This is a genomic window from Exiguobacterium sp. s89, from assembly GCF_018617735.1.
In the GTDB taxonomy this organism is placed as follows: Bacteria; Bacillota; Bacilli; order Exiguobacteriales; family Exiguobacteriaceae; genus Exiguobacterium; species Exiguobacterium marinum.
On record NZ_JACSKS010000005.1, the window covers coordinates 1 to 57535 of the forward strand.

At 47.0% G+C, this 57535-nt stretch carries 60 protein-coding genes and 2 riboswitches (1 of these 62 cut by a window edge); of the genes, 21 read left to right on the top strand and 39 right to left on the bottom strand.

Annotation, left to right across the window (positions count from 1 at the left end):
* The first annotated feature begins 381 nt into the window (after positions 1-381).
* Positions 382-1224, top strand: coding sequence for a VanW family protein (locus tag KNO96_RS12040; protein ID WP_214703998.1), 843 nt, complete (start codon positions 382-384; stop codon positions 1222-1224).
* A gap of 26 nt (positions 1225-1250) precedes the next feature.
* Here KNO96_RS12040 and KNO96_RS12045 read toward each other — a convergent pair whose 3' ends face one another.
* The 6 genes from KNO96_RS12045 to KNO96_RS12070 form a co-directional block, all read right to left on the bottom strand.
* Positions 1251-2612, bottom strand: coding sequence for an NCS2 family permease (locus KNO96_RS12045; RefSeq protein ID WP_251125202.1), 1362 nt, complete (start codon positions 2610-2612; stop codon positions 1251-1253).
* 88 nt (positions 2613-2700) lie between these two features.
* Positions 2701-2802, bottom strand: a riboswitch (purine riboswitch).
* Positions 2803-2937: 135 nt separating this feature from the next.
* Positions 2938-4461 carry a glutamine-hydrolyzing GMP synthase gene (gene guaA, locus KNO96_RS12050; protein WP_251125205.1) on the bottom strand — a complete coding sequence of 508 codons (1524 nt, stop codon included), beginning with the start codon at positions 4459-4461 and terminating at the stop codon, positions 2938-2940.
* Between the two features lie 110 nt (positions 4462-4571).
* Positions 4572-4672, bottom strand: a riboswitch (purine riboswitch).
* Positions 4673-4713: 41 nt separating this feature from the next.
* Positions 4714-6813 (bottom strand): transglutaminase domain-containing protein, encoded by a 2100-nt coding sequence (locus KNO96_RS12055; protein ID WP_214704000.1) that lies wholly within the window; start codon positions 6811-6813, stop codon positions 4714-4716.
* Positions 6810-7880, bottom strand: a complete 1071-nt coding sequence (locus tag KNO96_RS12060; protein ID WP_214701340.1) for a DUF58 domain-containing protein — start codon at positions 7878-7880, stop codon at positions 6810-6812. The genes KNO96_RS12055 and KNO96_RS12060 overlap by 4 nt, the downstream gene beginning before the upstream one ends.
* On the bottom strand, positions 7877-8827 hold the full coding sequence (locus tag KNO96_RS12065; protein ID WP_026824353.1) for an AAA family ATPase: 951 nt from the start codon (positions 8825-8827) through the stop codon (positions 7877-7879). Before KNO96_RS12065 ends, KNO96_RS12060 begins: the two co-directional genes overlap by 4 nt.
* A gap of 172 nt (positions 8828-8999) precedes the next feature.
* On the bottom strand, positions 9000-9605 hold the full coding sequence (locus KNO96_RS12070; RefSeq protein WP_214704001.1) for a flavin reductase family protein: 606 nt from the start codon (positions 9603-9605) through the stop codon (positions 9000-9002).
* 250 nt (positions 9606-9855) lie between these two features.
* On the opposite strand from KNO96_RS12070, the gene KNO96_RS12075 reads away from it, so the two are divergent.
* Together KNO96_RS12075 and KNO96_RS12080 are read left to right on the top strand one after the other, a co-directional pair.
* Positions 9856-11697, top strand: a complete 1842-nt coding sequence (locus tag KNO96_RS12075; protein WP_214704002.1) for an ATP-binding protein — start codon at positions 9856-9858, stop codon at positions 11695-11697.
* 197 nt (positions 11698-11894) lie between these two features.
* Positions 11895-12212 carry a hypothetical protein gene (locus tag KNO96_RS12080; RefSeq protein WP_214704004.1) on the top strand — a complete coding sequence of 106 codons (318 nt, stop codon included), beginning with the start codon at positions 11895-11897 and terminating at the stop codon, positions 12210-12212.
* Between the two features lie 47 nt (positions 12213-12259).
* Here the strand turns inward: KNO96_RS12080 and KNO96_RS12085 are convergent, their stop codons facing one another.
* Positions 12260-13525, bottom strand: coding sequence for a helix-turn-helix transcriptional regulator (locus tag KNO96_RS12085; RefSeq protein ID WP_214704006.1), 1266 nt, complete (start codon positions 13523-13525; stop codon positions 12260-12262).
* Between the two features lie 271 nt (positions 13526-13796).
* On the opposite strand from KNO96_RS12085, the gene KNO96_RS12090 reads away from it, so the two are divergent.
* The 3 genes from KNO96_RS12090 (at position 13797) to KNO96_RS12100 (ending at position 16467) form a co-directional block, all read left to right on the top strand.
* A complete protein-coding gene (locus KNO96_RS12090; protein WP_214704008.1) occupies positions 13797-14474 on the top strand; it encodes a hypothetical protein in 678 nt (225 codons plus the stop codon).
* 66 nt (positions 14475-14540) lie between these two features.
* On the top strand, positions 14541-14792 hold the full coding sequence (locus tag KNO96_RS12095) for a hypothetical protein (protein WP_214704010.1): 252 nt from the start codon (positions 14541-14543) through the stop codon (positions 14790-14792).
* Between the two features lie 172 nt (positions 14793-14964).
* On the top strand, positions 14965-16467 hold the full coding sequence (locus tag KNO96_RS12100) for an N-acetylmuramoyl-L-alanine amidase family protein (RefSeq protein WP_214704011.1): 1503 nt from the start codon (positions 14965-14967) through the stop codon (positions 16465-16467).
* A gap of 21 nt (positions 16468-16488) precedes the next feature.
* Here KNO96_RS12100 and KNO96_RS12105 read toward each other — a convergent pair whose 3' ends face one another.
* A complete protein-coding gene (locus KNO96_RS12105) occupies positions 16489-17010 on the bottom strand; it encodes a GNAT family N-acetyltransferase (RefSeq protein WP_214704012.1) in 522 nt (173 codons plus the stop codon).
* A gap of 28 nt (positions 17011-17038) precedes the next feature.
* Positions 17039-17866 carry a type II CAAX endopeptidase family protein gene (locus KNO96_RS12110; protein WP_214704013.1) on the bottom strand — a complete coding sequence of 276 codons (828 nt, stop codon included), beginning with the start codon at positions 17864-17866 and terminating at the stop codon, positions 17039-17041.
* A 124-nt stretch (positions 17867-17990) separates the two neighbouring features.
* Between KNO96_RS12110 and KNO96_RS12115 the strand changes: the two genes are divergently transcribed.
* Positions 17991-20339, top strand: a complete 2349-nt coding sequence (locus KNO96_RS12115; RefSeq protein ID WP_214704014.1) for a bifunctional diguanylate cyclase/phosphodiesterase — start codon at positions 17991-17993, stop codon at positions 20337-20339.
* Between the two features lie 37 nt (positions 20340-20376).
* Here the strand turns inward: KNO96_RS12115 and KNO96_RS12120 are convergent, their stop codons facing one another.
* The 6 genes from KNO96_RS12120 to glmS form a co-directional block, all read right to left on the bottom strand.
* Positions 20377-21525 carry a mannitol-1-phosphate 5-dehydrogenase gene (locus KNO96_RS12120; protein ID WP_214704015.1) on the bottom strand — a complete coding sequence of 383 codons (1149 nt, stop codon included), beginning with the start codon at positions 21523-21525 and terminating at the stop codon, positions 20377-20379.
* The gene (locus tag KNO96_RS12125) at positions 21526-21957 is read right to left on the bottom strand and encodes a PTS mannitol transporter subunit IIA (protein ID WP_214704017.1); all 432 of its coding nucleotides are present in this window, start codon (positions 21955-21957) and stop codon (positions 21526-21528) included.
* Between the two features lie 47 nt (positions 21958-22004).
* Entirely contained in the window at positions 22005-23426 is a 1422-nt protein-coding gene (locus tag KNO96_RS12130; protein ID WP_214704023.1) for a PTS mannitol transporter subunit IIBC, read from the bottom strand.
* A 167-nt stretch (positions 23427-23593) separates the two neighbouring features.
* Positions 23594-25624, bottom strand: a complete 2031-nt coding sequence (locus tag KNO96_RS12135) for a BglG family transcription antiterminator (protein WP_214704026.1) — start codon at positions 25622-25624, stop codon at positions 23594-23596.
* The gene (locus KNO96_RS12140; RefSeq protein WP_214704028.1) at positions 25614-25883 is read right to left on the bottom strand and encodes a PTS sugar transporter subunit IIB; all 270 of its coding nucleotides are present in this window, start codon (positions 25881-25883) and stop codon (positions 25614-25616) included. The genes KNO96_RS12135 and KNO96_RS12140 overlap by 11 nt, the downstream gene beginning before the upstream one ends.
* Before the next feature lie 144 nt (positions 25884-26027).
* On the bottom strand, positions 26028-27824 hold the full coding sequence (gene glmS, locus KNO96_RS12145; RefSeq protein ID WP_214704032.1) for a glutamine--fructose-6-phosphate transaminase (isomerizing): 1797 nt from the start codon (positions 27822-27824) through the stop codon (positions 26028-26030).
* Positions 27825-28236: 412 nt separating this feature from the next.
* Here glmS and KNO96_RS12150 point away from each other — a divergent pair, with 412 nt between their 5' ends.
* On the top strand, positions 28237-28572 hold the full coding sequence (locus tag KNO96_RS12150) for a hypothetical protein (RefSeq protein ID WP_214704033.1): 336 nt from the start codon (positions 28237-28239) through the stop codon (positions 28570-28572).
* A gap of 14 nt (positions 28573-28586) precedes the next feature.
* Here KNO96_RS12150 and KNO96_RS12155 read toward each other — a convergent pair whose 3' ends face one another.
* Genes KNO96_RS12155 through KNO96_RS12180 form a run of 6 tightly spaced genes read right to left on the bottom strand, consistent with a single transcriptional unit; the run spans position 28587 to position 31304 of the window.
* Positions 28587-29057, bottom strand: a complete 471-nt coding sequence (locus KNO96_RS12155; RefSeq protein WP_026824370.1) for a hypothetical protein — start codon at positions 29055-29057, stop codon at positions 28587-28589.
* The gene (locus KNO96_RS12160; protein WP_214704034.1) at positions 29044-29562 is read right to left on the bottom strand and encodes a hypothetical protein; all 519 of its coding nucleotides are present in this window, start codon (positions 29560-29562) and stop codon (positions 29044-29046) included. The genes KNO96_RS12155 and KNO96_RS12160 overlap by 14 nt, the downstream gene beginning before the upstream one ends.
* Positions 29541-30011: a hypothetical protein gene (locus KNO96_RS12165; RefSeq protein WP_214704035.1), complete on the bottom strand. Its 471-nt coding sequence runs from the start codon at positions 30009-30011 to the stop codon at positions 29541-29543. The genes KNO96_RS12160 and KNO96_RS12165 overlap by 22 nt, the downstream gene beginning before the upstream one ends.
* Complete coding sequence (locus KNO96_RS12170; RefSeq protein ID WP_214704036.1) at positions 29995-30444, bottom strand: hypothetical protein; 450 nt, start codon at positions 30442-30444, stop codon at positions 29995-29997. The genes KNO96_RS12165 and KNO96_RS12170 overlap by 17 nt, the downstream gene beginning before the upstream one ends.
* Complete coding sequence (locus KNO96_RS12175) at positions 30445-30873, bottom strand: hypothetical protein (RefSeq protein WP_214704041.1); 429 nt, start codon at positions 30871-30873, stop codon at positions 30445-30447.
* Positions 30870-31304, bottom strand: a complete 435-nt coding sequence (locus tag KNO96_RS12180) for a hypothetical protein (RefSeq protein WP_214704043.1) — start codon at positions 31302-31304, stop codon at positions 30870-30872. Before KNO96_RS12180 ends, KNO96_RS12175 begins: the two co-directional genes overlap by 4 nt.
* A gap of 205 nt (positions 31305-31509) precedes the next feature.
* On the opposite strand from KNO96_RS12180, the gene KNO96_RS12185 reads away from it, so the two are divergent.
* From KNO96_RS12185 to KNO96_RS12215, 7 genes are all read left to right on the top strand, one after another.
* A complete protein-coding gene (locus KNO96_RS12185) occupies positions 31510-32220 on the top strand; it encodes a GntR family transcriptional regulator (RefSeq protein WP_015880673.1) in 711 nt (236 codons plus the stop codon).
* Between the two features lie 153 nt (positions 32221-32373).
* On the top strand, positions 32374-32721 hold the full coding sequence (locus KNO96_RS12190; protein WP_214704045.1) for a PTS lactose/cellobiose transporter subunit IIA: 348 nt from the start codon (positions 32374-32376) through the stop codon (positions 32719-32721).
* Positions 32718-33026, top strand: coding sequence for a PTS sugar transporter subunit IIB (locus tag KNO96_RS12195; RefSeq protein WP_015880671.1), 309 nt, complete (start codon positions 32718-32720; stop codon positions 33024-33026). The genes KNO96_RS12190 and KNO96_RS12195 overlap by 4 nt, the downstream gene beginning before the upstream one ends.
* A gap of 15 nt (positions 33027-33041) precedes the next feature.
* Positions 33042-34448: a GH1 family beta-glucosidase gene (locus tag KNO96_RS12200; protein WP_214704046.1), complete on the top strand. Its 1407-nt coding sequence runs from the start codon at positions 33042-33044 to the stop codon at positions 34446-34448.
* A gap of 12 nt (positions 34449-34460) precedes the next feature.
* On the top strand, positions 34461-35789 hold the full coding sequence (locus KNO96_RS12205; RefSeq protein WP_214704047.1) for a PTS sugar transporter subunit IIC: 1329 nt from the start codon (positions 34461-34463) through the stop codon (positions 35787-35789).
* Positions 35790-35863: 74 nt separating this feature from the next.
* On the top strand, positions 35864-36190 hold the full coding sequence (locus KNO96_RS12210; RefSeq protein WP_214704048.1) for a hypothetical protein: 327 nt from the start codon (positions 35864-35866) through the stop codon (positions 36188-36190).
* Positions 36187-36765, top strand: a complete 579-nt coding sequence (locus tag KNO96_RS12215; RefSeq protein ID WP_214704049.1) for a hypothetical protein — start codon at positions 36187-36189, stop codon at positions 36763-36765. The genes KNO96_RS12210 and KNO96_RS12215 overlap by 4 nt, the downstream gene beginning before the upstream one ends.
* A gap of 119 nt (positions 36766-36884) precedes the next feature.
* Here KNO96_RS12215 and KNO96_RS12220 read toward each other — a convergent pair whose 3' ends face one another.
* The 7 genes from KNO96_RS12220 to KNO96_RS12250 form a co-directional block, all read right to left on the bottom strand.
* The gene (locus KNO96_RS12220) at positions 36885-37130 is read right to left on the bottom strand and encodes a hypothetical protein (RefSeq protein WP_214704051.1); all 246 of its coding nucleotides are present in this window, start codon (positions 37128-37130) and stop codon (positions 36885-36887) included.
* An 87-nt stretch (positions 37131-37217) separates the two neighbouring features.
* Entirely contained in the window at positions 37218-38570 is a 1353-nt protein-coding gene (locus tag KNO96_RS12225; RefSeq protein WP_026824382.1) for a GH1 family beta-glucosidase, read from the bottom strand.
* Between the two features lie 24 nt (positions 38571-38594).
* Positions 38595-39524, bottom strand: coding sequence for a carbohydrate ABC transporter permease (locus KNO96_RS12230; protein ID WP_214704052.1), 930 nt, complete (start codon positions 39522-39524; stop codon positions 38595-38597).
* Positions 39525-39527: 3 nt separating this feature from the next.
* Positions 39528-40430 (bottom strand): carbohydrate ABC transporter permease, encoded by a 903-nt coding sequence (locus KNO96_RS12235; protein WP_026824384.1) that lies wholly within the window; start codon positions 40428-40430, stop codon positions 39528-39530.
* A 57-nt stretch (positions 40431-40487) separates the two neighbouring features.
* Positions 40488-41789 carry an ABC transporter substrate-binding protein gene (locus KNO96_RS12240; RefSeq protein WP_026824385.1) on the bottom strand — a complete coding sequence of 434 codons (1302 nt, stop codon included), beginning with the start codon at positions 41787-41789 and terminating at the stop codon, positions 40488-40490.
* Positions 41790-41993: 204 nt separating this feature from the next.
* Positions 41994-43007 (bottom strand): LacI family DNA-binding transcriptional regulator, encoded by a 1014-nt coding sequence (locus KNO96_RS12245; RefSeq protein ID WP_026824386.1) that lies wholly within the window; start codon positions 43005-43007, stop codon positions 41994-41996.
* A gap of 146 nt (positions 43008-43153) precedes the next feature.
* Positions 43154-44026, bottom strand: coding sequence for a TetR/AcrR family transcriptional regulator (locus KNO96_RS12250; protein ID WP_214704053.1), 873 nt, complete (start codon positions 44024-44026; stop codon positions 43154-43156).
* Between the two features lie 164 nt (positions 44027-44190).
* Here KNO96_RS12250 and KNO96_RS12255 point away from each other — a divergent pair, with 164 nt between their 5' ends.
* Both KNO96_RS12255 and KNO96_RS12260 read left to right on the top strand, forming a co-directional pair.
* Positions 44191-45687, top strand: coding sequence for a DHA2 family efflux MFS transporter permease subunit (locus KNO96_RS12255; RefSeq protein ID WP_214704055.1), 1497 nt, complete (start codon positions 44191-44193; stop codon positions 45685-45687).
* Positions 45688-45833: 146 nt separating this feature from the next.
* The gene (locus KNO96_RS12260) at positions 45834-46457 is read left to right on the top strand and encodes a glucosaminidase domain-containing protein (RefSeq protein WP_214704057.1); all 624 of its coding nucleotides are present in this window, start codon (positions 45834-45836) and stop codon (positions 46455-46457) included.
* A gap of 198 nt (positions 46458-46655) precedes the next feature.
* Here the strand turns inward: KNO96_RS12260 and KNO96_RS12265 are convergent, their stop codons facing one another.
* Together KNO96_RS12265 and KNO96_RS12270 are read right to left on the bottom strand one after the other, a co-directional pair.
* On the bottom strand, positions 46656-47669 hold the full coding sequence (locus KNO96_RS12265) for an ABC transporter permease (protein WP_214701293.1): 1014 nt from the start codon (positions 47667-47669) through the stop codon (positions 46656-46658).
* Entirely contained in the window at positions 47662-48390 is a 729-nt protein-coding gene (locus tag KNO96_RS12270) for an ABC transporter ATP-binding protein (protein ID WP_214704059.1), read from the bottom strand. Before KNO96_RS12270 ends, KNO96_RS12265 begins: the two co-directional genes overlap by 8 nt.
* A 171-nt stretch (positions 48391-48561) precedes the next feature.
* Between KNO96_RS12270 and KNO96_RS12275 the strand changes: the two genes are divergently transcribed.
* Entirely contained in the window at positions 48562-49170 is a 609-nt protein-coding gene (locus tag KNO96_RS12275; protein ID WP_214704066.1) for a TetR/AcrR family transcriptional regulator, read from the top strand.
* 31 nt (positions 49171-49201) lie between these two features.
* Here KNO96_RS12275 and KNO96_RS12280 read toward each other — a convergent pair whose 3' ends face one another.
* Complete coding sequence (locus tag KNO96_RS12280; RefSeq protein ID WP_214704068.1) at positions 49202-49585, bottom strand: hypothetical protein; 384 nt, start codon at positions 49583-49585, stop codon at positions 49202-49204.
* Between the two features lie 186 nt (positions 49586-49771).
* On the opposite strand from KNO96_RS12280, the gene KNO96_RS12285 reads away from it, so the two are divergent.
* From KNO96_RS12285 to KNO96_RS12295, 3 genes are all read left to right on the top strand, one after another.
* The gene (locus tag KNO96_RS12285) at positions 49772-51268 is read left to right on the top strand and encodes a phytoene desaturase family protein (protein ID WP_214704070.1); all 1497 of its coding nucleotides are present in this window, start codon (positions 49772-49774) and stop codon (positions 51266-51268) included.
* A gap of 113 nt (positions 51269-51381) precedes the next feature.
* Complete coding sequence (locus KNO96_RS12290; RefSeq protein WP_214704072.1) at positions 51382-52107, top strand: hypothetical protein; 726 nt, start codon at positions 51382-51384, stop codon at positions 52105-52107.
* 9 nt (positions 52108-52116) lie between these two features.
* Positions 52117-52845, top strand: a complete 729-nt coding sequence (locus KNO96_RS12295; RefSeq protein ID WP_214704074.1) for an AAA family ATPase — start codon at positions 52117-52119, stop codon at positions 52843-52845.
* Between the two features lie 121 nt (positions 52846-52966).
* Here KNO96_RS12295 and KNO96_RS12300 read toward each other — a convergent pair whose 3' ends face one another.
* The 8 genes from KNO96_RS12300 to KNO96_RS12335 form a co-directional block, all read right to left on the bottom strand.
* Positions 52967-53431: a hypothetical protein gene (locus KNO96_RS12300; RefSeq protein ID WP_214704077.1), complete on the bottom strand. Its 465-nt coding sequence runs from the start codon at positions 53429-53431 to the stop codon at positions 52967-52969.
* Positions 53424-53915: a hypothetical protein gene (locus KNO96_RS12305; RefSeq protein WP_214704079.1), complete on the bottom strand. Its 492-nt coding sequence runs from the start codon at positions 53913-53915 to the stop codon at positions 53424-53426. The genes KNO96_RS12300 and KNO96_RS12305 overlap by 8 nt, the downstream gene beginning before the upstream one ends.
* Before the next feature lie 57 nt (positions 53916-53972).
* Complete coding sequence (locus tag KNO96_RS12310; protein ID WP_214704080.1) at positions 53973-54443, bottom strand: hypothetical protein; 471 nt, start codon at positions 54441-54443, stop codon at positions 53973-53975.
* A 315-nt stretch (positions 54444-54758) separates the two neighbouring features.
* Entirely contained in the window at positions 54759-55232 is a 474-nt protein-coding gene (locus tag KNO96_RS12315; RefSeq protein ID WP_214704081.1) for a DMT family transporter, read from the bottom strand.
* Between the two features lie 12 nt (positions 55233-55244).
* Positions 55245-55904 carry a Crp/Fnr family transcriptional regulator gene (locus KNO96_RS12320; RefSeq protein ID WP_214704082.1) on the bottom strand — a complete coding sequence of 220 codons (660 nt, stop codon included), beginning with the start codon at positions 55902-55904 and terminating at the stop codon, positions 55245-55247.
* A 12-nt stretch (positions 55905-55916) separates the two neighbouring features.
* Positions 55917-56342 (bottom strand): DMT family transporter, encoded by a 426-nt coding sequence (locus tag KNO96_RS12325; RefSeq protein WP_214704084.1) that lies wholly within the window; start codon positions 56340-56342, stop codon positions 55917-55919.
* Positions 56343-56354: 12 nt separating this feature from the next.
* Positions 56355-57293: a DMT family transporter gene (locus KNO96_RS12330; RefSeq protein WP_251125200.1), complete on the bottom strand. Its 939-nt coding sequence runs from the start codon at positions 57291-57293 to the stop codon at positions 56355-56357.
* A 103-nt stretch (positions 57294-57396) separates the two neighbouring features.
* Positions 57397-57535, bottom strand: the final stretch of a protein-coding gene (locus KNO96_RS12335; RefSeq protein WP_214704087.1) for a hypothetical protein. 344 nt of this gene lie beyond the right edge of the window; only the last 139 of its 483 coding nucleotides appear in the window; its start codon lies beyond the right edge, outside the window — the gene reads right to left on this strand; its stop codon occupies positions 57397-57399.

The following is a 57535-nucleotide window of genomic DNA, read 5'->3' on the forward strand; positions in this document are numbered from 1 at the left end:
CTGAGCCAGGATCAAACTCTCCAAAGAATTTGATATAGCTCTTAAATTGACGAAGCTTGCGCTTCATTCAAAAATTGTAAAACTTTTTTGCCTCATCGTTCAGTTTTCAAAGTTCGTCTATCGCTCTTGGCGACTAAATGATAATAACATTTAATTCATTTCAATGTCAACAACTTTTTCGTTTGTTCAACGTTTGTCGTTGGCAACAGAGATAACTATATCACCTGCATTTTAATCTTGCAAGCATTATTCTAAAAAAACTTTTAAATATTTTTTCGTATCATTCAGAGTTCGAATCTCAACTCCTTAAATGAAGAAGAAATCACTTTAAAGAATACACTTATATCTCATAGCGACTATAAACCTATAAGGAGTCCACACATGATGCAATCCGATTTACAGCGACCTAAGAAACGTTCACCGCTCAGAATCTGGTCCGGTACCCTAGTCTATACATTAAAGAGAAGACTCAAATGGATTACGGACAAACGAAAATATGTTTCAAAACGAAACCTTGATCCGATGCCATATCTGATTCATACACACCGCACTCCTTTATATCGTCAACTCCGTGACATCGACATGGAAATTCAACATAACAAAGTAACCAATCTAAAGATTGCAATCGCCAAACTGAACGGCTCCATCCTGACTCCAAACGAGGTTCTCTCTTATTGGAAGATGATCGGCAAGCCGACGAAACGCAAAGGTTATGTAGAGGGAATGATTCTCCACTATGGAAAAGTGACCTCAGGAATCGGCGGTGGTCTCTGTCAACTGTCCAACCTCATCTATTGGATTACCTTACATAGTCCGTTGACGGTAACCGAACGCTATCGCCATAGTTATGATGTGTTCCCTGACTACCGACGAGATCAGCCTTTCGGTAGTGGCGCCACCTGTTCTTATAACTATCTGGATCTGCAAATCACCAATCAAACCGCACAAACGTATCAACTTCTTCTATATATAGAAGGAGATCATCTCGTCGGGGAATGGCGTTCGAACATCCCGAATAAAGAACAGTATCGTATATATGAAGAAAATCATCATTTCACCCGTGAATGGTGGGGCGGGACGATACGACATAACCAAATATTTAAAGAAGTCACTTCAATGAATGGCACACACCTTCGAAACGAATTCATCACAGAAAATCACGCGATCACCATGTACGACCCATTCCTTCCCGAGAATACTGCATACAAAAAAGCCGACTCTTAATAAAAGAGCCGGCTTTTCAAATGAACTTATGCGTGTGGCAAGAACATGAAGTATGCCAAGAAGATGACTAACATTCCATACATGATAGGATGAATCTCTTTCGTCTTCCCTTTCGCAATCATCATGAGTGGATAAAGGATAAATCCGAGTCCGATCCCTGTTGCGATTGATGACGTAAGTGGCATCATGATAATCGTCAAGAATGCAGGGACTGCAATCTCGATTTTCTTCCAATCAATATCAAGAAGAGCCGAAGCCATGAGCACTCCAACGATGATGAGCGCAGGAGCTGTGACCGGCGCCGTAACAACTGCCAAGAGAGGCGAGAAGAACAACGCCAAACCGAAGAACAATCCTGCAAAGACTGCAGTCAATCCTGTACGTCCACCTGCAGCGACACCTGCTGACGACTCAACGTATGAAGTCGCTGTAGACGTTCCGAAGATCGCACCGGCTACCGTTGCTGTCGAATCAGCCATTAACGCCTTACTCGCACGTGGTACTTTGTTTTCTTTCATGATTCCCGCTTGACGCGCTACCGCGACGAGCGTTCCAGCCGTATCAAAGAAGTCGATAAAGAAGAACGTCAAGATAACAACGAGCATTTGAAGCGTGAACACATCACCGAAGTTGATGAATGCTTGACCGAATGTAGATGACATACTCGGCGGCATCGATACAACGTCTGAAATCGCTGTCGGAGTCGGCACAAGACCGAAGATCATCCCGACGATCGCCGTTAACAACATCCCGATGAAAATACCACCTTTGATGTCGCGCGCCATGAGCAAGGCACTGACCACAAGACCGAATACCGCAAGTAATGTTGTACCTGTCCCAAGTGAACCAAGGCTGACGAGTGTTGCTTCATTCGCAACAACGATGCCTGCGTTTTTCAAACCGATGAACGCGATGAAGAAACCAATCCCTGCAGCAACCGCCATCTTGAGCGGAGCCGGAATCGCATTAACAATCGTTTCGCGAATCCCTGAGAGCGTCAATACGATAAAGAAGAGACCTGATACGAGTACACCTGACAAAGCCGTTTGCCATGGTACACCCATCCCGATGACGACACTATATGCGAAGAACGCGTTGAGGCCCATACCAGGCGCAATCGCAATTGGATAGTTCGCGAGAAGTCCCATTGTCAATGAACCGACTACTGCAACAAGCCCCGTCGCCACGAAGACAGCCCCTGTATCCATACCTGCTGCCCCGAGAACGTTTGGGTTAACGAAAAGAATGTACGCCATTGCGAGGAACGTTGTGAAGCCTGCGACAAGTTCCGTGCGAACACTCGTACCGAGTGCTGTGAGTTGGAAGTAACGATCGATCCGACTCGTTGTTGATGGTTGTTGCTGTTCTTGCTTGAGCTGTGTGCTCATTTGTTTTCCTCCTTGTACTCGCCGTAAAACGAGAAAAGGTCCCCGGCAAATGACCGAGGACCCCACGCGAAACATACGAGGGCATACACCCTCATCTATGTCTCGCCGTAGTGAAATCATTTAAGGTGATTTCGTAGAGACTCTCGGGCCATATCCCCGACATTATACGGCAAAATATTTTATAATTGTTCGGTTATAATAAGAACGTTCTTATCGTATCAGCGTGAAAATAGAATGTCAACTAAATTAACGGATTTTACATCGATAAAAAACGTTAATGTTCGGTTTTAAGACAAAACAGAGGGGGGATTCCCCTCTGCTCCGCTTATTCCCATTCGATTGTTGCAGGTGGCTTAGACGTAATGTCATACAGCACACGGTTAACGTGGCTGACTTCGTTTACAATCCGGACAGAGATCTTCTCAAGCACATCCCAAGGAATACGTGCCCAATCGGACGTCATGCCATCGATTGAAGTGACCGCACGAACACCGACAGCATAGTCGTACGTACGCTCGTCACCCATGACTCCGACCGAGCGGATTGGTGTGAGCACCGTGAAGTATTGCCAGATGTCTCGTTCAAGACCTGCTTTCTTCACTTCGTCACGCAAAATAGCATCCGATTCACGGACGATTTCTAACTTCTCTTCCGTGATCTCACCGAGGACACGGATTCCGAGGCCCGGACCCGGGAACGGTTGACGCCAAACGATATAGTCAGGAAGACCGAGCTCAGTACCGAGCGCACGGACTTCGTCTTTAAAGAGCGTGTTGAGTGGTTCGATCAACGTGAAATTCATGTCTTCCGGCAACCCACCGACGTTATGGTGTGATTTGATCGTTTGCGCTGTATCTGTTCCGCTCTCGATGATGTCTGTATAGAGCGTCCCTTGTGCGAGGAAGTCCATATCGACAAGTTTCGAAGCTTCTTCATCAAACACATAGATGAACTCGTTTCCGATGATCTTCCGTTTTTGCTCAGGGTCTGACACACCAGCCAATTTCGTCAAGAAACGTTCTTGCGCATCGATTTTAATGACTTTCATGTTGAAGCCGTCCGCGAACGTCTTCATGACGCTATCTGCTTCCCCTTTACGAAGAAGACCGTGGTCGACGAACATACATGTCAACTGATCACCGATTGCGCGGTGAACAAGCGCCGCAACGACAGACGAGTCGACCCCACCTGAAAGTGCACAGAGCACTTGTTTGTGCCCGACGATTTCACGGATTTTCTCCACTTCAATATCAATGAAGTTTTCCATCGACCATTCGCCTTTAGCACCGCACACTTCATAGATAAAGTTTTTCAAGATGTCATTCCCATACTCAGAATGACGAACTTCTGGATGGTATTGTACGCCATACATTTTCAACTCATCGTTTTTGATTGAAGCGACCGGGCAAGACGGGTTCGTTCCATCGACGATAAATCCTTCCGGTGCTTCCATGACGAGGTCACCGTGGCTCATCCATACCGTATGTTCGACTGGAAGGCCGCTGTAAATCGCTGATGCTTCTGGCGTTGAGAACAATGTCGCTTTCCCGTATTCACGGTGTGCAGCACGTTCGACACGACCACCAAAATGATGCGTCATGAGTTGCATGCCGTAACAGATTCCGAAAATCGGAATGCCGAGTTCGAAGATTTCCGGGTCGCAACGATATGCGCCTTCCGCGTATACGCTGTTCGGTCCACCTGAGAAGATGATGCCGACTGGGTTCAATTCGCGAATCTCGGTTGCCGTCATCTTATGCGAATGCAACTCACTGTATACGCCAAGGTCACGGACACGACGCGTGATCAACTGGTTATACTGCCCACCAAAGTCGAGCACCAAAATCATTTCTTGTTCTACTTTCACGAAATCTCCACCTTTCTGCCTTCTCCTCAAAAAAAGACGCGCCTCTCCCCCAGATTATCCAAACCGAAGAAGAAGCACGTCCTTTTCTTTGTATACGAAACGTGCTCCTTCATAGTCGGTCCATTTACGGTGGTCCGGTAGAGACTCTCGCGCCAATTCACGAGTATATACGAAGGAATGCCATGTTCAATTATCTAACTAATGCGTCTATCTTACTTGATGCATCCCATCACTTCAACTCATAATTCGACGAATCATGATTTTCCAATATTCTTTATATTTTGAATTCGGTTCTTGTTCGGCATAGACCGCTTGTTCAAACAAGGCCGTCAAACGGCTCATGTCGTTCGTTTCGTAGTAGGCGTCGACTTCTCTCGCGAGCTCTGAAGGCGTACGACCTTCGACTTTAAATCCGTTTGCCCGAAGCCGCTTCATCAAATAACGATGCATCGAAACAAGACTTCCGTCTGTGAGCGGACGACTCATCCACCAGACGTACATAATTTGCCGCTCGATGATCTTCCGGTTCCAAATGAGGACGGCCACGACGAAGAGAATGATCACCCATCCCCATATCGGAATACTGCGCCCCTCTTCTTGAACGTCACCTGTCGTCACATCATCGATTAATAAATCTTCTTGTGGACGATTTTGCGGATTGTTGTCTTGAGACGCTTGTGGATCGTTCGTAGCCGGGGTCGAATCATTCGTATCCGTCTCTTGCTCCATTTGTAGTAAGTTAGCGTCCGAGAAACTGATTGTCGCTTCTAGCGGAACCCAGCCCGCACCTTCAATGAAATACTCAACCCATGAATGAGCATGACGATTACGAACCGTATGTTCTTCTTCCCCTTGAATGACCCCCCGCGTATCTCCCATCGTAAATCCTTTTACCCAACGTGTCGGAATGCCATTTGCTCGCAACAAGACGGCTGCTGATGTCGAGAAGTTATCACAATAGCCGATTTGTGTATCAAATAAGAACTGGTCGACGTAGTCCGTGTCGCCTTGCGGTTGGGCCACGTTTTCCGTATCATATTGAAATTCTCCGTTTCGGAAGTAAGCTTCAACCGCCTCTGCTTTTTCGTTCGGAGTTTCACTCTCCGCCGTGATTTCAGCAGCTAAATCTCTCACCCGATCCGGTAACGAGGTTGGAAGTTGTAAATAAACCTGCGTTTCTTCTTCAGTAAGCGAAGTTACGTCTTCGTTTAAATCGAGCTGTTCTTCAGAGAAAGCGGGGACACTGTAGCGGAGTTGAATCGTTCGTGGCGTCGCTTGTCCCTCGTTCTCAAATACAATTTTCCCGGAAGGTTGAATGTTGATTGTCTCGTTCGGGAAATCCCGCTCTATATCACCGACCAAAAACTCTGTACCAGATTCCGTCTCCGCCGCTTGTGGATATTCACCACCGTATGGAACGAACGATTGTCGACGATCAAAACGCAGAATCGCCTGTTCCGGTGTCGTATCCACTTCCGCGTCCACTAACTGTCCACGATTGTAGTTGGAATCGAGTACCGGTGCCGCAATCCAACCTTTCCCTGTATAAATCGCTTTTGATTCGATACGCCAATAGCGAGCCGGTGCACCACGTGCAATAAAGACGATCCCGTCATCTTGTTCGAACGGGCCGCCTAACGCCTCATCGTTAACACCATATCCGACACGCCCCGGTCCGTTCCCATCGCCTTCTGTTGTCGCATTTCGGAAACTCGTGGTGATTCGATCGGACCAATCCCCCTCGAGCGTCGGCGACGCACTCGCAAGGGCCACAACGACACTGAGCAACAAACCGATACTGACAAACCGAACGAGTGATTGACTCGGTCGTTTCGCCAAATCCGTGACGAATAACAGGAGCAGCGATGTGATGATAGCATAAAGGATGTCACCTTCACCGTCATATAATGTCCACGTGTCGAAGTAAGCCATGACACCAAGTGTGGATACAATCATCCCAAGCACAAATCCGTAACTTGGATACGTTCGTCCGACAAGAACGGCGAACAGAAGCCCGATGAGCGCCATCGCAGAAAAGAAGATGGCCTCGTTTGGTAACTCTCCGCTTATGACACCTGTGAAGTCTTCCATCCAAATCCCGAACCAGTCGAAAATACTTCCGTGATAGACGTATAGGACGACTAGAAAATTGAGAAATGAAATACTAAGAAAAGCAGTCCACGGGAGAAGACTTGCGAACATCGGCACGATGAGAAGGAAATAAAACGGCCAATTCACATCAAACGTTGTACTTCCAACAATCGGTTCAATCCAGAACGACAACAAATAGGCGGCAAGTATCGTATAAACAATGCGGGTCACCCAAGTTCTCATGTCATCACCTCACTTACCGCAGTGTATAGATGATAGCTTCCTTGTGTTTCATGCATGAGCTCCCGGATTGACGTGGTCTCGAACGGGCTGATTAAAATCAGATCCCCCGTTTGTTGGGGCAGATTCTGCTTCACCCTCTCGACGAGACGCCCCTCCGCTTCCGGAGTCGCAGTCAGCAAGTAATGACCGACCTCAGCGCTTTGGTCCGGAAGATGAAACAACCTCACCTGGTCTTCAATCACATATAGTTCAAACGGCAAATTTTTACGTTCTAACTGGCGAATCGCACCAACGAGTAGCGACAAAGAGCGTTCAAACGCCTCCTCGTAACCAGCAGAGACCGAAGGGACAAACACGAGCGAGAGCTTCTTTTCTTGTTCCTGGTCAAACGTTTTAGTCATCAAGTTGCCTCGACGTGCAGATGCCTTCCAATCAATCCGTCCGATTCGGTCTCCTGCCGCATATTCACGCACTCCGCTTGTCGTATTGGCCACTTCTGTATACGTACGCGTTTGGCGATATTGCTCACCACGTCCTCCGACGTGCTCATCTCGTGGCAAATCAAACGGCAGCTCAGCAGGGGATACTTCAACGACTGTCTCGATTCGTATCGTCCGTCTACGGTCGAATAACCCAAACACGTCACGAACATGGAGAATCGTTCGATCAAAGACATGAATTCCTCGTTTGATTGCATCGATTTTATACTCGACAACTTCAGCACGCCGGAAGAAACGGTCTACCGGCACGATAATAGTCTTATCCTCATCAATTAAGCGTTGTGGCATTCGCTCTTCTAACGTCACCATCCCAATCAAGAAAGGATACTTCCGTTCGATTTTCAGTTCGACATCCATCACCTGACCGGAGACGAGACGTTTCGTCGTCACACGTCGCGAGACGTTCGCCGCAGTGACTGGATAGATCATGAAAAGCGTCCAATAGACGGTCAACACCGCGAACGACCACCATAACGTCGAAGCGACAATACTTCCTTCGATGCGGGCAAATGAATACAATCCGAATGCCGCCGCCCATACAACGAACAGCTTCATCCAGTTTTTCATACCTCGTTGACCTCACGATCCATCGGGACAGGTAACGTATCGAGCCAGTCTTGAATCAACTGATTCGACGTTTTTCCTTTATAACGCGCTTCCGCCGTCAACAAGACACGATGTCCGAGAACACTCGTCGCCAGTGCTTTGACATCATCTGGCAACACGAAATCACGATTATGAATATATGCCCACGCTTGTGATGCTTTCATCAAGGCAAGGGTGGACCGCGGACTTCCGCCTAAATACGTATGCGGATCTTTCCGAGACTCATGTACCAATCGCACGATGTATTGTTTGACCGCACTCGATACGTGGACATCTCTCACTTCACGCTGCATACGTTCGACTTCTTGCTTCGTGATTACGCTATGAAGGGTTTCGAGCGGCTCGTCTTTTTCAAAACGTGATAACAGTGCAATTTCTTCATTGAATGTCGGGTAGCCCATTTCAATTTTGAGCAAGAAACGATCCAATTGCGCTTCAGGTAATGGGTACGTCCCCTCATGTTCAATCGGATTTTGTGTCGCCATGACGAAAAATGGTGAAGGTAGTACTTTTAATTCCCCATCCACTGTCACACTTCGCTCCGCCATCGCCTCAAGAAGAGCCGACTGCGTCTTCGGAGAAGTCCGGTTGATTTCATCCGCCAAAATAATATTCCCCATGAGCGGACCAGGACGATATTCGAATTCTCTCGTTTTTTGGTTATACATCGAAATACCGGTCAAATCGGATGGCAACATGTCCGGTGTGAATTGAATGCGTTTAAACTCTAAGTCGATCGCTCGGCTAAACGTACGAACGAGCATCGTCTTTCCGACACCTGGTACATCTTCTAAAAGGACATGTCCCCCTGCTAGCAACGCAGTTAAGCTTTTAGCGATGACTTCTTCTTTTCCGACAATCACGGTTTCAATGGCAGTAATAATCGATTGGACAGTTGGACGGTACATGACGGACTCCCCTTTTTTCTCTAATCTAGGATGACTGAAAGTTAGAATGTTCTGACTTTATTGTGACATAAGCAAGGTTCGGAATGAAAGAAATACCGTACGCAAATACGCTTCCTACTTCTTTACCCAAAAAACGTGTCCGTTCTTTAGAAAAAACGGACACGTTTATCAATTATTCCGGACGTTTCAAATCGAAAATTTCACCGAGTGTCGCATAACCATTCCCCGCCATTCGACTGACCGGAGCCAGTTGTTTTGCATCGATACGTCCGTGTTTATATAAATCACGGTCGATATGAAAACGGACAATTCGTGCAATCAACAAATCCGCAGTCGTCTGTCCGTCATATTCAATCGGGAGGTGGTGATGTAATACGCACTCAAATCGGATTTTTGCTTCCTTGATCCCAGGTGTCGAAACAACTTCGCTTTGTTGAATCGTGAAGTTCGTGCGAGACAGTTCACTCTCATCGGCTGCAAGGTTTGCAGCCGTCTCATTCACATGGGCGACATTCGTTTCATCTACGATATGAATCACCAATTCATTCGTGCGCAGCGCGTTTCGTGCTGTATCCTTCATCACTCCATCCTTTCGTTGGACAGAGACCGACACGAGCGGAGGAACGGAAGAAACCACGTTGAAATAACTAAATGGAGCCGCGTTGATCACATCCTCATGTCGTGTTGTGACAAAGGCAATCGGTCTCGGCACAATGCTGCCAATCAAAAACTTATACGTGTCGATTTCAGTCAAAGCAGACGGTTCAATCGATAACATTCACTCACACTCCTCATTCTTTTTTTATCTTAAATTCAAGATAATAGTTTATGTGAATGATGTCAATGGTGAGAAAGTAGACATGTGTATCTTTTAATCATTTTGGGTAAATGCGTGTATGTGAAAGCAACATAGACAATAGACACATCGCATAAGCAAATTAGTTTCATTTTCCTTTTCCCGTTTCGTAGAATGCAGGGCAAGGAAAGGATGACCCCCGTTTTTATGTTCAAGGAAGGAAGTAAAACGAATGATCAGCAAGTGGATTGAACAACTCAACAGTCGTCAAATACTCAGTATTTTATATAGCGTATGTGGATTTAGTATCATTTTGACCGCGATTGGCGCTTGGTTTGTGCGAGATGGGGATGTCTCTACTCTCGAACTCACAGCCCTTCGATGGATTTGGATGATCGGGTTAGTTATGTTCATTAGTGCCATCTTACTCATCGGGCGTCCGCTCATCAAACGGATGACTGAACAAAACCATAGATTGAAGACCAAGAAAGCAAAGCTCGAGAGTGTACTAAACGAATCCAAGATAAATCAAATGAACCTTCAATATCGTAATGAATTAATCGGAGTATTGGCCTCAAAAGAATCGCTATTTGATTATTCATCTGTCATCGAAAAAATCGTGTTACTCACAAAATCCGAGTTTGGTGCGCTCCTACTCGCCAAAGACGGAGAAATTACGTCTGTCGTACCAAAAGAAATGTCCGAAGAACAACAAGAAAGCCTCAAAAAAGATTCACTTTTACTCAAACGCGTCATGATTTCAAAGTTACCCGCCGCAACGTCGAAACGAGTCGTCGATGCGTTACACACGTATCCGTATTATATTTATGAATCAGTTATCCCGATCATGGACCCGTCCGAGAATAGTCTGATTGGTTGCCTCTATTTGGCACGGTATGATGAACAGTATGATGCTAGTGAAAAGTCCGAACTAAACGCGTTCGCAAGCCAGCTCGCCATCTCACTTCTTCGGATGCAACTCTATCTTCAGATGCAACAGGATCGGAAAGAAACAGCCCAACTGATTAATTCGGTGCGTGAAGCTATTCTATATGTAAACTATGAAGATGACACTGTCGTCGGAAATCGTGCCTTCATCCGCATGTTTGATGATCTTCACTTTGACTATAAAGGGTACGAAGAGTTGTCCGCCATCAACATCGATATCGAGCAATTAGCAAAACGCGTCGACCAACACGAGCAATTCGTTCGGTACTTCGAGCGAGTCTTCTCCCAAGACCCACCTGAAGACGGGCTCACGATTTCGATTGATCAAGGTGATTGCTTTATCCAACTCTATGCCGAAAGTATTTATCGTGATCGTCGACTCCGTGGGACAATGCTCGTCCTACGTGACGTTACCGCCGAGACTGAGGTTGACCGGATGAAATCTGAACTCGTAACGACTGTGTCGCACGAATTAAGAACGCCCCTTTCATCGATTTATGGGTTTACCGAACTCATGTTGTCGCGCGACTTGAATGAAAGCCGTCGAGAACTGTATTTGCATACGATCCATGATGAGGCGAAGCGACTCTCATATCTCGTCAGCGATTTCTTAGACTTGCAGAAGATGGAATCCGGAAAACAGACGTTTGAATGGGAGCCCGTCGACCTATATGAACTCGTGTCAAATAGCGTCGCATTTTATCAAGAAACAACGGACCTTCATGAGCTATTCATCGACGTTGATATCGAACAAAATTTCGTCATCGATGCCGACTTAGAAGGTATGCGACAGCTGTTCGGCAACCTGTTAAGTAACGCCATCAAATATTCACCGGACGGCGGGAATATTCTTGTATCACTCGAGCGCATAGATGAAGAGGTTGTGATCAAAGTAAAAGACCATGGAATGGGCATACCGACTGCCTCTCTTCCTCATCTCTTCGGAAAATTTTATCGCGTTGACAACTCGGATCGACGCAAAATCGGGGGGACCGGGCTCGGGCTCGCTATCTGTAAAGAGATTGCTAAAGCTCATGACGGACAACTCCATGTCGAATCAGTTTATGGGGAAGGAAGTACTTTCATCTGTGAACTTCCCGCATCGAAAGAACATATCATGCAATAACACGGTCTTCTTAACCGTGTTATTTTTGACTCATTTTTGCCTAATTCGGAAGGATTCCTTTTACAAAATATAGAAAGGAAAGAAACCGATTCATTTACGTGGATGTGGAATACCCTATCCATTTATTTTTACACGTTTTAAGCTGAAAACAAGATATACTGATTATAAAGAAATTGCTAGGATCGGAGGTCCTGCCATTGAATCATCGTGACCCACCTTTTTCAGAAATTGGAGATTTGAAACAATGGGGACGTTTTGAAGTCGAAGTGCCTCATACAGGCGAACAAACGAAGTATCAAATCGCTACGGCTTTGGTTCGAAAGCATATTCCTTTGCGGATTGGTGGATTTTATATCATTGCGAGCGAAGAGCAAATTTTGCATAGTGGCTCACATGACGGAAATCTCCAGAAGCACTTGATTCATTTATTACAGCAAGTCCTTAACGGTCATATCGAAGACGAACGCCTCGCTCAGGAGCAGGTCTGGACTGTGCACTATTTTACAACGCCATAGAAAAGAACTCGATTTAAGTATGTTTACTTATCTCGAGTTCTTTTCTTTTACTCCCAACGTGACATCATTGAGATTGTCTTTTCATAATATTCCGTAGCGAGTTTGTATTTCCCTGAACTTCTTAACTCTCTGGATAACCACAATGCATACTTATGTGTATAGTATTCATCATAAGCTTCGAAATAATCCACTGCTTTTTTCAAACTATTAATCAGTTCATTTTGATTAAATTTTTTATACTTGCTTACATAAATATCGAAGTGATAGTCAAACTCAATTAATTCATCTTTGTTTCCTTTTAATTCATAACCAACAGTTAACCACTCCATAATGCCTTCAATATTATTTTGAGCGACACTCACTTCAAGTAAAGACATGACACTATAGAGTTTGCTTTTTGCTCCTTCTTTGACATTGAAGCTATCAAGAAAATATTTTTGCGCTTTCTCTTGATCTCCAATTAAAAAGTAGATGTCTCCCATGTTGTTGTAAAGCATCCCATAGTAATCATTTAAATTCGCCTTATCCGCAACTTTTGCTGCTTTTTCATAATGTTCTAACGCAATCGTGTATCGTTTTCGTCGTTTAAATGATAAACCAATAATCATATGCGATTCGATGATTCGTTCAAGACAAAAATTCTCTTGAAAGTACTCAAGTGCTGGTTTTACATAATCAATCGCTTGTGAATAATCTGTAAATCGATGATATAACGCACCCATGACATAACGAATATCTGCTTTTTCCCAATCGGGAAGACCTGAATTCATCATGTCTTTTCCTACTTTTTCTAACAAATTAACAGTTGTTTCGCGATCAGCGGATTGATATAAGAACATATAAATACACTGTATCAAATCGTATCGCAAACGATCATCACTCGATAGTTGGTCTTTAATCCAGCCCACTTCAATTAAATATTGAACATTGCCGCCTGGTGTGATTCCAAATCGAGCCAACGTAATCAACAAAGTGACATATAACTCTTTCGATTGTAAAACGACAGGATTTGTTTTAAACTTTTCGATTCGTTTAAAGTACTTTTCCTCTTGTCTCGACAATAACGCTTCTTTTAAGGTGTCTCGAATTTCTTTCTTAGTTTGATCTATTTTTTCACTAAAATCATAGTAAAGTGGGACCTCTAACTCTAATCTTTCAAAAATCAATTCTAAGACTTCATCACTTGGTGTTGTTTGATTATTTTCAATTTTACTTAAATATGATATCGAACAAATTCCTCTTGCAAGTACAGACTGCTTCATATTTTTTCGCATACGTTCCACTTTTATTAAGTTTCCAAAATTATATTCCATATCAAGCAGTAGCTCCTTCGAACTAAAATGATCGATTTTTTTAAAAAACTTAGTCTTTTTGTCACAGATTCAGGAAATTCTCCTCAAAAAAGCTGTCTAATTGAGCACTTTTAGCAAGAAGTTTCCCAACCGAATCATCCCCGTTTATGAATGACAACATGATAATATTGAACTAGTTAAAAACACTTTACCTGCAAATTCCCTAGATAATTTTTACCAAATTACACATTTCATTTTAATTTAATCATAAATATGGGGGTGAAAATGACAAATGGGAAAACTAAGTTTCCTACTTACCGAAGACTACATTAAGCCTAAAATTTATTTCAAATCAAAGCAAGTTCCAACCGTAAATACAATCTACACACCCGAAGATCATAATAATTTTTCGGGATTAGAACATCTAACCCAATTGTTATGTTCTCCTAAAGGTTTCATTGTAAACGCTTTTCAAATTGATTACTATCAATCATTACCTAGGCTAATAGCTAGATCATTAAAACATATCCACTCTTTCAAAAAGCTATATATCCTAGGACCTGAACTTTCTCTCTCCATTTTAAAAAGAAGTACAAAGACCATATATGAGAAACAGGTTCTTGATTATGAATATATCAACGTAGAACAAAATCCTGATTTTGTTACAAACCAATGTATTACCTTACTTGAAGAAGGACACATTTTATACATCCTTCCAGAAACATCTGTTTGTTGGAAACCAAACTTACTGACTGAATCAAGTAAAATTTCTCATTCTCTCTGTAGCACGCTATTGAGTCAACAGGTAAAAGTTTCGATTTTAGCGTCCGCTTTAAAAAATGAGTCTGAAAAGGTGATAATTTTTCCTGCAGACATCCCGGGCACTTATACAGGGGATTTAGAATCAAGGATTCATCAACAATCTGAAACGTTATACAGATTATTTGATTCATCAAAAGCTGACGAATGAACTCAAATCGATTTAGGATTTCCTGCTTTAAAAGCATAAAATAACAATCAAATGGAGGTTTTATTAATGAAAAAAGTAACAGGAGTATTATTCATCGCTACAGCAGTTTTACTTTTAGGAAGTTCTGTCAGACCTTTAGTAGACGATATGCCTCGTATCGTTAAAGTGGACGCACCTATTAAATCGTTTGTTGATGATATGCCTCGTATTGTTAAAGTAGATGAACCTGTCAAGCTATTCGTTGATGATATGCCACGTATTGTAAAGGTAGATGAACCTGTCAAGCTATTCGTTGATGATATGCCACGCATCGTATAATCATATTTTTCAAAGACGCCTCGTGCGTCTTTTTTATTTTAAGAAAAAGGTAAATTAATTATATATTTCTCTCCATTTTTTACTTTTTACTTATATAATAAACAAAGACAACTCAGATGTACTCTCATATGCCGTCATTGTCGCTAGTTTATTGAATAGAGGAGTTTGAACATTGAATGGATTAAAATCATCATGGAGCTTAAAGCTATTATTAAGTTCTTCACTTGCACTAACCGGGGCAGTCATCGCCCCATTCCAACTCGATTCTTCTGGAATCAAATCGACTGTCGCCGAAGCCGCCTCGACTTACACCACAACTGCCAACTTAAATCTTCGTTTAAGTGCTGCAACGTGGAGCCCTGTTCTTTTAACAATTCCGTCCGGTTCGAGTGTCACTTACATCAGTACATACGGTTCGTGGTATAAAGTCAGTTATGGAGGCAAAACAGGTTATGTTTCTTCTCAATACGTTACGGTATCCAATACTGCTTCTTATTATAAGACGACAGATCGATTAAACATGCGCCTCACCGCTGCCTCTTGGAGCGATGTCGTCACCGTGATTCCGGCTGACGCAACCGTTAAATATGTCAGTCGCTACGGTTCGTGGTATAAAGTAACGTTTAATGGCAAAATCGGTTACGTCGCCTCTGCTTACTTAACACCTACAAGTGCTCCTATTCCGCCGTCGGACTATTATAAAACGACAGCTAATTTGAACATGCGCCTCACCGCTGCTTCTTGGAGTGAAGTCGTCACCACGATTCCATCTGGCGCAACCGTCAAATACGTCAGCCGCTATGGTTCTTGGTATAAAGTGACGTTCAATGGCAAAACCGGATACGTTGCCTCTGACTATTTAACGACGACAACAACTCCGGTGACACCCTCTTCATATTACGAAACAACAGTGAATTTGAATATGCGACTTAGCGCAGCTTCTTGGAGCGATGTCTTGACCGTAATTCCTGCCGGATCGGTCGTCAAATACGTGAGTCGATACGACTCGTGGTATAAAGTGACGTATAACGGTAAAACGGGCTATGTGGCATCCGAGTATCTAAAACCGACGACTGTCACGACACCAACCGATACAGATGGAACCGGAAAAACCGTTGTCATCGATGCAGGACATGGTGGAAATGACCCCGGAGCCGTTTACGGATCCGTTTATGAAAAAGTGATTGCACTTGATATCGCAAAACGCCTTGCGGGCGTCTTGTCGAGCACATATGACTACAACGTCAAATTCACACGTTCAACTGATACGTATCTCTCACTGGAGCAACGTGTGTCACTAAATAAGTCCTATAAAGGGGACATCTTTGTCAGTCTTCATGCGAATTCTTCTGTTTACAACACGGCCCACGGGCACGAAGTACTCGTACCGACGTCAGACAGTTATACGACCAATCCTTACATCTCAGCGAGTCGTAGCCTAGGGTCCTCTATCAACAAAGAGATTGCATCGCGTATCTCCACAATCCAAAACCGCGGAGTCAAGTATCAGAACGTTTACGTGGTCGGACGAAATGTTTCGCCTTCTACCCTTGTGGAATACGGATTTATCAGTAACTCAAGCGACCGTTCTTATTTGACGAATACGACGTATCGTCAACGGATGGCCGAAGCGACCGCATCCGGCATTCATCAATTTATGCGTTCGTACTACTAAAAAGAGAACTTAGCCCGAGCGCTAAGTTCTCTTTTTGATGTCCACTCGCCAAATCATGTGTGATGCGTCCGGTCCCCAATAATGTTCGAGAATGAGAGAGGGTGCGCCTAATCGTTTTTGCCAATACGCTTGCGCGCTCGGAAAACCCGCATCTAAATAAAAGACGTGTTGCTTTCTAGCGAGGATCTCTCGTTTCATCGTTTCTAGCAAAAATTGCCCGACGCCAAGTCGCTGCATATGCGGTGATATATAGACACTACCTAGTTCAATGGCATCGCGCTCGACCTCGAGATGTCCCGAAATGATATCGTTGGGTGGCAATAATGCTCCTACGCCCACAATCACACCATCTTGATCGACAACATACAGTTGCACGAAATCGTCATCAAAGTGATCTTGAATGGTCGTATTCAGACGCGCCACTTCTTCATCAAGCAAATCGGCATCTTCAAAACGCTCTCGTCGCATCAAATCACTCAAACTATCCATCAATAAGCGTTGCAAGGGCTTTACGTCTGATTGTTCGAGTGCGCGGAGTTTCAAGACGTCCACTTCCTTTTCTATTTTTGTTCTACTCTTTACCCTCGCGAATCCGATGCGTAACACTCGGGTAAGTTGGAATCATTTCTTCGAGCGGTTCATAATTCAATTTTCCGTACGTTTTCCAAATGACTAAAATCACAACGGTCCATAATGTAATTGTCAAATGAATAAATCCAATTGGATAGCCATCTTCCACATCGAACCCGACCATGATGAGCATAACGTTAAACATCGTATGCATAAGAAAGGCAGACCACAGATTGCGTGACGAACCATTGTATACCCACGTGATGAGAATCGTGTAGGCGATCACGGCTAATCCATATGCCCAAAATGACAAGTTCATCTGCCCAGTTCCAGCCATGAAGAAAAGAGGGGTGTGCCAAAGCGTCCAAATGACTCCTAGTGTCAGACTGGCCAAAAGCGGAGACAGCCTTGACTGCAACGCGTCAAGCAAATAGCCGCGCCATCCATACTCTTCCTGCAGTGTCCCACCTAGAAACAACATATATAGAAAATAAGGGACAATCCACCACGGTTCGCGAACGATTAACGCACCGCTTCGGTCCGTCCACCAATAGGCAACGAGAAATAAAAACGGCACTAATAAAAGTGGAATCATATACGTTTTCCAACTCATCTTGAACTGGATACTATTTCGAAGGAGATGCTTCACCCCCGCCCCACCACGAAGTCGATACATCGTGAGAAAGCCTGAAATACTCGGCCCGAATGCTCCTAAGATGACGATGAACGTAATCGGTAAATCCGTCCACCAATACAGTGTCGTCCATATAACCCATGAATAGCCGAATGCGATGAACAAGAAAAAGTTGATATATTTATTTTTATACATAGTCGGCCCCCCTTCAGCAACTTAATACCCGTTATTTAATTTAAATAATTTTATATGTAATCTGTGTTGTTCCGCATATAATGAAGTGAACATACAATAAATAATCCTACGAGGTATCGATATTATGGAACAAATCAGCACTCAGACAATGAGTCATAATGTTTTTTTGATGTTTCTCGCCTTCATTATTGCCAGTGTTTCTGCCTTTATGGCACTCGAATTGGCGAAACGAGTCACAGGAGAATCTACCTCGTCCCATCGCGTTTGGCTTTTATTTGGCGGCACTACCTTAGGTCTCGGTATCTGGTCCATGCATTTTGTGGCCATGCTTGGGCATGCTGCTCTACACGATAGCACGTATTCCACCTGGGTCATTATCGGGTCGATGGTTCCGGCGATTGCCGGGTGCATTCTGTCGTTCGGCTTGGTTTCCCGCAACAAGACATGGATGACACTACTGCAGTCATCCGGTCTGATGGGATTCGGGATTGTCAGCATGCATTACATCGGAATGGCTGCCATACAAGGCGTTCAATTGGATCTCGATCCCTCATGGGTTTTATTATCCATCGGAATTGCATGGAGCGCTTCCTACCTCTCCCTGTGGGTAGGTTTCTTTTCTTCATACTCCACAAAGCGCACGTCCTTTTCTGTGAAGCTAATGTTCTCACTCATGATGGGAACAGCCATTTTCAGTATGCATATCGCCGGGATGAGGGCAACAATCATTACCCCCGATCCTTCACCTGTGAGTCGGATCCCGATTGACCCCACTTTGCTAGCGTGGCTCGTCACAAGCATCGTGTTTCTCTTATTCGGGACATATTTTATTGCTTATACGTTAGACCGACAAATTCAAAAGCGTGACCTTTTTCAAAAAACGATTTTAGAGTCGACGACGGATGCCGTAGTAACGACGACGAGTGACGGTGAAATCCGCTATCAAAATCAAGCGTTCGCTCACTTATTCGAAGGATGCGCCCCTGAACCCTTTTTTCAGGATTACCATCCTCTATTATCGGCTCAACAATATTTTTATCAGCCGGTACAAATTGAGACGAATCACCGCACGTTAGAAGTGACGTCTTACCCACTTCAAGATGGTACGAACAATCAAGTACTTTGGTTTATACGCGATGTGACCAAAACGGTCGCTTCACAGCGCATGATTGAACATATGGCGTTCCATGATTCGTTGACCGATTTACCGAATCGCTACAAACTCGACTCGCTCCTTCAGGAGAGTATCTTACAAGAGCGTTCGGTCTCCTGCTTATACATCGACGTCAACCGCTGGCGTTTTTTGAGTGACATTCTCGGTCATCATGGAGCTGAAGAATTAATCCTTCAAGTCGCCAATCGTCTGAAACATACGATTCACCCGGATGATGTACTGACGCGAATCGGGCCATCCGAATTTATCATATTGCTATTCGCGCAACGAAGCTCACTCGCTCATCAAAAAGCAGAAAAGTGTATAAAGGCGATCTCATCTACTTTTGACGTAGATGGCACGACACTTGAATTGACGATGAGTGCGGGAATCAGTCATTTCCCTAAGGATAGTGCTTCTTCCGAAGAACTCATTCACTTTGCTCGTCTTGCCGCTGATGAATCCAGACAAGATGGAGAGAATAACATCAAATTATTCGAAGAATCATCGCGCCCTCAAATCTTACGCAATATCGAGATGGAAAAAGCGCTTGTCACCGCACTAACTAAAGACGAACTAACACTCGTCTATCAACCGAAAATTGATTTGAAGCGGAATCGATTGGAAGGTGTGGAAGCGTTACTTCGCTGGCAACATCCACAAATCGGAAAGATTGCGCCATCTGACTTCATTCCGATTGCAGAAAACACGGGGTTAATTCATTCAATTGGCCATTGGGTGATTCGAGAAAGCTGTCGCACTTGGGTGCGTTGGCAGCGAACTGGAATACGTCCCTTTACGTTATCCCTTAACGTCTCCCCGCTCCAATTTGCGCGCGAAGACTTTGTTGATACGCTACAATCCATTCTATTAGAAACAGGGATGGACCCGATGTACCTCGAATTGGAAGTGACCGAGTCCTCGATGCTGTCATATGAGGCCTCGACCCGTGAAAAACTGACGCAGTTGCATCAGCTCGGGATCCTCATTTCTCTCGATGATTTCGGGACCGGTTATTCTTCGTTCAGTCAACTTCGGGAACTTCCCGTGCAAGTGCTGAAAATCGATCGGTCGTTCATCGTGAACCTGTTCACCGACCGCAATCAAGAGGCCATCGTCCGCTCGATGATTCAACTCGGTCACAACCTTGGCATGAAAGTTCTCATGGAAGGTGTGGAAACATCCGCTCAACTCGAATGGTTACTCAAGGAATCCTATGACTATGCACAAGGCTACTACTTCAGTCGTCCGTTGTCTGAGACAGACGTTCCGTTTCATGTAAAAGAGACGACCACCTATCTCGAGTTCGGCAAACACTAAAAACCGCTTCTGTCAAATTGACAGAAGCGATTTTTGATTAAGACACGCGTTCTTTTTCTTCTTCCCGAATCAAATGATATTGATCGAGAATCAACTGGGTCAACGTGTCCCCTTCATGAAGATGAAGGTATTTTTCAATCGTTGACGAGATGCCGTGTTCTTCGATCGACAAGTTCAGCTCCGACGATTCCGAATCCTCCGGGTTGTAGTAATGAAGGGCTGCTGCAATCCCGTAAGCGAGTTCGTTCGGCTCGATGCCGTTATCCATTAATTCACGTGCCGGCTTGACAAGACGATCGCTCGGTCCAAGTTTACGAATCGGCGAACGGGCCACCCGTGACACTTCATCCTTCAATTTCGGGTTTTCAAAACGCTTGATAATCTTTTGAATATATTGGCTATGCTCTTTCGCCTCGAACCCGTATTTCTCAAGCAATAACCAGCCTGTCTCATACAAAGCACCTTGAACGACTTGACGGACGCGACGATCTTGTAGCGCCTCGTCAATCGTTGCCTTCCCGAACAACGAGCCGATGTAAGAGGCGATAGCGTGTCCCGTATTGACCGTGAATAATTTCCGTTCGATATACGGTCCGATTTCCTCGACCCATGTCACACCTTGAATCGGTGGTTGTTCGTTGAGCCCTTGTGTCTCGATGACCCATTCATGGAACGTCTCCACTTCCACGTAAAGCGGATCCTCATGCTGTTGAAGGGGAACGATGCGGTCGACAGCCGCGTTCGGGAAGAAGACATTCGCTTCCCCGACACCGCCACATGCCTCTACTTCTTGACGGAGAATGGCACTACCGCCAATCATGTTCTCACATGCGATGACATAGACCGGTGCATCCTCGACTTCACGAGCACGAAGTCCTTCACTGATCAATGGTGCCACTTTTGAGAGGAGTGACGGTCCGACAGCCGTCGTCACGAGATCCGCTTCTGCGATCAAAGCCGCGACACGAGCCGGTTCTTTCAAACTGTTGACACCGCGAACCCGGTCGACGACGATACGCTCGACGCCATCTTCTGCGAATCCGACCTCATATTGACGTTTTGCTTCAAGCGCTTCGATGACCGTATCATTGATGTCGACAAACGTTACGTCATAACCACTTTGATTGAGCAATAATCCGATAAATCCTCGTCCGATGTTCCCTGCCCCAAAATGAACAGCTTTCATTTACGCCACCTCTTCCATAAAGAGCGCCAAGATTTCTTCTTTCGTTTTCGCCTGAACAAGACGCTCCACATTTCTTTCGTCCGAGCAGAGAATCGCGATTTGCGAAAGGAGCTCTAAATGTTCATCATTCACACCTGCAATTCCGATGACGAGTTTGGCCGTTTGACCTCCAAAGTCGACACCGTCCGGTACTTGCAGGAACGAAATTCCCGTCTTCTGAACCGCTGATTTCGCTGCTTCTGTACCGTGTGGAATGGCGACGTGATTTCCGATATAGACGCTCGCGATCGCTTGACGTTCATGCATCGCTTCTACATACTCCGGCGTCACACAGCCGGCGTCTTGTAGGATGGCTCCGGCTGCTGTGACCGCTTCCTCTGTCGTTGCGAATGTTTGGTTAAGTCGAATCATCTCTGTTTGAATGAATGGCATTTTGATTTCCTCCTAATGGCTAAACCGTATCTCTATCTGTTCTGAGTTCAAGAAATTTTGCTGCGTTCCGCTTTAATTTCTTCTACCAATTGGTCGTAGTAATCGGCGTTCAAGAAGTTCGTGACCGAACGATGAATCGCATTCGGTGCTTGCGCTTCCGCACGCTCCGTCAAATCTTCGTGTGTGATGACGAACTGGGCATCTTTCGGCAAGTTGCTGATCGATGTGTTCGTCACTTTGATCGGCAAGTTCGCTTTGTTCACCTTGTTCCGGAGAACCGAGGCCCCCATCGCACTTGATCCCATCCCAGCGTCACAAGCGAAGATGATATGGTCGACTTTATCAAGACGATCTGTCACGAGAGCAGATGCGTAAGATTGCTTGCCTTTCATCGCACTCACGTTTTGTGTCGCTTCTTCGAGTGATACTTCCTCTGCTGCGCTCGATTTCAAGATGACGCTCGCCACAGCGAATGTGACCGCTGCCGATAAGAGAATCCCTGCCACGAGTCCGACGTACGAACCGCGTGACGCCATCGCAAGAATCGCGAAGATACTACCTGGTGAAGCCGGTGCGACGAGACCGACATCAAAGAGTACGAACGTGAAGATTCCTGTTGCGCCCCCTGCGATCATCGCAAGGATCAAAACCGGCTTCATCAATACGTATGGGAAGTAAATCTCGTGAATCCCACCAAGGAAGTGAATGATGGCTGCCCCCGGTGCCGTACGTTTCGCTGCACCTTTGGCGAAGAACATATAGGCGAGAAGTAATCCAAGACCCGGTCCTGGGTTAGCTTCAAGTAAGAAGAGAACTGATTTTCCAGCGTCTGCGACTTGATCGACACCGAGCGGGCTCAAGATTCCGTGGTTGATGGCGTTGTTCAAGAAGAGCACTTTTGCTGGTTCGATGAACAGACTCGCAACCGGAAGCAATTTCGCGCCGACGATCCAGTCAACACCTGCCGCCATCACTTTATCAAGGGCGCTCATAATCGGACCGAAGATTTCAAATCCTCCAAGCATGAGGAGTCCACCGATGATTCCAACTGAGAAGTTGTTGACGAGCATTTCAAATCCTGCTTTAACTTTGCCTTCAAGGGCACGGTCGACTTGGCGGATGACATAACCACCGAGTGGACCCATGATCATCGCACCGAGGAACATCGGAATGTCGGTACCGACGATGACCCCCATCGTGGCGAGTGCCCCGACGACACCACCTCGGACATCGTGAAGTAATTTACCACCTGTGAAACCGATGAGTAATGGTAAGAGATACGTGATCGTTGGACCAACGAGTTCTGCTAAGTTTTCGTTTGGCCACCATCCTGTTGGAATGAAGAGTGCTGTGATAATCCCCCAGGCAATGAAGGCGCCAATGTTCGGCATGACCATCCCACTGAGGAAACTACCGAACCGTTGTACTTTGACTCGGACCCCGCCCGAGCTTGCTTGCGTATTCGCCATGTATAAAACCTCCAGTCGTTTAAATGTGAAAGGTTGAATGTGTAGTGTAGCTAACCGGTTTGTGCTCTACACCTGTATTGTATGCCTGGAGTAAGCGCTTTCTCAATTCAATCCAGTTCACACTTTGGCAACATTTTGTGCCAAACAAAAAAATGACCATGGTTCGGTCATTTTTCGTACAATGTCTCATGAATCATTTTCTTCATGCATTCGTGCAGGAGCAAACGGAGGTCCTCTTTTGTCCCCGTGCTGTATAGCCGCATATGCTCCTCACTCTCAATGAGCGACCCGCTGATCGCACTTAGGAAGTGAAGCTCGACGTCACGTGCTTCTTCCGGTGCAAGCAAGACAAGAAGACGTGTCACCGGTTCGGTCGACTGATCCATCATAAGGAGCGGAATCGAGGTCGTTAAATCAAACGCAAACACACTCGCCTTCTCAATCGAGGCATGTCGTCCGTGGAATAACGCCAGTTTCGTACCCGGCACCCCAAGGCCCGCGACCTCATGACGACGAAGCAGTTGGGCAGAGAGCTGAATTCCGCTTTGGACAAGATCCCGTTCCTCAAGATGTGTTCCGATATCGACCAAGATGTCCTCTAAACGGTCCGTATTGTTGAGTGTGACCAAATCAAACTGATCATCCATCCGCTCGAACGTCTCTAAAAGTTCGCCAAGTTCGGCAAAATCGAGCATCGTCGATCTCGGCTTTGAAGTAACCGTTTGGAATGATTGCGGTAACGACAACAAGAGATGACGGACGCGCTGTACTTCTTCACTCGTCAACAACGGATTGACGATTAATGTAGGTACCGAGAGTGGTGGTAATGGCACCGTCGACAAGATGACATCATATTCCTCAAGTCGGTGCTGCTCTAATCCGAAAAGAGACGAGTTGACGACGTCTTGCATCTCTGGAAACTCTTGACGCACGCGGTTGACGAGCATCTTCGACGAACCGAGTCCGGCCGAGCAGACGACGAGTGCCCGATACTCACGACGCCGCACCGGTTTGACGAGTGCTGCCGCGAAGTGCATCGCCCAAAATACCGTCTCTTCCTCGGAGAACGTATTTGTCCCAAAGACGATGTCGGCACCCTGTTGAATGGCCGAACGGAGTCCCGGATAGTCGCGGTCGATATGAGGCTTGACCGTCCCCGTCTCCGGTAGCGCTTGCGTATTCATACTCGACAAGATATGCGCGAGCAGTCCTCGTTCGAGAGCCACGTCATCCGTAAACGTGAACCCGTAAATGAGTGAGACGTGGTGAATCAGTTTATGCACCCGAATCTGCATGATCCACCGCTCTTCTTCGTCTTCTTTCATTTGATCTTTAATTGAGCGCAGACGGTTCGCCTCTTCCGCGAACCAGACGCGTTCCGCCATCGAGTAGGTGATCCCGAGTGCCTCTTCCATATCGGTGGCGACTTTCAGATAGTCCTCGGACCGTCCTTTCGTATACATCTCTAAAAAGAATCCAGAAGCTAACCGTTCCTGTTGCACGCCGTAAGCGAACGTGACCCGCATGATGGTACGGTCATCCATTCGCTCAAACGCGCGAGACTTTAAATAATCATAGCCGTCCCGAAGACCTTCAAGAATCTCCTCACATGGAACGGTCTTCAAAAAAGCAGGAATGTAGTCGTCTTCTCCGCGGACGAAGCGGTAAAATGCGAGCGTGTCCCAATGGGCAAGCAGAGCGTTGATGAGTAGCTTACGCTTCTCTGACTCATAGCCGAGCACTCTAGCCCCGACTCCTTTTTTCCGTTCAACTTCTAAATGGTACTCTTCGAACCATCGATCCAATTTCTCCAAGTCTTGCGTCAACGTACTCGGCGAGACGTGCATCTGCTTGGCGACTGCCTGTAATTTGAGTGTATCGTTCTCAAACAAGAGACGCCAAGCCAGTTCAAATAAGCGGTCCTCGCTCGTCGGAATCGCTTCTGCAGATAAGATCAGGTCTTCTCGTAACTGTTGTTTCGCAGCTGGCTTGCCGACCAGGCTCAGTCCATGACCACGTTGCCAAGCGAGTTCGAGTTCGAACTCTTTTAAGATGCCTTCAAGTAATTGTCGTTCTCGTTGAACCGTGCGCTCAGACAAATTCACCGCCTGCGCGATTTCGGCGAGCGGTGTCGATGTCTCAGTTGCCAATAAGTGTAACAAGATCGAGCGTTCTCGTGCGCTCCACTCATGTTTCATGCTCATCCATCCATTCTTCGACAAGTAGTCGGTATTCCTCGAGCGACAGGAGTTGTCGGACTGACCGGACACGTGCTGTCGGATGGGAGACCGAGGTCGCCCCTTCCTGATAGAGAATCAAATCCACCTCGTTCGGGATGTTTTGAATCGTTCCGTGCGTAATCGTACAAGGCAAGCGTCCCTCGCTCGCCTGTGCGAATAACTTCGCTGCCATCGCACTCGTTACAAACCCACTATGGCAAGCAATGTATACGTTCATGTCAGCCCTTCTTTCGTCGCATATCTTTATCTAATCATAAGTTGGAACCGCTTACTTCTCCTACTATTTTGCTTGTTGGCAAAGATATCGGCAAGGAGTAAAAAGCACCTCTCACAAGGAAAGGTGCCTTACGCTATAACCAGTTTATTCCACCGTCACCGACTTCGCCAAGTTACGTGGCTTATCGACGTCACAACCACGGGCGAGCGCCGCATAATATGCCATCAACTGAACCGGTAAGACGTTGATGAGCGGTGCCAAGAGTGGCTCGACGTGCGGCAAGATGAAGTCATCATTCTCATGTTCGACGCCTTGCATCGAAATGATACAGGTATTCGCGCCACGGGCGACGACTTCTTTGACATTCCCGCGAATGTTCAAGTTCGTCTTCGGTTGTGAGATGAGCGCGATGACCGGTGTCCCGTCTTCAATCAAGGCGATCGATCCGTGCTTCAGTTCCCCGCCTGGGTACCCTTCCGCTTGGATATACGAAATCTCTTTTACTTTGAGCGCCCCTTCGAGACAGACGGACGCGTCAAGCCCACGACCGATGAAGAACGTGTTCGGTGTCGTTTTCAAGTAACGCTCCGCAAGGTCCTCGAACAACTCTTTTTGCGCCATGATCGAGTCCATAATGGTCGCGACACGGGCGAGTTCCGGCATGAGGTCGAACGGTAGTTCTTTCCCTGTCGCACGGGCGATGTCGTATGCAAGAATCGCGAGGACGGCGATCTGCGCCGTGTATGCTTTCGTCGATGCGACCGCAATCTCTGGTCCTGCATGGAGGAGCATCGTCTCGTTCGCTTCGCGTGAGAGCGTCGATCCCGGTACATTCGTCATAGTGAGCGCTTTGTATCCGCGTTTCTTCACTTCGACGAGGACGGCACGGCTGTCCGCCGTCTCACCGGATTGTGATAAGAAGACGAACAACGGACGTTCACTTAAGAGCGGCATGTTGTAGCCGAATTCAGAAGAAACGTGCACTTCTGTCGGAATGCCGGCGATGCGTTCTAAAATGTCTTTTCCGACGAGTCCCGCGTTATAGCTCGTCCCACATGCGACGATATAGATCCGGTCCGCTTCTGACACGAGTTCACGCACGCCTTCCGTGAGTTCGATCTCGCCGTTCTCGTTCTGGTAATGCTGGATGATGTTGCGGATGACGGCCGGTTGCTCGTCCATCTCCTTCAACATGTAGTGCGCGTACGTGCCCTTCTCGATGTCTGACGCATCGATCTCGGCCGTGTATGGCGCACGTTCGAGCACTTCGCCGTCGAGTGTCTTGATCGTCGCCGACTCACGTGTGAGGATGACGATCTCACCGTCGTGGAGCTCGAGGTACTGGTCTGTCACCTGGAGCATCGCCATCGCGTCCGATGCGACGACGTTGAACGTACCGTCACCGAGTCCGACGAGGAGCGGTGACTTGTTCTTCCCGATATAGAGGCGATTCTGGTCCTCTGAGTCGATCATCGAGATCGCATACGAGCCGTGGAGGTCCGAAAGCGTCTTGCGGAACGCCGACTCGACGTCGCCGAGCTCGACGAAGTGTTTCTCCATGAGTAAGACGATGACTTCCGTGTCCGTCTCTGAAAGGAACGGGACGTCGAGTGTGGCTTTCAATTGCTCGTCGTTCTCGATCACGCCGTTATGCACAAGCGTGAAGCGTCCTGTCGTACTTTGGTGCGGGTGGGCGTTTGGCACGCTCGGTACCCCGTGTGTCGCCCAACGCGTATGACCAATTCCAATCGTCCCTTCAGCGTCAGCCGGTACGATGTCACGGAGTGCTTGGATTCGCCCCACTTCTTTGAACGTACGAACGTCCTCGCCGACTAAGGCAATCCCTGCCGAGTCGTAGCCGCGATACTCGAGCTTTTCGAGCCCTTTCAATAAAATCTCTTTCGTTCCAACTTGTCCGATCATCCCTACGATTCCACACATAAACAAATCTCCTCTATTCTTCGATTTCTCGAAAAAGGAAACGGGCTTTTTTGAGTGATGTCATCAAGTCTCGTTTTGTCCGCCCAGTCACCCGAACGTTTTATCAAGACTCTCTCAGTCGTGACACGCGACTGGAAGGCATCCGCCGAAATCTCGATCACCTTCGTCCTCGTCAACTCCGCAGAGTTCTGGCGCTTTCACTTCATATCTAGCCGTTTCTCCAGATACGCTTTCATGCTATCGAGTACACGGCGTCTTGGATAGAGAAATTGTTAAAGTAGTCGCTAAATACTTTTTTACCGTTCATGTAAAAGTCACCACTTTCACTAAAAAGCCATCAATGTATCAGGTTTTCGAGTAGGGAGAGAACGGGCATGATACAAGTAACGAGAACAGAAATGAGGGGAAACACATGGGTGGAATCTTCCTATTGATCGGCATACTGTTATCCGTCTTATCCAGGTGGCTCGAATTTGAAGGGAATAGCACGTTAGGGGATGTCATGTTGTTTCCTGCGATTTTCTTTATGGCTATGGCTTTTCTCTGCAGTTTCCCTTATTTCAAGGAATGGTGGGATGACCGCTCCACCCGCAAGAAAGCACTTTTATTCGTGATGTTTGCCGCAGTCGGCATCCTATGTCTGCAAGCTGCTTTTTGGTTTGTCGTTTGGCGAGATCAATGGCTCGGGCTCCTTCTCGTCCTTCCCTTTGTTGCATGTGCAACGTTCATTGCTCGTCTATTCAAATAAAATGGGAGAGACGCTCACGCGCTCCCCCATTTCTGTTCTTCCTTTAACTCTCGTTCCGTGACATAGTTCTCATCAAGCCGAACCATATGACATTCATACAATCGATGCAACATCATAGAACTCGGGATGAGCACTGCAATCGTTACAAAGAAAGCAAGCGTCGAAATCTGCCCTGAAACTGTGAAATATAAAAAGACAATGACAAACGGATACCCAATCAAACCGGTGACTGAGTTCCAATGCGCGAGTCGTTTCGCCTCTCTCGACTTCAAATAACGCTTCTTAATCGATTCTCGGTCCCACGCGCTTTTCCATGCAGGTAACGCTGCGATTTCCGAAATCAACAATACACCCGCTAACGAAATCCAGCCCTTCTCCACAGCGAAGAAAAGCATGAGTGCGAGAGCACCGCTCATCATACTCACAGTCCATTTCCCCGATTCATCAAATGCCGTCAACTCTCTCATCTGATCACGTTTGTTCACGACGTTGCTCCTTCTCGTATTCGCGGACGTCACGAATCTCTCTTAAGTCTTGATCCGTCAAATAGTTCTCATCATAAGACTGAATGACGCGGTCAAAGCGCTTCGCCAAATATTCAATCCCGAAAAACGTAAGCTGAGAAAGGAGAAACACACGGAACGATTGTGAGCCTGTCGTTTCGCTCGTGAAGTAAAAGAGTCCGTAAATCCCAACACCCGTCAAAGCGAGCGTGTGTGCCATCATTTTGAATGATAAGAGGTTACGCGCTGTTTGATTCGTCACGAAACGTAGCCACATCCGATATTGAATAAAAATACCCGATAAGATTGCAGCGAGCACCGCATATAATGTCCCTGTAACGATGCCATCTGAGAGTGTCCAATACGAGGCATAAATCAAAAAACTGACGACGAGTCCGATCCCGATGATGCCGACACTCCATTTAGTCAAACGGTCTACTTTTAGAATCGTGTCGATTTGCGCTTTTACTTTTGGTGATGGTTCCATATGGCTCCCTCGCTTTCTAGTATCGCTTCATACGTTGGTAATCCTGACTGATGCGCATGGATTCGCTCTTCCCACTTCTTCTCTCGATACGATTTCGTCAACCCCCAAAGGGCGACGATCCCACCGGTCAGGATGAAGGCATCTTCGTTTACATACATCGGGATGAACAGCACAAATAAAGAGACGGCACTAATCCAACAATCAACGAGTCGATATCGTAACACCCGTACGACGTTTTGATGTTCGGCAAAATGGCGAATGACTCGATATTCCATGAATCCTTTATAAGCAAGCCCCATGGATACGATCAACATGACGGGGATGACCCATGTCGCCTGTGTCCGTAACATCACGATGAACGAGATTAGGAATATGACGAGTACCGGCCAGCCAAAGAACCGATCAAATTGTTTGGCATGCGCTACTGTAAGTTCAACTTGACGATTCATGCGAGACCCTCCCTTCAATCACTTCCTCATACGTCGGTAATTCCGGATCGATTTGTTTAAGTTGCTTTGTGAACCACTTCTGCCGAATCGGACTTAATACTCCCCATATCCCAAAAAAGAGGCCAATCATGAGACCAAAATCTTCCGCTGTCAGCAGCGTCACCATGAGTGCCGTCAACAAAACGGCATCCACCCATTCGAACACGTATTGAAAAATGAGGATTCGATGCGCCTTCGGATGTTTTGTCATTCGCCACATGATTCGCATTTCTTTATAGCCCATCACGACGATAATCACGGAGACCGACGCCATGATGGGGATGAGCAACATTTTCTCTAATAAGAGAGCGACAATGACGGCCGTGACATACAGAATTAAGACAGGTACGGCATAATGTCGCATCCGTTGCATCCACTTTACGTCTTGCGCCACCTATATCGCCTCCTTGTCCACATGCATATACTCCGTATCTTCTCGTTCCGTTTGTATCTTCACGTTCCATGTCCATAGCATCGCGCCGCCGATGAAAACCGTGACGCCCACATATGCCATGTTTGAGGTGAACAATAATTGATGATTCAATGCGAGAAAACAGGCAACACTGTTGATCCCGTCCCGAACGAGTTGACGACGATACAATCCTTTCAATTCTAGTTGAAACCTCAGGCGCATTCGATAACGCTTCACATATAAGATGTTCAGCGGAATGAGTGTACAGGCGATATACAGCGCGCCCCATGTGAGCTCATCGGTCAATAAACTGATTGGTAACATCAGTACTACAAATGTGCCAAACAAGCCGAATATCCATTGGTCGAATAAACGTTTCCATGCTTTTTCTTTCGTTATGCGTTCATTCATCTCTTTAACCGTTGTTTCGCGGATTGATCCACCGAAGGCATGCGCTCTCCAAATTGTCTTTGGAAAGTTTGACCGAACACCATCCACAAGGTGAGAACAACAAAAATTGTCAAAGTGTCAAGTTTCATAAAAAGGAGCGTCACGGTTATTACAATAAGAATTGCAGAATCCACTAAATCATATATGAGCTCCCATTTAAGAGATTTCACTTTGATTTTTTCGCTTACATGCGTACGTTGTTTCTGATACTTGCTAACGTCTAGCCCAATCATTGCGATTCCACCAACAATGAGTGGAACTGTCAGCCCTACATTACCTTCGAAGTACGACACAGCAAGCGCCATGAGTATGAACGCAAACGAGGTATATTTTATTCGAAGTGGTGACTTCCACCATGTATCCTCTTGTACGAAGCGATTTTGATTGTTCACTTAACAAACACCCTTTCTATAAAGCATCTATCTCCCTTATACGTATAATTTCTTACTATTGTTTCACATTTTCCGAATATTCTAGCATTGAATCGTTCGACTTTTTTCAACAATTGACGAACGAAACGTATCCGCTTACAAAGGTTATCTGCTATACTGTTACCAAATTCATTCCCACAAATTTTTTTGAAAGGTGTAGAACTGTATGTCTCCGAAGTACAAGCAAGTTGCAAGTCAGATTGAAGCGGACATCGTCAATCACGTCTACCAACATACGAATAAATTATTGACCGAGGATGAGTATGCCAATAAATATGGCGTCAGCCGCAACACGGTCCGAAAAGCAATCGAGATCCTCGTCAACAAAGGATACGTCTATCAAGTTCAAGGGAGCGGCGTCTTCGTCCGTGACCATTACAATAGCGATTACATCAATTTAGAAAAGCTCCAAGGTCTCACAAGTGACTTCAGCGGTCGAAAAGTCGAGACACGCGTCTTACACTTCGAACAGACAGTGGCGAACGATGAAGTCGCCGAACGTATGAAGTGCCCAATCGGCACACCTGTCTACTTCGTGAAGCGCCTACGTCTCGTTGATGACCACCCGTTCTCGGTAGAGGATTCATACTTCCGAAAAGAGCTCGTCATCTACTTGGATGAGAATATCGTCCAAAAGTCGATTTATACGTATTTACGAAGCGATCAAAAACTCGCCATCGGATTTGCCGACCGTGTCATTTATGCAGATTTTTTAGATTCAGAATCTGCCGACCTGCTTGACCTGAACGAGAACGACCCGGCCTTGATCGTCGATAATACCGTCTATTTGACGAACGGACAAATCTTCGACGTTTCTCGTTCCATCCACCATTTTAAACATGTCAAAATGCTAAAAGTCTCGAACATCAAGTCCTAAACGCGCCCGAGAGATGCTTTTTCTCGCGCGTGTTTTTTTATGCATTTTTCTGAAAAGAAAGGGTTTACACGAAAACGCTTTCGTGCTACTATCATCTTGTAGAAAATATTTGTACCTATGAATTTAAGTTATCCATACAAAAGGAGAGATATTATGGTTTCGGAAACAATTGACATCTCACCGGAAGATATTTTCGGTCTCATCGCCCTCTCGGGTGACGCCAAAGCGAGCTATCATCAAGCGATGCTCCTCATGCAAGAAGGAAAAAAAGAAGAAGCAGAGGCAGCAGTCGTTGCTGGTGACGCGACATTAAAAGAAGCACATGCGATTCAAACGAAATTCGTCACGCTCGAAGCACAAGGTAAATCGGCATCGGTCGGTGTCCTCATGGTGCACGCGCAAGATCACTTGATGAACACGATTCTCGTCAAAGAAATGCTTGGATATATGATGAATATGCAAAACGAAATCAACGAATTGAAAGGAATGGATCAAAAATGATTAAAATCGGACTCTTCTGTGCGGCAGGTATGTCAACAAGTATGTTAGTAGAAAAAATGAAAGCGGTTGCCTCTGAACGTGGCATCGAAGCTGAAATCGCTGCTTACCCAGAATCAGAGATGGAAACTTACGTCGACAACATCGACGTCGCGCTTCTTGGACCACAAGTGAAGTATCTTCTTTCAAAAGGGAAGCAAATCTGCGAACCAAAAGGTGTTCCAATCGACGTCATCAACACAGTCGACTACGGCATGATGAACGGCGCAAAAGTATTAGACCACTCATTAAAACTTGTAAATAAATAAACCGAGGTGATGACTTTGAAAATGCCTATAGATTTCTTGTTCGGCGCTGCTTCGGCCTCTTATCAGGTCGAAGGCGCATGGAACGAGGACGGGAAAGGCCTCTCGAACTGGGACGTCTTCTCGAAAATTCCTGGTAAGACATTTGAAAACACAAACGGCGACGTCGCAGTCGACCATTACCATCGTTATAAAGAAGACATCGCACTCATGGCGGAGATGGGACTCGAATCGTATCGCTTCTCGATCTCATGGCCACGTGTCTTCCCGAACGGTACGGGTGAAGTGAACGAAAAAGGACTCGAGTTCTACAACAACTTGATTGACGAGTGTTTGAAACATGACATCGTCCCATTCGTCACGCTCTACCATTGGGACCTTCCACAAGCACTTGAAGAAAAAGGCGGCTGGAAGAACAAAGAGACAGTTGACGCATTCGTCCGGTTCGCGGATACTTGCTTCCAATCGTTCGGTGACCGTGTCAATCACTGGATCACGTTCAACGAAGCGGTCATCTTCTGCTCACTTGGATACTTAACAGGCGCACACCCACCAGGTATCGAAGGCGATGTCAAAGGATATTTCCAAACGACGCATAACGTCTTCGTCGCCCACGCCCGTGCCGTCGAGCTCTTCAAACAAAGCGGTCACACTGGCGAAATCGGGATCACACACGTGTTCAACCCGGCGTTCAGTATCGATGACGCAGAAGAGAACAAATTTGCCGAAATGCATGCGAATGCTTACGCGACACATTGGTTCTATGACCCAATCTTAAAAGGTGAATACCCAGAGTACGTCGTGAACGGTTTAAGCGAACAAGGTCTTCTCCCTGACATGACGGAGGAAGAACTCGACGTCTTGAAACGGACCGCTCCGATGAACGACTTTATCGGTCTCAACTACTACAGCCCGCAGCGCGTCATGAAAAATGACTCGGCGCTCGTCATGGCTGGTGGACGTGAGAACTCGACAGGTCGCCCGGGTAATCCGTCATTCGATGGCGTCTACAAGACGGTCAAGATGGACGACAAAGTGTACACGAAATGGGATTGGGAAATCTCACCGGAAGCGTTCCTCGCTGGAATGCACATGTTGAAAGATCGTTACGGCGACGTCAAGATCTACATCACAGAGAACGGTCTCGGTGATGTCGACCCGATCGTCGATGGTGAGATCATGGACACGCCACGAATCGAATTTATCGAAGGACACCTTCGTGCAGTCAAACACGCTGTTCAACAAGGCATTAACGTTGCCGGTTACTATGCTTGGTCTGCAATCGACCTGCTCAGTTGGTTGAACGGTTATAAGAAACAATACGGCTTCATCTACGTCGACCACAACAACGGTCTCGCACGGAAGAAGAAACAGTCGTTCCACTGGTATAAAGAGATCATCGCCACGCGCGCTGAAGACCTATAAGGAGGTTCCCCTATGAGCCGCTTAGAAAGAGTATTTGAAAAGTTCACCCCTGCTTTTGTTCGCTTCGCGAATGCCAAGCCCGTCCTTGCGATTAAGGACGGGTTCATCCTCACGATGCCGATGACCATCATCGGATCGCTGTTCCTTCTCATCCTGGCGTTACCGATTCCCGGTTGGGCCGACTTCATGTCAGGTCTATTCGGAGCAGACTGGTCACTCCCGCTCACGCAAGTCGTCGGCGCGACGTTTGACATTCTTGCTTTGATTGGTGTTTTTGGAATCGCTTACTCATACGTCAAGAACGAAAAGATTGAAGGAGTGCCTGCCGGTATTCTCGGGATTATCTCATTCCTCATCATCACGCAAGCTTCTGTCTTGTCTGAGTCTGGTGAATTCGTCGGTGGCGTCATTCCAAAAGTATGGACAGGTGGACAAGGTGTCCTCGCTGCTATCATCGTCGGACTAGCAGTCGGATTTATTTACTCGCAGTTCATCAAACGCGGAATCAGCATTAAAATGCCAGACGGTGTCCCACCAGGCGTATCGAACTCATTCTCTGCCCTTGTTCCTGGTTTGGCGATCATCTCGCTCGCCGTTGCGACGTTCGCGATTTTCCAAGCGGTTGCAGAGCGTACGTTCACAGAAGTCATCTATGATGTGCTTCAAGCACCACTTCAAAACTTGACAGACACACTCGCTGGAGCCGTCATCATCATGGTGCTCATGTCGGTCATGTGGTGGTGTGGGATTCACGGCGCCGCAATCCTCATGGGAATCATGGGACCACTTCTCACAGCGAACGCACTTCAAAACCAAGCTATTATCGATGCAGGCGGTACGCTCGTCGCTGGCGAGAACGCAAAAATCGTTACAATCCAGTTCCTCGATGTGTTCACGAAACTCGGTGGTTCAGGAATCACAATCGGCTTCATCATTGCCGTCTTAATCGTTGCACGCTCGGCACACTTGAAGCAGCTCGGGAAGTTGTCACTTGCACCAAGTATCTTCAACATCAATGAGCCGGTCATCTTCGGGATGCCAATCGTATTCAACCCGATCATGTTCGTCCCATTCGTCGTCGTGCCAGCCATCGCTTCATTCATGGTCTACTTTGCCATCCTTTGGGGTTGGGTCGAGCCGTTCAACGCGCTTCAAGTACCTTGGACGACACCTCCAGTCATCTCTGGATTCTTGATCGGCGGATGGCGTGCCGCGCTCTTACAGATTGCAACAATCGCTATGGCCGTTGCCGTTTACCTCCCGTTCGTTCGCATTCAAGACCGCGTCTCTTACGGTGAAGAATTGAAAGCACAAGAAGAAGCACACAAAGCATCAGCCTGAAACAAAAACGACAGCCCTTCTCAGCAATGAGGAGGGCTGTTATATTTAGGGAAAAGAGTTAAGGAGTTGGAAATTTGAAATCATACTACCCTTCTATCTTCGCCGTTATCGCTGGTCTATCCGGATTAATCGGACTATTGCTTCAATCGGTCTACCCAATCATGCTGTTTCCTGTCTTTTTACTCATCGCGGGATACTTTGTGATACATGAGAAGAAGCAGAAAACAACCGTCCGAAATTATACGCCGAGCTTTCTGGTCCTATCAAGTGCCGCCCTCGCATTCGGTCTTGGTTTCCAATCCATCATCCCATACGCCATGCTCATCGGGGTCGTGATCCATACGGTCTGTCTCTTCTGTGCAATCATCGCAATCGGACGATATCGTACACACGTCTCATGAAGGCTGTGACTGGACTCGGTTGGGGCGCATTGATTCTAGCGCTCGCCCTCATCCCACTATTTGCCGTCGATTTGATTCTCATCTATCTGCTTGAAGACACACCGTTCCGAATCATATCGACGCTCTCGATGCTCGGTTGTTTCTATCTGTTGTCGACGATGCTAAGTTTGTTTGTTGATGGGTTAACAGGAGCGTTACGCTCGTTTCTTAATATGAATGTACCTCGTCTCCTCGATACCATCCTTCACGGAATCGTGAGTTGGTTTAGTTTATACGTCGTACTTACCTTCTTTCCGTCTATCAATTTATCGACGCTCACCGTCATGGCGATTGTATTCGTACACTTATTCGGTGCATCGTTGTGGCTAAATCGGGAGCATTCGAAAGAAGACGCACCTCTCGAACTCGATTCGATCGATCAGCAGATCATCCACTTGTTACGCACGGAAACGATTGTGTCCTGCGTCGACCGCATCCAGCATGATTACCCGAATTTACCGAAACAGGACGTATTGAAACGTGTTAAAAAAATCAGTCAATCTACTAAAGTCACCGAACCGTTTCATGGTCGGTGACTTTTGTGCATGATTACGAGAGAATCGTGAGCCGTGTGCTATGTATTCCAAAGTCTAACTAGGGGAACATGATACAAATTACATAAACAAACGCCAGCCCGTTTTTCGGTGCTGGCGTTTTATGTGTCTTCTTTTCGAAGCGAGTACCCATCTACTTCGAGCAAACGCATGCGTCTCTGGTCAATCGCCGCATGGACAATCACGGTCACACCCGGGTTAAGCTCCATTATCTTCTTGATTTTTCGTAAGTCATCTCCTTTAATCTCAACCGGCAACACGAATTCTCCTTCTCTCAAATGAACGAACTTGATCTTTCCTTGGTCGTCATAGCCTGTAACTTCATACATCGAAAATTCACGTTTCATGAATATCCCTCCCCCTCTTACAGTTCCCGCAACAGATAAATTGCACACAAAAAAATCCATCCCCGTAGCGGCAGGGATGGATGCATGTTACGCCTCGACGCTATCCGCGTGTTTGGCCTTATGGTCGGCGATGACACCGGCATACCACTTCGCGCTGTCTTTCCAGATGCGCTCTTGCGTCTCAAAGTCGATATAGAGGATGCCGAAGCGCTTCTCGTATCCGAAGCTCCATTCGAAATTATCCATGAGCGACCAGAGGTAGTAGCCTTGAATGTTCATGCCTTCATCGTTCAAGTCAGAGACGGCTTCGAGGTGCTGGCGGACGTAGTCGATCCGGTTATCGTCATGGACTTCGCCATTTTCTAGCACGTCGTCAAATGCGGCGCCGTTCTCTGTAATGTAGATGGGAAGGTCAGTATACTCGGCGCGTAAACGACGGATCAGGTCTTTGAATTCGTTCGGGGCGATATCCCAGCCCATGCCCGTCTTCTCGTAGTCCGAGTAAGCGTCTGCCTTCAAAAAATCATTTGCTGCGTTGAACTCGACAATGCCACGGCTATAGAAGTTGATGCCGAAGAAATCACAAGCTGTCGAGATGGTCTCCATATCACCCGATTGGATGAAATCGAAGTTATGCACATATTTGGAGAACAAGTTCATCATGTCGACCGGATACTCACCTTTGAAGACCGGATCGAGGAACCAGCGATTCGAATACCCGTCGGCATTGTTCATCGCAAGGCGGTCATTCGCCGAATCCGTCTTCGCGTACATCGGTGACAAGTTGAGCGTGATACCGATCGGGGTCGTGGACTTCATCTCTCGCTTCAACAATTCGACCGCTTTTCCGTGCGACAACAACATGTGGTGCACGGCGCGTACCGCTTCGTTCATGTCACGATGACCCGGTGCGTGAACACCGACGTGGTAGCCAAGGAAGCCGGCACACCAAGGCTCATTATGAGTGATCCAAGAGTCGACGATGTCATCGAGCTCTTCAAAACAGACTTTCGCATAATCGAGGAACCAGTCGACCGATTCACGGTTGACCCAACCACCTTCTTCGTGAGCCCACATCGGAAGGTCCCAATGATAAATGGTGACGGCTGGTTTGATTCCTTCTTCACGGAGACGCAGCGCCAAGTTTTTGTAGAACGCCATACCTTCTGGGTTATACTCTCCCTTGGCAGGGAAGATGCGTGGCCACGCGATGGAGAATCGATACGTATCGACACCTAGTTTTTTGATGTGCTGAATGTCTTCTTCGTAACGATGGTAGTGGTCACATGCGACATCGCCGTTATGCTTTTCAAACACGCGCCCGTCGATGTCACAAAACATATCCCAGATGGAAGGAGTACGGCCTCCTTCATTGTGTGCGCCTTCAATTTGGTACGAGGACGTGGCTGTTCCGAATACGAAGTCTTTCTTAAAATGCATAGTGTTTTCCTCTTTTCTCTATATTTATTCTTTGACAGCACCTGCCGAAATACTGCTGACGATGTACTTCGAGAGGAACAAGAAGGCAATCATGATCGGGACGACCGAGATCGCGATGCCTAGGTAAAGCGAGCCAAGGTTCTCTGCGACTTGTGATCCTTTCAAGAAGCCCATCAAGACAGGCAACGTGTATTTCTCAGGAGAGAACAAGAGGACAAGTGGCATCAAGTAGTTGTTCCACGAGCCGATGAACGTAAAGATCGACATCGTCGCAATCGCCGGCATCATCATCGGAAGTGCGATGGTGTGGAAAATACGCAGCTCGCTCGCACCGTCAATCCGTGCCGCTTCAATCAAGCTGATGTGAAGCGTCGCTTGCGTGTACTGACGGATGAAGAAGACGGTGAATGGTGTCGCAATCGCCGGGACGATCAATGGGATGAACGTATCGAGAATGCCGAGCGTCTTCGAGATCTCGTAAAATCCGATGAGTCCAAGTTGTGCCGGCACCATCATCATGACGAGCATGAAGATGAACATCGCATTCTTCCCTTTGAAATTGTAGAACGTGAAGCCGTACGCCGTGAGGGCTGAGAAGTAACCAGACAGCACCGTCACCGATACCGAGATGATCAAACTGTTCTTGAAGCCGTTCCAGATGTTAATGTATTCGCTGAGCGTCGCATAGTTCTCTGCGAGCGCCGTCCCCGGGAGAAGTGAGAAACCAGCCATGATTTCTCCGTTCGTCCGTGTCGCGTTGACGATCATCATGAGGAACGGGATGAAGCAGACGATGGCGAGGAGGATCAGTGCTGTATAGATCAACCCTCGCGCAAAGCGTTTGTTTGTTTTTTTCTTCGAAGGTGGCGCCATTTTGAGTGGACGGTCTTCTTTACGTTTCGGCTGCGCTTCGCTATCAGGAAGCATACGCCGTGTTTCTGCATTTTGTTCCATCGCTTACGCCCCCTTCTTCTGTGCTGTGCGTTCATTGCGGAACATACCTTTGAAGACGATCGCCGAGAAGATGAGCGTAATCAAGAATAGACCGTAAGCGACCGCAGATGCGTAGCCGTAGTTGTTGTACTTGAAGGCTTGGTTGTACAAATAAAGTACCATCGTGTTCAATGAACCGTCTGGTGAACCAATTCCATCGGTAATCAACATCGGAAGGTCGAACAACTGAAGTCCACCGATGAGTGACGTAATCATGATGTAGAGAAGAATCGGCTTTAAGAGTGGCAACGTCACTTTCGTGAACATCTGCCAGCGGTTCGCACCGTCGATGTGAGCGGCTTCAAAGTAATCTGTCGAAATGCCCGATACTCCAGCCATGACGATGATGAAGGAGTGACCGAACCACATCCATGTCAAGATGAGTGAAACGGATAACTGTGCCGTCACCGGTTCTGCCAACCAGTTGATTGGATCTGAAATCAAGCCGATTTTCATCAACACCATGTTGAGTGAACCGTGCTGCCAGTCGAGCAAAATACCGAACAAGAGCGCGACCGAGCTGATCGTGATCAAGTTAGGAAGATAGAAGAACGAACGGAAGAACGAGAGTCCTTTTAACTTCAAACGGAGATCTGAGAAGATGAGTGCTAATAGAAGTGCTACCCCGATCTGCAAGACGAAGTTGATTCCCCAAATCTTGATGGTGTTGAAAAACGCCTCGATAAAGTACGTATCCGTCAACAACCGTGCATAGTTCGCAAACCCGACGACCTCTTCACCCGGGCTTCCCGTATAGTTCGTAAAGCTATAGTAAAGCGTTAAGAGGACCGGATAGATGCTGAACGTCAAGAAGACGACCCAGAACGGGGCGATGAACAGATAGCCGTAACGATCTAGTTTTTTCACGTGTATTTCTCCTTCCATAAGAACCGAGGGGGGATCCCCCCCTCGTGTTGGTCATCGTCAGTCTACAACGATGTCTGGGTAAGCGTTTTTCGCTTGTTTCTTGAACTCCTCAATCGCTTCTTCTTTCGACTTCTTACCTTCTACATATTGAAGGACCGATGCGCCATATAGCGTGTCGAGCTGTTGGTCGTATTTCGTGACGATTCCTGGAGTAATCTCATCTGCTTCGTCGAGGAAGAACTCATAGTTGTTCTGTCCGCCGAGGAACTCTTCACTGAAATCGTCTTTGATTTTGTCTGTAACCGGGTTGAAGGCAAGTACGTCGCCTGTTTCTTGTGCCCACTCTGTCAAGAACTCTTCATCTTGCGTCATGAGTTTGACGAAGTCGTAAGCTGCTTCTTTGTTTTTAGAATCTTTGTAAACGCCAAGCCACGTGCCGCCCCAGAAGTATGGGCTTGGTCCGCTAGTTACAGCCCAGTCACCTGCAGTATCCTTCGCGTTCTCTTTTAATACAGAGTGGAGACCCCAAGTTGGTAGGACATACGAGAAGACTTGTGTTTCTGTCTCTTTTCCGTTCTCTTTCACTTTGATCGGCTTATCCATTCCTTCGAACCAAGATGGTGACCATTCCGGTGCGAGAGCCGTGTATTGCTTCTCACGAAGTTCTTTCGCATAGTCCATGTAGTTGATCTTATCTTCCGTCAAGACGAGTTCGTTCTTGTCGTTAACCCACGCTTCTGGGTTTGCCCCTTGTGAGAACCAACGAATTGAACCTTCATCCGGGAACATCTTGTATCCTTTTTGTTTCATTTTCTCAGCAACTTCGAAGACGCCGTCCATCGAGCTCATCATGTCACCGATTTCAGTCGGGTCATCTGTACCGAGCACTTCTTTTGCTAGGCTACGTTTGTAGTAAACGCCACCTGGTGTCGTTTGCCATGAGAGAGCGCGAACGTTTCCGTCTTTGTCTTTCCCGAGGTCAAAGACGTAAGGGACATAGTTGTCTGCGATCTCATCGACACTGTACGGCTCGTCTGAAAGGTTTTCCCAATATCCAGCGTCGACCCATTGTTTGAGAAAGGCGATTTCCCCTGTGAAGACGTCTGGTGCGCCGACGCCGCTTTCAAGAGCTGGCTTCAACTTCGTTGGATAGTCTGCGATTGGAACGATTGTCAATTCAACTTTGACACCGTTTTTCTCTTCATATGTTTTAATTGGTTCTTTTAACTCGTCCGTAAATGACCAAACTTTTAAAACGTCATCTTTTGATTCTGAAGCTCCGCCTTCACTGTCTGAGCAGCCGCTCAAGACGCCAACTGAAAGTGCTCCGAGTGTAAGTAAGCTGACTAATTTACGCATGTGTTGTTCCCATCCTTTTTTATAAGTAATGTTAGAAAGCGCTTGCAAGAAGAGTTTTAAAATTATCGAAAGCGCTTTCGGTTTTAGCCAAAAATAAAATATCGAAAGCGGTTTCGATTTCTTTCAAAATGACTTTCGAAATCGCGCTCCTCTCTCCATCCGCTGAAGAAAAGAGAGCGACTTCGAAATATCATTCACTATAGGTTACTGTTTAACTGGCGCACAAGACGCCCGTTCGACTAAGCGTACCGGAATGATGCGACGTTCTGTAAGTCGCTCTTTCACGGTCATCTGTTCAAGTAAGAGTTCTGCTGCCGCTTCCCCGATCTCGTCCGTATCTTGGCGAATCGTGGTCAGTTTCGGCGTGATATATTGGATCATTTCAATATCGTCGTATCCGATGACCGAGATGTCATTCGGAACGTGAAGACCATGTTCGTGAATCGCATCGATGACACCGATCGCCATTTGATCCCCGGCCACAAAGACTGCAGTCGGTCGATCGTCTAGTTCAAGCAATCGTTCCATCGCTTGCTTCCCTTCCTCGACTGAGAAGAAACCAGCGTTGACGAGGTAGCCTGGTCGAATCGGGAGGTTCAGTTCTTGCATCGCAAGTTCATATCCTTTGATTCGCGCCGCTCCGGCGTCAATTGTTTCATCCCCAGCGATGTGGGCAATTTTTTGGTGACCGAGTTCATGGAGGTAATTCACGGCGAGGCGTGCCCCTTCGATGTTATCGGAATAGACGACGCTACAATTGGCGCTGTCCATATCGACGACGACGATTGGGATGTCGCTTCGCATGAGCTCCTGAACTTGCTCATCCATTCGGTCCGAGCAGATGACGACGATGCCGTCGACCGCACGGTGTTTGAAGTGTTCGAGATAACTCATGTCACGATTGCGCAGATTCCGCGAGGCGAAAATCAAATCGTAGCCTTGCTCCTCTGTCGCGTGACGAAAACTTTCGATGATTCCGTTGAAGAACGGGTGTTTCATCCCGACTTCGTTCGCCTCTGAGAACATGACCCCGATCGCCCATGATTTTTTCGTCGATAACGACTGGGCATGTGCGTTCGGCAAGTAGTCCATCTCAGCAGCGGCTTGAAGAATCTTCGCTCTCGTCTTGTCACTCACGTCTTTGTAATTGTTCAACGCTTTGGACACTGTCGTGATTGAGAATCCTGTTTTTTTGGCTAAATCATAAATCGTACCCATGTCATTCTCCTCTTCCCGAAAGCGCTTTCGGTAATTTGATTGTAGCGTATGGATTTGTAGGAATCAATTCTTTTTCGAGGAAACTTTTTAATTCTTTTTTCCATTCCTTGTTTCTTCTATATTACTGTATCGAGAAATTTTTGTCCTTAATGTGTCCGCGTATACAACCACACGAGATTCGTAAACTTTTGTACTTCTGTCTCGCCTGTCACGCCTTTAAATAGACGCTGGAACGGCTTCAACAACTGCTCTAAGATAATTTTCCGAAGGCGTTCCTGTTTCAGTTCATGTGAGATTGCATCAAACAAATCTCGTTGTTCTTCCGTCATCTCGACATGCTCTTCGATGCGAGCAGCCATCTCGTTCAATTCTTCGATTGTAATGAGATGTTTATCTGTCGTCCCACGCATTTGCTCGACCGTGACCGGGTTCAAGACGTGCTCCCCTGTCTCTATCATTCGTGCAGCAATCAGTTCGACATACGTATATAAACTGCTCACGACTTTTTGAGGAGAGTAAGCGGCATTCGTGATTCGGTTCGTGAACAAGATATGTTGCAACATTCCGTTGAAGAGAACCGTCAATTCCATCGAATACGGTCTGACAGCCTCTCCGATAATTTCCGTCAAACGCATCGCAATCCACTCAATTTCATAAATGCGATGTTGGAGTACGAGTTTCTTCAATTCATTCTCGTTTGACGACATGATCGATTCAAATAACGCATGCAAGTTCCGTTCTTCGTTCAATTGAATCAATATCGAGATTTGCTCGATAAAGACGTCACGATCTCGTTTATCCCGCCCCATCTGCATCTCAATCCGGCGCTGCCCTGCATCATATCGTAAGTTCTCGAGGATACTGGCGACACAATCCGTCTTCGATGAGAAGTAGTTATAAAACGTCCCTTTGGAGATGTTGGCACGGTCAATGATCTCTTGTACCGATGTATGCTGTACTCCGTTTTCGATGAAGAGAGACATGGCAATATCTGCGACTTTTCGCTTTTTCTCTTTCATGCTTTCATAACTCCGATCTGTCTGATTTGTACCTTTACTATAGCACCGAAAACCATTTTAGACTAATAGTACAAAATGGTTGCTTTATTTATACAACGGGTATAAAATCATTTCATCGACATTTACCAAGACATAACTATTTAGAAAATAAAGGAGCCATCCATATGAAACCAGAATTCCAAAAGAAACCGCCTTTCGTCATGTTGGCGGTCCTCTTTGCGGGTGCGTTCATCGCATTTTTAAACAACTCATTACTGAACGTCGCGCTCCCATCAATCATGGTCGATCTCGAAATTGCAGACTACTCGACCGTTCAATGGCTCGCGACAGGCTTTATGCTCGTGACGGGTGTGCTCGTCCCGGCATCCGCCTATTTGATCACTCGCTTTTCAAACCGCAGCTTGTTCATCACCTCGATGAGCATCTTCGCCATCGGTACGGCTATCGCGGCCTTCTCGCCAAACTTTGGCTGGTTGTTGAGCGGTCGGATGATTCAAGCCGTCGGAGCCTCGACAATGGGACCGCTCCTCATGAACGTCATGCTCGTCAGCTTCCCACGTGAAAAACGTGGGATGGCGATGGGAATCTTCGGACTCGTCATGATCTCAGCACCTGCGATTGGACCGACACTCTCGGGCTATATCGTCGAGTACTATGATTGGCGCGTCTTATTCGAAATGATTTTACCGCTCGCCATCCTCGGTCTTGCGCTCGCTTTTTGGAAAGCGGAAAACGTCATGGTCCAAAACAAAGACCAGTCACTCGACTACTTGTCGCTCGTCTTATCAACACTCGGATTTGGTGGGATTTTGTACGGTGTCAGTTCGGCAAGCTCGGACGGTTGGGATAACCCAATCGTCTTAACGACGATGATTGTCGGTGCCATCTCATTGATCGCCTTCATCTACCGTCAGCTCCATATGGAAAAACCATTGCTCGACTTGCGTGCTTACAAACATCCGATGTTTGCTCTCGCGTCAGTCATTGCGATGGTCAACGCGGTCGCCATGTTCTCCGGTATGATTTTGACGCCGGCTTACGTCCAAAGCGTACGTGGTATCTCACCACTCGATTCAGGGCTCATGCTTCTTCCTGGTGCGATCATCATGGGAATCATGTCGCCGATCACAGGTAAACTGTTTGACCGATTCGGGCCAAAATTTTTGGCACTTACCGGATTGACAATCACCGCCGTATCGACGTACATGCTTGCAAACGTCCAACTTGACTCGACCTACACATACATCGTCTTAACATATACGTTGCGTATGTTTGGGATGTCGATGGTCATGATGCCAATCATGACTAATGGATTGAACCAATTGCCGACTCGCCTCAATCCGCACGGAACGGCCATCAACAACACAGCACAACAAGTATCCGGTGCGATCGGTACGGCAGTACTCGTCACTATCATGAACTCGGTGACACGCACAGAAGCCGAATCATTGATGACAGGAGTCGATCCTGCGACACTCACTGAGAGCTCGATGGGTGCCATCACTCAGCAAGCCCTCTTATCTGGGATTCAATATTCATTTTACGTTGCACTCGGTATGAACCTCTTGGCACTTCTACTGGCATTTTTCGTGAAGCGCGTGGACGTTCGTAAGTTTGATGACCAAGTGGAGACTGTTGAAGAATTAAAACAAGCAAATTAATACTGGGAAAAGCCGTTCTGAATGATGGATTCAGAGCGGCTTTTTTTAATTTCTCGTTCCCTTTATAAATAAATCAAAAATTAAAATTTAATACTAATATGGTATTATTTCTCAATAGATACATCTCGTTTAGGAGGGTACATATTATGAAAAAAGTGTTTGGTTTCATCGTCGCTTTCCTTCTAATCACTTCATCTTTCTTCTCGACTGGATCAATCGTTGAGGCGGCCCCGAAGAAGCAGAATCGTGCTATTATGGGAATATCGGCTTTGACTCCGCAACAAATGGCGGATTACGTAAAAAAGAAGAATCCTCGTAATGTCCGGCTCTCGAAAACGTCTGTCGAAGACTTGGCGAAACTCTTCGTCATCATCGGCGCAAAAGAAGGCGTCCGTGGCGATGTTGCGTTCGCGCAGGCACTAAAAGAGACCGGTTATTTCCGTTATGGCGGTGATGTCCTTCCAAAGCAGCATAACTACTCAGGGATTGGGACGACTGGGAACGGCGTGAAAGGACACTTTTTCCGTTCACCACACCAAGGCGTATCCGCTCAAATTCAGCATCTAAAAGCATACGCTTCAAACGATGCATTGAACACGAAACAAGTCGATCCTCGCTTCCATCTCGTCAAACGGGGCTCTGCGACGACTTGGCCGTCACTGCATCGAAAGTGGGCCATGCAGCCGAAAGGAAATTACGGGACCGAGATTCTTTCGATTTATCAAGAAATGTCGAAAACACCAAAACGTATCGCTAAAGCAAAACGATGAAGAAATGTAGGGGTGAAAGAACGTGACGTGCAAACAAGTCAGACTCGCTAGCGGAATCGCACTATTCGTGACCGGCGTGATGTTGTTACTCAAGCGCTAATGAGCATTACGGACAATCGTCCGAGTGCTTTTTTTGTGGATAAACAAAAAGCCATGGCACTCTATAAGTACCACAGCTTTCGCTAACGTTTATTTAACTCAATGCCCCCGATACTTCCCGAGCGCTCGCATGTTTAAGAGATACAAGACACCTGCATATAAAATCAGCCCGAGTAAATACATCCAAATCCCTGAGAAACCACTCCCGTAAATCATGACTTCCTTGATCGCTGTCGCCCCGTAGAAGATTGGCATCACGTAACTCAAGTTCCCGAGACCGTACGGAATCAAATCGAGTGGGATGAGGCCCGAGAAAAATACTTGCGGGATGATCGTGAACGGGATCATCTGTACGACTTGCAGTTCCGATCGGGCAAATACCGAGATGGTCGCCCCGAAGAGTACCGCCGTACCCGCCATGAGTAGCATCGTCAACATGACCCACGCCATATTTCCAAGCGAAGACAGTCCAAGCACATAAATCGAATAGAGTACGATGAAAATCGACTGGACGACTGCAAACACGCCGTAGCCGAGCGTATATCCTAAAATGACCTGTCCTCGTTTGATTGGGGTCATCAAGAGTCGTTCGAGTGTACCTCCACTCCGTTCTTTGACGAGTGCCATCGCAGATAGGATGAATACGAAGAAGAATGAGAAGAGTGATAGAAAGACGAATCCGAACGAATCGAACGTAGATTGGTCCTCTTCCCCAAAGACGAATGACGTGTCCATCTCGGCTGCGGGGTTGAGCGTCGTCAACGCATCTTGAATCTCACGGACGGCCTTCGACGACTTCGTCGACGGCTCGCGTAACGTGATGGTCGTTCCATCTTGATTCATTTCAAAGACGGCATCCACTTCTTCATTGTCTTCAATATATATTTTCGGGTCCTCGAACGTCGCCAGTTCCACCACGAGCGTCTCCTCTTCAAACGCATTGACGAGCTGTTCGGGTGCGTTGTCATCAAGGACGACCGTCGGCACGTAATCGGAGTCACCGAGTAAGAAGTAGACGAGTGTCAAAATGAGAAGTGGGGCAATCAAAATCAAGGCGACACTTCGTTTATCATTTAACGTCTGAAAGATGACACGCTTCGCTAAGTTACGCATGGTCACCCACCTCCTCTTTCCCGGCAATCAAGAACAGTTCTTCGACGCGACCGTTCTCGGTCTGGTCAAGCAAACCTTGCACATGGTCATATGCGATCAATCGTCCATTGTAGACGAGCGCAGCCCGGTCACACTCGAGCACTTCATCCATGACATGTGTCGAAACGATAAGCGTCGTGCCTTCCTTCCGAATCACTTGGAACTGATCCCAGATTTGACGACGTAAAATCGGGTCGATTCCGACCGTCGGTTCATCGAGAAACAACACGTCCGGCTTATGCAGGATAGCGATGGCGAGTGACAAACGCTTTTTCATCCCACCTGAAAAATTGCGGACGAGCTTCTGTCGATCGTTCGACAGGTCGACAAGGTCGAGCACTTCTGTGATGCGTGTCTGGAGTTCTTTTTTTCCGAGCTTATAAATTGATCCGAAGAAAGCGAGGTTCGCCTCGGCCGACAAATCTTCGTACAATCCGTCGTTTTGTGGCATAAATCCGATTTGTCGAAGCATGTCCATATTCGGCATTTTCGTTTCACCGATATGGACACTTCCTTTGTCCGGTGCGAGGGCACCGATCATGAGTCGGATGAGGGTCGTCTTCCCCGATCCAGAGGGTCCGAGCAAGCAGCAAATTTCTCCAGATGGGATGGTGAAGTCGATATTGTCGATGGCGAGTTGGTCGCCGAACGACTTGTCGACGTGTTGCAGTTGAATGTTCATTTCTGTCACTCCTTTTCGGCGCCTCATCGTGTATACTCAAGATAATCGACACCGTGTTGGTTTGTATGTTCAGTATAGTCCCCGTTCACGGTGGCAACAATCGTCAATATCGGTCATCGTGTTGGTTTTCCGACAGATGCAATGAATGTGTTGAGGAAAAGGAGAAAAAGCATGGAACAAACTGACTTACGCGTCATTCGGACGAAAAAACTGATTAAAGATGCCTTCTTTCGTCTCATTGAAGAACAGGGATTTGAAGCCGTGACCGTCAAGCAATTGACCGAGCGGGCCGGCATCAATCGGGGTACCTTTTATAGCCATTATGTGGATAAGTTCGAGTTGATGGAGAAATGCATCAACGAAATTTTTGAAGAGGCCGAACAGAAGTTGATTCATCATCTCCCCCACATCTTTGGAGACGAGCGGACCGACAACTCGTACCATTACCTTGTCCCGTTCATCCGCTTCATCGAAGACAATCAAGTCATCATGAAGCCGCTGCTTGGACCAAATGGAGACCCGACGTTTCAGACAAAACTTCGAAAATTTATGCAGGCGGCCTTGTTTCAGCGCTCCCCGATAACCTTGTTTGATCCCGACAAGATGATGGTCCCGCCCCCATATCTCGTCGCCTACCTCTCTTCGGCACACATGGGCGTCATCTACGAGTGGTTGAACAATCCGTCCGCAGAAGAGACAGCGGAAGATATCGCCCGCATCATCTATACGATCACGTTTGAAGGACCGCTCGTCGCCGGCGGTGTGAAGTCACACGAATGAAGCCTCTCGCTATTTTTGCGAGAGGCTTTGTTTATGAGATGCGAACATGCACGTGCACGTTCCCATGTTCTTCAGTTGTCGTCTGGTATGCGTTCTGTACTGCCTCTAGATCATGCCAGGCGATGCGGTATGACTTGCCTCGCATCCCTTCAAACTCGAAGGCGAGATGTTGTAAATCCGACATACCTAAGATACGGTCAAACGGTCTATCCTCACCTTCCCACTCGATTTGATTCGCTGAGTCTTTTAACACGAGGTCGAGCCCGTGCATCACTTTTTCTTTGATCACTTGTCCATCCGCCGCAACACGCATCCCGTCTTGAATATCATGCATCCGACACGATTCGATATCATCAAACGGGATGGTGATTTCATCCCCGTTCGCAAAGTGAAGTGTGATTGTTTTTACGATCATCTTAGATTCCTACTTTCGTTCAGTCTCTGTTCCCTAACTATACAAAACTTTCCCCGGTTCAGGGATGACATCTTTGTGGATGTGGCAAATCCGTAAAAGCATGTTCGTTTCATTTAGAAACGGGAATAGAAGAGGTAGCACTCATTCTATTTTTTGAAAATAACACTTCGGAAAGGCGGCGAATATATGCCATCAGTGGATAAGTCGGTCATCGTCATAGGCGGAGGGCTCGGCGGCTTGTCAGCGGCCATCTCACTCGCTCAAAAAGGTTACGACGTCTCACTTTACGAAAAGAACGACCATATCGGCGGGAAAGTGAATCGGCTCGAACAGGACGGATTCGGTTTCGACCTCGGACCCTCAATTTTAACGATGCCTCACATCTTCGACAAATTGTTCCGCGGAAGCGGGAAACGGATGGAAGACTATGTGTCCATCAAACGACTTGAGCTCGAATGGCGCTCTTTCTTCCCGGACGATACCGTCCTCGACCTTTACCATGACCTCGAACAGATGCAGCGGGCAAACCCTTCCCTCTCTCAAAAAGACATGCAAGAATATCGTGAACTGTTGAATTATGCCGCGCGCATCTATAAGACGACGGAGAAGGGATACTTGGCGGAAGGGTTTGAGTCACCTTTAGAAGCGGTCATGAAGACAGGTATTTTCCCGACGCTCTTCGGATTCGATTTGACGTCGACGATGTATAGCGCCATCAAGAAACGGATCAGTAATCCACATCTTCGGGATATGCTGTCGTATTACGTCAAATATGTCGGATCGTCTCCGTATAATGCACCAGCCGTCCTCAACATGATGATTTACATGCAGTATGCCCAAGGTTGTTGGTACGTCGAAGGCGGGACCCATAAGCTTGCGGAAGGCTTGACGAAGCTCGCCGAAGAGATCGGTGTGAAGCTACATACCGGCGAAGGCGTGGTTCGTGCCCATACGGTGAATGAAAAAATTTCAGCGATCGAGCTTGAGGATGGACGTCTCCGTTCAGCCGACTATTTCGTCTCGAACATGGAAGTCATTCCGTTCTATCAGAAGATGGTCGATGCGGACGAACAGTACGTCGACAAACTCGTTGATAAATACGAACCGGCGAGCTCCGGATTCGTCCTTCATCTCGGCGTGAAGAAAGCCTATCCACAACTGGCCCATCATAACTTTTTCTTCTCTGAGAACTTACATGAACAGATGAATAAAATTTTTGAGAAACATGAACTTCCAGACGATCCGACGATTTACCTCGTGAACGTCAACAAGACCGACCCGACCCAGGCACCGCCAGGACATGAGAATATCAAAATCTTGCCACACATCCCGTATATCCAAGATGTGCCGTTCACCGAAGAAGAGTACGCCGCTTTTGAAGAGCGTGTGCTCGATAAGTTGGAACGAATGGGTCTCGATGGTCTGCGTGAACATACCGTGACACGCGACGTGTGGACGCCTCACGATATCGAGCGGACGTATGGATCGGACCGCGGAGCCATTTACGGAACGGTCGCCGACAAGAATCGAAACGGTGGCTTCAAGCATAAAAAACAGAGCGAACTCTATCACAACCTCTATTTCGTCGGCGGGACCGTCAACCCGGGCGGTGGCATGCCGATGGTCACGTTGAGCGGTCAGCAGGTGAGCGACAAGATCGCGAAACGCGACAAAGTGAAATAATTTTCTTCTATCCCTCATTCGCTATGAGGGATTATTTTTTGAAACTTTTTCCAATCAACTTCCGTATATTGTGCTACGATACAAACAATCAAACATACAAGCGGAGGAACAGGATGCAACAAATCACAAGCTATTTCTTTATGTATGCCAAAGTTGTCGTCACCGATAAGATTCCATTCATCTGGACGCTCGGGATCCCACTCATAATCGCTTTGACGCAGTCGTTTTCAGATATTCGCCAAGCAACGACAGCGGAATACTACCCAGGACTCTCTTATTTCTGGGTATATATTATTCTTGCTACATATGTGAACGGTGTCGGCATCGAACTCGCTCGTATGCGTGAATACGGACTGATGAAAACGTACGTGATGATCTCAGGCAACAAACTGACGTATGTCATCGCCGTCATCTTGGCGCAACTCTTATTCGCCTCAATCAGCTTACTCTTATTCACAACGGTCGTCACGCTTGTACACGGGTTCTTCTCGTTCAAGTTGATTGCAACTTCTCTACTCGTATTGATCGGGAGTATCCCGTTCGCGGTTGCCAGTGTCGCCATCACGGCACTGCCGGTGAAAGTGTCGAGTCTCGGGACGTTCGCGAACATTCTGATGTTTCCGCTCTTTTTATTGGCAATCAACTCACCTGATCAATGGTTCAGCTTTCTCAACCCGTTCTATGCGCTCCATGAATTCGCGCTCGGGTTGCTGCACCTGACGACTCAAGTCGACCTCTCGTTCGGAGTGTGGGCGACATTCCTTTCTGTACTCGGTTACTTCATCATCGGTGCGATTGCGTTGAAACGCTTCAGTCTCGTCTCACTCATCACACGCTAGGAGGTTCTTATGCACGTACATCAGCTCACTTATCGCTACCCGAAAGCGACACGTCCTGTTCTCGACGGCGTCTCGTTCACACTACAGCCGAATAAGCTGAACGTTTTGATTGGACAAAATGGTGCCGGGAAAACGACACTGTTTGATTGTATGACCGGGGCACTTCCGGTCGACAAAGCATCACTCGAACTCGTTCCGACGACGGATATGCTCTATTTAACGCAACTCATGTATAACCATCACGAATTGACAGGAAAAGACTTCGCCTATTTCATCGGACGTCTGTCGCAGCGCCCCGACTTCAAGAAACTCGAGTCTTATGTGAACAACCTTTCAACGTCCCGAGAACAAGAACTGTTCGAACATCTATGGAAGATGAAACTCGGGAAGATGTCGGTCGGGGAGAAGAAATGGCTCTTCGTGACGTTATTGTCTTCCATCAAACGTTCTCTCTATTTATTTGACGAACCGACGAGTGGGGTCGACCCGGCGTCACGCATTCAAATCATGCGTCGCCTACAACGCCTCGTCGACGAGGGCAAGACGTGCCTCATCTCAACACATCAGTTACACGACTTGGCTCAACTCGATGCTCACGTCATCTTCCTGCATGGTGAACGCGTTTTGTATGAAGGGGACTTCCAGGACTGGCTTAAAGAATCTGGAACGACCGACCCGGACGAAGCGTTCGTTCGGATGGTCGACACGCCGCTCGATGATGTGGCGGCGACACGATGAATGACTCGTTTTGGGAACGACACCGGTTTATATTCTATACAATCGGTATGGTCGTCTGCGGCATTCTCATTTCCATGAACTCAAAAAAAAAATCAGCTCTGACGTGTGTCAGGGCTGATTTTTATTGTTCACGATGTGCGCGTCGTAACTCTCGATTCGTCACATGCTCCGGATCCGCTTCACGCAGTTTACGGTCCATCGACACGTACAAGATGAGAAGCGGAATGATGGCAATCAATACGACACCGAGTAGTTGCTGCATCGAATCCAACACGAACCACGTGAGGAAGGTGAATACACCAAGTGATCCAAACATGGCGACGATGATTCGAAATTCTCGACGAACGAGGCGTTGGTATTCCTCGTCTTCGTTAAACGTGCGTAACAGCTTCATTCGTCGCCACGCTTGATAGAGCATCGGCAGTTGGGTCACGAGGAAAGAGAAGGCAATCGTCGTCACCGTGACACCTTTTATGACTGAAACGACTAGAAATAAAAACAGGCCGCTTATGCCAAACATCGCGCTGACCCCTCGCGCGTCGAGATCATGTTCGACCATTTTTGGGAGACGCTCTTGTTTATCCATTCACCTTCCTCCTTTTTTGTTTCTTCCGCTCAAATTGGACATGGCCGAGCTCGACACCCGTCACGTGTAACGGATCGATTTCTTTTAGCTTGCGGTCGATTGGAAAACTGAGAATCAACAGAACCATGATCCCGATTAATGCAACGATGACGAACGTGAACAATGAAATCCACTCAAGCTCCACACTGGCAATCAGTATGAGAACAAGTAGGGGCGAAGTAAGATTCATTAAAAATTCGGATCGCACGAGTTGTTGATACCGTTTGTCATCGTTAAATGAAAGTAATAACTTCTTGCGATGCCATGATTTATATAAGGCAGGAAATTGACCAAAGAAAACCATGGCATACAACAAGAAGACGTTCGTCGTCCATATATAGAAAAAGGTCAAGATGATAGCCCCAATCAACGGAAGGGTCAATTGCTTCTTTCGTTTCTCATCATCCTTCAACATCTGTTCTAGTCTGACTTCATGGTCTACCATCGAATCCCCCTATGTGTTGTAGTTATTTTGATTTACGAAACCTATTCTCGATCAGTTTCATCCCTTACGCTTCTCCCGATTCATCAGCCCCAATAAACTCTCTACCACGTGCTCGTCATCAATCTTTAGAATCTTCCAATCGACCCACGACTCGAGAATAAGGCAACTCGCAATCAGCGTCGCACAGCCGAGGCTGAACGTATCTAGCAATATGTACTTCAGTGCATAGAGCGCCAACATCGATATGACACCAATCAAGAGGATAAACTGAATCACACCTTTTAGATAAATGAAGCGCTGGTACGTGGATGAGTCATTGAATTGTAAAAACAACTGGATTTTATGCCACGTCGCTACCAGAAGCGGCATGAGCATCGCCGCACAAAAGATGAACAGGGATAGGCTCATTCTTGAATCATTGAACAATAACCAAAGCGCTGTCACTACCCCGATGATAATCACTAGTAGCGGACCCTTTTTAGTCCATGATTTGTCGTACAAGTATTCCATTCGTTCTTCACGTAACATCCAGCACCCCTCCAAAAGTAAAAAAAATCCAATTTACCGATATTTATATCTTATCAATCTATAAGCAAACTTTCGAGGTTTTTCCATTAAAAAGGAAAAAGCACCTGACGATTGTCAGATGCTAATCAATTTGAATCTCGGCGAATGAATCGGAATAAAAAGACTCCAATCATCGTCAACAATCCTAGATTCAAGATTGCCCATGCCATGTCCATCACTTGTAGCATATGATTACCCCTTCCATCCTGTTCTTCTAAATTATACGTGTCTTTATTAAAAAAGATTCGTTCAAAATGTGGTACTTCTTTTTAAGATTTAACTCGCACGGTTAATCGACTTGCGAGTTTGTTGTACCTTCCCACTCAACTGAAACACGAGCACCCCACCGACGATCAAGACAATCCCGACGACTGTCTTCCATGTGAACGGGACGGCATTCAAGCCGAACCACCCTAACGTATCCCAGAGGAGCGCGAACAAGATTTGAGACACCATAACGATCGAGATGGCATAACTCGGTCCGAGGTGCTCGACGCCTTGCGTCACACTCATGACGACCCCGACGCCGAGTATTCCACTGAACCAGAACCACGTCTCCATCTCTTCTACTCGGAACAAGCCACCACCTTCTTGAAACAGCCCAATGAGTAGCGATGCTAAAAATCCAAGACAGAGAACGAGCGTCGTCGTCGCCCATGCCCCGACACGCTTCTTGACGTTGGCGTTAAACGTGTTTTGCACACAGACGAGCATTCCACCGATGACAGCAAGCATCATCCCAATCGCCATGATTCTCCCCTCCTATTCATAAATACTCTCCCCGACAATCTCCAACAAGCCCTCCCGATCAACGAGCGTGATCACCCGACGATTTCGTTCGATCAAGCCTACTTCGACGAAACGCCGGAGCGTCCGATTCACATGACGATAACTCGTCCCAATCAAATCAGCGATATCCGTCAATTGGTAGACAGTCGAGCCGAGTGTTTGGTCATTCGGCGTCATCGATAACAGATAACTCGCTAAGCGTACTTCAACGGGATAGAACAAATTGAAGCTGAGTGATTGTGATTTCCGTTCAAATTTTCTTGTGATCTCTTCTAATAAATAGTGTAACCACGCAACATCGTGGTGGGCATGTCGAACCAAATCCTCGAAGCGAATGACAAGCATTTCGACTTCTGTGACGGCCTCGACCGTATTCAAAAACGGGGTCCGCTGAATATATTCGATGTCCCCGATCAAATCGAGCGGATATTTGAAGGAGAGGACGAGGCGCTTCCCGGTAGCGGAAGTATGGGAAACGCGAATCTTCCCCTTCACTAAGAAACGGAGATGTTCTGCTTCATCACCTTGCGTACAGATGACGTCCCCCGGCTCGTATCGGACGAGCTGCAATTCGTTCTGCGCAGCGACAGGTAAGACAGTCAATTCAAATTGCTTCACATACGCGTCAACCATGCACGTTTCCCCCTACCATTTTAATAAGATGACCCCCGCAATCATCATGAACACACCAATCAACTGAGCCCCGTTCAAGTTCCGTCGCACCATTCCGAACCAGCCTCGCCAATCGATAACGAGCGCGAGCGCCAGTTGCGCAATGAGAAACAACGAGATTGTCATCGTGACCCCGAGTTCATGGACGGCCGTCATATTACTAAATAAGATAATCGCCGCAAATGCTCCGCCCGATAAATAGAGCGGCTTCACGTGACGCATCTCGATATACGTGCGGTCGCGTAACGCCAACATGACGAGAAGTGCGACGATGAATCCTGTGAACTGTGTCAACGTCGCCGCTTGCCACGTTCCAATCTGTGAACTGATTCGCGCATTCGCCACACTTTGTAATGTCAGAAAAAAGCCTCCGCTGATTGCAAACAACACCCCTCGCATCGTTCTCCCCCCTTAAGATAGACGAATCAATACAATCCCAATGACCATGACAACCAAACTCACAAGTTGAACACCAGTGACCGGATTCTTCTTCGCTCCGAACCAACCGAAACGGTCAATCAGTAAACTTCCGCATAACAGTCCGACAATGACGATGATGACAGCGATCCCTGTCCCGACAATCGGTACGATGAGGACGTTTCCTCCGATGAAGAGCGCCCCAATGATCCCACCGAGCCAAATCCACCACGGTTGACCTTTCAATTGACCGAGCGGAACGGGTTGGCGTGAGACGAGTAAAATAAGCAAGAGCGCCAACGTTCCAACAATGAAAGAGACCAATGCCCCTTTCAGAGCCGATTCGAGCACTGTTCCCAAATAGCCGTTAATGGCCGTTTGCGTAGCACTCATCATCCCAGTGAAAATCCCGAATAGTCGCCAAAGGTTCAGATCCCCGGTGTCTGTTTCCATCGAGACGACCAGCTTGCCTCTTCGGCGGTTGAGCCAGTCGGATAAAGCGACCGTTCCGATGACTCCTAACAAGACGAGCACGACCCCGAACAAACGAAGCGCCGTAATTGGATGTTCGACAGAATTGAACCAACCAAAATGGTCAATCAATAATCCCATCAAAATCTGTCCAAAAATCGGCATGATGACCGTCTGGACACTTCCGAGTCTTGGGAACAGCAGGATATTTCCCGTTAAGAACAAGACCCCTAACAGTCCGCCAATCCACATCCAATCCGGACCTTCCTGAATCACCGAGCCGTCAAATCCGAATGACTGTCCGGTCAAGAAGAGCAATAGGGACAAAAAGATCGTCCCGACCGTAAACGATAAAAAAGATGCAACGAACGGCGAGCCGACCACCTGACGCAAACGTGAGTTGACACTCGTCTGCATCGGCAGCAAAATCCCAATCGTCAATCCAATCAAAATAGCTAACATGAATGTCTTCCTCGATTCTTCTAGTTCTGTATACATTGTCAGCTTACGCCTCCGTGCCGAAGAAGAAAAGGACCGATGTCCTCAAACAAAAAACGAACCCTTCTCAGGTGTTCGTTTTGGATTCATGGAAGCGTCGATCGCGCGCTTCGCGCAATTCTTTCCCACGTACATGATGCGCATCGAGCGTATGCAAGTGTCGATTGATGACATACGGTGCCAGAATCGACATCACACCGATCCCA

Bases quoted from the DNA above. Each gene is read 5' to 3' on its own strand.
- KNO96_RS12040 (WP_214703998.1), top strand. From the start codon at position 382: ATGATGCAATCCGATTTACAGCGACCTAAGAAACGTTCACCGCTCAGA.
- KNO96_RS12045 (WP_251125202.1), bottom strand. From the start codon at position 2,612: ATGAGCACACAGCTCAAGCAAGAACAGCAACAACCATCAACAACGAGT.
- guaA (WP_251125205.1), bottom strand. From the start codon at position 4,461: ATGATTTTGGTGCTCGACTTTGGTGGGCAGTATAACCAGTTGATCACG.
- KNO96_RS12055 (WP_214704000.1), bottom strand. From the start codon at position 6,813: ATGAGAACTTGGGTGACCCGCATTGTTTATACGATACTTGCCGCCTAT.
- KNO96_RS12060 (WP_214701340.1), bottom strand. From the start codon at position 7,880: ATGAAAAACTGGATGAAGCTGTTCGTTGTATGGGCGGCGGCATTCGGA.
- KNO96_RS12065 (WP_026824353.1), bottom strand. From the start codon at position 8,827: ATGTACCGTCCAACTGTCCAATCGATTATTACTGCCATTGAAACCGTG.
- KNO96_RS12070 (WP_214704001.1), bottom strand. From the start codon at position 9,605: ATGTTATCGATTGAACCGTCTGCTTTGACTGAAATCGACACGTATAAG.
- KNO96_RS12075 (WP_214704002.1), top strand. From the start codon at position 9,856: ATGATCAGCAAGTGGATTGAACAACTCAACAGTCGTCAAATACTCAGT.
- KNO96_RS12085 (WP_214704006.1), bottom strand. From the start codon at position 13,525: ATGGAATATAATTTTGGAAACTTAATAAAAGTGGAACGTATGCGAAAA.
- KNO96_RS12090 (WP_214704008.1), top strand. From the start codon at position 13,797: ATGGGAAAACTAAGTTTCCTACTTACCGAAGACTACATTAAGCCTAAA.
- KNO96_RS12095 (WP_214704010.1), top strand. From the start codon at position 14,541: ATGAAAAAAGTAACAGGAGTATTATTCATCGCTACAGCAGTTTTACTT.
- KNO96_RS12110 (WP_214704013.1), bottom strand. From the start codon at position 17,866: ATGTATAAAAATAAATATATCAACTTTTTCTTGTTCATCGCATTCGGC.
- KNO96_RS12115 (WP_214704014.1), top strand. From the start codon at position 17,991: ATGGAACAAATCAGCACTCAGACAATGAGTCATAATGTTTTTTTGATG.
- KNO96_RS12120 (WP_214704015.1), bottom strand. From the start codon at position 21,525: ATGAAAGCTGTTCATTTTGGGGCAGGGAACATCGGACGAGGATTTATC.
- KNO96_RS12125 (WP_214704017.1), bottom strand. From the start codon at position 21,957: ATGCCATTCATTCAAACAGAGATGATTCGACTTAACCAAACATTCGCA.
- KNO96_RS12130 (WP_214704023.1), bottom strand. From the start codon at position 23,426: ATGGCGAATACGCAAGCAAGCTCGGGCGGGGTCCGAGTCAAAGTACAA.
- KNO96_RS12135 (WP_214704026.1), bottom strand. From the start codon at position 25,624: ATGAAACATGAGTGGAGCGCACGAGAACGCTCGATCTTGTTACACTTA.
- KNO96_RS12140 (WP_214704028.1), bottom strand. From the start codon at position 25,883: ATGAACGTATACATTGCTTGCCATAGTGGGTTTGTAACGAGTGCGATG.
- glmS (WP_214704032.1), bottom strand. From the start codon at position 27,824: ATGTGTGGAATCGTAGGGATGATCGGACAAGTTGGAACGAAAGAGATT.
- KNO96_RS12150 (WP_214704033.1), top strand. From the start codon at position 28,237: ATGGGTGGAATCTTCCTATTGATCGGCATACTGTTATCCGTCTTATCC.
- KNO96_RS12160 (WP_214704034.1), bottom strand. From the start codon at position 29,562: ATGGAACCATCACCAAAAGTAAAAGCGCAAATCGACACGATTCTAAAA.
- KNO96_RS12165 (WP_214704035.1), bottom strand. From the start codon at position 30,011: ATGAATCGTCAAGTTGAACTTACAGTAGCGCATGCCAAACAATTTGAT.
- KNO96_RS12175 (WP_214704041.1), bottom strand. From the start codon at position 30,873: ATGAATGAACGCATAACGAAAGAAAAAGCATGGAAACGTTTATTCGAC.
- KNO96_RS12185 (WP_015880673.1), top strand. From the start codon at position 31,510: ATGTCTCCGAAGTACAAGCAAGTTGCAAGTCAGATTGAAGCGGACATC.
- KNO96_RS12190 (WP_214704045.1), top strand. From the start codon at position 32,374: ATGGTTTCGGAAACAATTGACATCTCACCGGAAGATATTTTCGGTCTC.
- KNO96_RS12195 (WP_015880671.1), top strand. From the start codon at position 32,718: ATGATTAAAATCGGACTCTTCTGTGCGGCAGGTATGTCAACAAGTATG.
- KNO96_RS12205 (WP_214704047.1), top strand. From the start codon at position 34,461: ATGAGCCGCTTAGAAAGAGTATTTGAAAAGTTCACCCCTGCTTTTGTT.
- KNO96_RS12215 (WP_214704049.1), top strand. From the start codon at position 36,187: ATGAAGGCTGTGACTGGACTCGGTTGGGGCGCATTGATTCTAGCGCTC.
- KNO96_RS12220 (WP_214704051.1), bottom strand. From the start codon at position 37,130: ATGAAACGTGAATTTTCGATGTATGAAGTTACAGGCTATGACGACCAA.
- KNO96_RS12225 (WP_026824382.1), bottom strand. From the start codon at position 38,570: ATGCATTTTAAGAAAGACTTCGTATTCGGAACAGCCACGTCCTCGTAC.
- KNO96_RS12230 (WP_214704052.1), bottom strand. From the start codon at position 39,524: ATGGAACAAAATGCAGAAACACGGCGTATGCTTCCTGATAGCGAAGCG.
- KNO96_RS12240 (WP_026824385.1), bottom strand. From the start codon at position 41,789: ATGCGTAAATTAGTCAGCTTACTTACACTCGGAGCACTTTCAGTTGGC.
- KNO96_RS12245 (WP_026824386.1), bottom strand. From the start codon at position 43,007: ATGGGTACGATTTATGATTTAGCCAAAAAAACAGGATTCTCAATCACG.
- KNO96_RS12250 (WP_214704053.1), bottom strand. From the start codon at position 44,026: ATGAAAGAGAAAAAGCGAAAAGTCGCAGATATTGCCATGTCTCTCTTC.
- KNO96_RS12255 (WP_214704055.1), top strand. From the start codon at position 44,191: ATGAAACCAGAATTCCAAAAGAAACCGCCTTTCGTCATGTTGGCGGTC.
- KNO96_RS12260 (WP_214704057.1), top strand. From the start codon at position 45,834: ATGAAAAAAGTGTTTGGTTTCATCGTCGCTTTCCTTCTAATCACTTCA.
- KNO96_RS12265 (WP_214701293.1), bottom strand. From the start codon at position 47,669: ATGCGTAACTTAGCGAAGCGTGTCATCTTTCAGACGTTAAATGATAAA.
- KNO96_RS12270 (WP_214704059.1), bottom strand. From the start codon at position 48,390: ATGAACATTCAACTGCAACACGTCGACAAGTCGTTCGGCGACCAACTC.
- KNO96_RS12275 (WP_214704066.1), top strand. From the start codon at position 48,562: ATGGAACAAACTGACTTACGCGTCATTCGGACGAAAAAACTGATTAAA.
- KNO96_RS12280 (WP_214704068.1), bottom strand. From the start codon at position 49,585: ATGATCGTAAAAACAATCACACTTCACTTTGCGAACGGGGATGAAATC.
- KNO96_RS12285 (WP_214704070.1), top strand. From the start codon at position 49,772: ATGCCATCAGTGGATAAGTCGGTCATCGTCATAGGCGGAGGGCTCGGC.
- KNO96_RS12290 (WP_214704072.1), top strand. From the start codon at position 51,382: ATGCAACAAATCACAAGCTATTTCTTTATGTATGCCAAAGTTGTCGTC.
- KNO96_RS12295 (WP_214704074.1), top strand. From the start codon at position 52,117: ATGCACGTACATCAGCTCACTTATCGCTACCCGAAAGCGACACGTCCT.
- KNO96_RS12300 (WP_214704077.1), bottom strand. From the start codon at position 53,431: ATGGATAAACAAGAGCGTCTCCCAAAAATGGTCGAACATGATCTCGAC.
- KNO96_RS12305 (WP_214704079.1), bottom strand. From the start codon at position 53,915: ATGGTAGACCATGAAGTCAGACTAGAACAGATGTTGAAGGATGATGAG.
- KNO96_RS12310 (WP_214704080.1), bottom strand. From the start codon at position 54,443: ATGTTACGTGAAGAACGAATGGAATACTTGTACGACAAATCATGGACT.
- KNO96_RS12315 (WP_214704081.1), bottom strand. From the start codon at position 55,232: ATGGCGATTGGGATGATGCTTGCTGTCATCGGTGGAATGCTCGTCTGT.
- KNO96_RS12320 (WP_214704082.1), bottom strand. From the start codon at position 55,904: ATGGTTGACGCGTATGTGAAGCAATTTGAATTGACTGTCTTACCTGTC.
- KNO96_RS12325 (WP_214704084.1), bottom strand. From the start codon at position 56,342: ATGCGAGGGGTGTTGTTTGCAATCAGCGGAGGCTTTTTTCTGACATTA.
- KNO96_RS12330 (WP_251125200.1), bottom strand. From the start codon at position 57,293: ATGTTAGCTATTTTGATTGGATTGACGATTGGGATTTTGCTGCCGATG.